At 60.6% G+C, this 55,595-nt stretch carries 54 protein-coding genes, 1 tRNA gene and 2 rRNA genes (1 of these 57 running past the window's edge); 39 read left to right on the forward strand and 18 right to left on the reverse strand.

Annotated elements, in window-relative coordinates; all coding sequences use genetic code 11:
• Window positions 1–121: 121 nt before the first annotated feature.
• The 9 genes from ACEWPJ_RS13550 to mnhG all read left to right on the forward strand — a co-directional run bounded on the left by ACEWPJ_RS13550 (window position 122) and on the right by mnhG (window position 9,494).
• Window positions 122–2,950: ribosomal RNA gene (locus ACEWPJ_RS13550) — 23S ribosomal RNA — on the forward strand.
• A 99-nt stretch (window positions 2,951–3,049) separates the two neighbouring features.
• Window positions 3,050–3,164, forward strand: a 5S ribosomal RNA gene (gene rrf, locus ACEWPJ_RS13555).
• Between the two features lie 78 nt (window positions 3,165–3,242).
• Window positions 3,243–3,319: transfer RNA gene (locus tag ACEWPJ_RS13560), tRNA-Met, on the forward strand.
• Window positions 3,320–3,549: 230 nt separating this feature from the next.
• Window positions 3,550–6,429 (forward strand): monovalent cation/H+ antiporter subunit A, encoded by a 2,880-nt coding sequence (locus ACEWPJ_RS13565; protein ID WP_416513642.1) that lies wholly within the window; start codon window positions 3,550–3,552, stop codon window positions 6,427–6,429.
• A gap of 1 nt (window position 6,430) precedes the next feature.
• On the forward strand, window positions 6,431–6,778 hold the full coding sequence (locus tag ACEWPJ_RS13570; protein WP_416513643.1) for a Na+/H+ antiporter subunit C: 348 nt from the start codon (window positions 6,431–6,433) through the stop codon (window positions 6,776–6,778).
• A complete protein-coding gene (locus tag ACEWPJ_RS13575) occupies window positions 6,775–8,322 on the forward strand; it encodes a monovalent cation/H+ antiporter subunit D (protein WP_416513644.1) in 1,548 nt (515 codons plus the stop codon). Before ACEWPJ_RS13570 ends, ACEWPJ_RS13575 begins: the two co-directional genes overlap by 4 nt.
• Before the next feature lies 1 nt (window position 8,323).
• Window positions 8,324–8,824 carry a Na+/H+ antiporter subunit E gene (locus ACEWPJ_RS13580; RefSeq protein ID WP_416513645.1) on the forward strand — a complete coding sequence of 167 codons (501 nt, stop codon included), beginning with the start codon at window positions 8,324–8,326 and terminating at the stop codon, window positions 8,822–8,824.
• A complete protein-coding gene (locus tag ACEWPJ_RS13585) occupies window positions 8,821–9,108 on the forward strand; it encodes a K+/H+ antiporter subunit F (protein ID WP_416513646.1) in 288 nt (95 codons plus the stop codon). The genes ACEWPJ_RS13580 and ACEWPJ_RS13585 overlap by 4 nt, the downstream gene beginning before the upstream one ends.
• Entirely contained in the window at window positions 9,105–9,494 is a 390-nt protein-coding gene (gene mnhG, locus ACEWPJ_RS13590) for a monovalent cation/H(+) antiporter subunit G (RefSeq protein WP_416513647.1), read from the forward strand. Before ACEWPJ_RS13585 ends, mnhG begins: the two co-directional genes overlap by 4 nt.
• A 6-nt stretch (window positions 9,495–9,500) precedes the next feature.
• Here the strand turns inward: mnhG and ACEWPJ_RS13595 are convergent, their stop codons facing one another.
• The 3 genes from ACEWPJ_RS13595 to ACEWPJ_RS13605 are packed head-to-tail and all read right to left on the reverse strand — an operon-like array spanning window position 9,501 to window position 13,865.
• Window positions 9,501–10,319, reverse strand: coding sequence for a DMT family transporter (locus tag ACEWPJ_RS13595; protein ID WP_416513648.1), 819 nt, complete (start codon window positions 10,317–10,319; stop codon window positions 9,501–9,503).
• A 43-nt stretch (window positions 10,320–10,362) separates the two neighbouring features.
• On the reverse strand, window positions 10,363–12,687 hold the full coding sequence (locus tag ACEWPJ_RS13600) for a PIG-L family deacetylase (protein ID WP_416513649.1): 2,325 nt from the start codon (window positions 12,685–12,687) through the stop codon (window positions 10,363–10,365).
• 11 nt (window positions 12,688–12,698) lie between these two features.
• Complete coding sequence (locus tag ACEWPJ_RS13605) at window positions 12,699–13,865, reverse strand: ROK family protein (RefSeq protein ID WP_416513650.1); 1,167 nt, start codon at window positions 13,863–13,865, stop codon at window positions 12,699–12,701.
• 106 nt (window positions 13,866–13,971) lie between these two features.
• On the opposite strand from ACEWPJ_RS13605, the gene ACEWPJ_RS13610 reads away from it, so the two are divergent.
• From ACEWPJ_RS13610 to ACEWPJ_RS13670, 13 genes are all read left to right on the forward strand, one after another.
• Entirely contained in the window at window positions 13,972–15,231 is a 1,260-nt protein-coding gene (locus ACEWPJ_RS13610) for an extracellular solute-binding protein (RefSeq protein ID WP_416513651.1), read from the forward strand.
• A gap of 57 nt (window positions 15,232–15,288) precedes the next feature.
• Window positions 15,289–16,176, forward strand: coding sequence for a carbohydrate ABC transporter permease (locus ACEWPJ_RS13615; RefSeq protein WP_416513652.1), 888 nt, complete (start codon window positions 15,289–15,291; stop codon window positions 16,174–16,176).
• Window positions 16,177–17,058, forward strand: a complete 882-nt coding sequence (locus ACEWPJ_RS13620) for a carbohydrate ABC transporter permease (protein WP_416513653.1) — start codon at window positions 16,177–16,179, stop codon at window positions 17,056–17,058. It abuts the gene before it with no gap.
• 82 nt (window positions 17,059–17,140) lie between these two features.
• Window positions 17,141–18,619 (forward strand): argininosuccinate lyase, encoded by a 1,479-nt coding sequence (locus tag ACEWPJ_RS13625; RefSeq protein ID WP_416513654.1) that lies wholly within the window; start codon window positions 17,141–17,143, stop codon window positions 18,617–18,619.
• A gap of 2 nt (window positions 18,620–18,621) precedes the next feature.
• Window positions 18,622–19,680: an ABC transporter ATP-binding protein gene (locus ACEWPJ_RS13630; RefSeq protein ID WP_416513655.1), complete on the forward strand. Its 1,059-nt coding sequence runs from the start codon at window positions 18,622–18,624 to the stop codon at window positions 19,678–19,680.
• Window positions 19,677–20,555: a carbohydrate kinase family protein gene (locus ACEWPJ_RS13635; protein WP_416513656.1), complete on the forward strand. Its 879-nt coding sequence runs from the start codon at window positions 19,677–19,679 to the stop codon at window positions 20,553–20,555. Before ACEWPJ_RS13630 ends, ACEWPJ_RS13635 begins: the two co-directional genes overlap by 4 nt.
• 314 nt (window positions 20,556–20,869) lie before the next feature.
• The gene (locus ACEWPJ_RS13640) at window positions 20,870–21,667 is read left to right on the forward strand and encodes a S49 family peptidase (protein WP_416513657.1); all 798 of its coding nucleotides are present in this window, start codon (window positions 20,870–20,872) and stop codon (window positions 21,665–21,667) included.
• Between the two features lie 170 nt (window positions 21,668–21,837).
• A complete protein-coding gene (locus tag ACEWPJ_RS13645; protein ID WP_416513658.1) occupies window positions 21,838–22,794 on the forward strand; it encodes a calcium/sodium antiporter in 957 nt (318 codons plus the stop codon).
• Window positions 22,795–22,805: 11 nt separating this feature from the next.
• Window positions 22,806–23,597 (forward strand): SDR family oxidoreductase, encoded by a 792-nt coding sequence (locus ACEWPJ_RS13650; RefSeq protein WP_416513659.1) that lies wholly within the window; start codon window positions 22,806–22,808, stop codon window positions 23,595–23,597.
• Window positions 23,598–23,899: 302 nt separating this feature from the next.
• Entirely contained in the window at window positions 23,900–25,780 is a 1,881-nt protein-coding gene (gene uvrC / locus ACEWPJ_RS13655; protein WP_416513660.1) for an excinuclease ABC subunit UvrC, read from the forward strand.
• An 18-nt stretch (window positions 25,781–25,798) separates the two neighbouring features.
• Window positions 25,799–26,470, forward strand: coding sequence for a CDP-diacylglycerol--glycerol-3-phosphate 3-phosphatidyltransferase (gene pgsA / locus ACEWPJ_RS13660; protein WP_416513661.1), 672 nt, complete (start codon window positions 25,799–25,801; stop codon window positions 26,468–26,470).
• Window positions 26,466–26,711, forward strand: coding sequence for a molybdopterin converting factor subunit 1 (gene moaD / locus ACEWPJ_RS13665; RefSeq protein WP_416513861.1), 246 nt, complete (start codon window positions 26,466–26,468; stop codon window positions 26,709–26,711). Before pgsA ends, moaD begins: the two co-directional genes overlap by 5 nt.
• 4 nt (window positions 26,712–26,715) lie before the next feature.
• Window positions 26,716–27,165 (forward strand): molybdenum cofactor biosynthesis protein MoaE, encoded by a 450-nt coding sequence (locus ACEWPJ_RS13670; RefSeq protein WP_416513662.1) that lies wholly within the window; start codon window positions 26,716–26,718, stop codon window positions 27,163–27,165.
• Between the two features lie 180 nt (window positions 27,166–27,345).
• Here the strand turns inward: ACEWPJ_RS13670 and ACEWPJ_RS13675 are convergent, their stop codons facing one another.
• The 3 genes from ACEWPJ_RS13675 to ubiA are packed head-to-tail and all read right to left on the reverse strand — an operon-like array spanning window position 27,346 to window position 30,567.
• Window positions 27,346–27,672, reverse strand: a complete 327-nt coding sequence (locus ACEWPJ_RS13675; protein ID WP_416513663.1) for a hypothetical protein — start codon at window positions 27,670–27,672, stop codon at window positions 27,346–27,348.
• Entirely contained in the window at window positions 27,659–29,557 is a 1,899-nt protein-coding gene (locus ACEWPJ_RS13680; RefSeq protein WP_416513664.1) for an OmpA family protein, read from the reverse strand. The genes ACEWPJ_RS13675 and ACEWPJ_RS13680 overlap by 14 nt, the downstream gene beginning before the upstream one ends.
• Before the next feature lie 59 nt (window positions 29,558–29,616).
• On the reverse strand, window positions 29,617–30,567 hold the full coding sequence (gene ubiA / locus ACEWPJ_RS13685) for a 4-hydroxybenzoate octaprenyltransferase (protein WP_416513665.1): 951 nt from the start codon (window positions 30,565–30,567) through the stop codon (window positions 29,617–29,619).
• A 12-nt stretch (window positions 30,568–30,579) separates the two neighbouring features.
• Between ubiA and ACEWPJ_RS13690 the strand changes: the two genes are divergently transcribed.
• From ACEWPJ_RS13690 to ACEWPJ_RS13700, 3 genes are all read left to right on the forward strand, one after another.
• Complete coding sequence (locus tag ACEWPJ_RS13690) at window positions 30,580–31,305, forward strand: 16S rRNA (uracil(1498)-N(3))-methyltransferase (RefSeq protein ID WP_416513862.1); 726 nt, start codon at window positions 30,580–30,582, stop codon at window positions 31,303–31,305.
• On the forward strand, window positions 31,302–31,802 hold the full coding sequence (locus tag ACEWPJ_RS13695) for a hypothetical protein (protein ID WP_416513666.1): 501 nt from the start codon (window positions 31,302–31,304) through the stop codon (window positions 31,800–31,802). Before ACEWPJ_RS13690 ends, ACEWPJ_RS13695 begins: the two co-directional genes overlap by 4 nt.
• Window positions 31,803–31,874: 72 nt before the next feature.
• Complete coding sequence (locus ACEWPJ_RS13700; protein ID WP_416513667.1) at window positions 31,875–33,245, forward strand: glutamate--cysteine ligase; 1,371 nt, start codon at window positions 31,875–31,877, stop codon at window positions 33,243–33,245.
• A gap of 68 nt (window positions 33,246–33,313) precedes the next feature.
• Here the strand turns inward: ACEWPJ_RS13700 and ACEWPJ_RS13705 are convergent, their stop codons facing one another.
• From ACEWPJ_RS13705 to ACEWPJ_RS13740, 8 genes are all read right to left on the reverse strand, one after another.
• Window positions 33,314–33,685 carry a hypothetical protein gene (locus ACEWPJ_RS13705; protein ID WP_416513668.1) on the reverse strand — a complete coding sequence of 124 codons (372 nt, stop codon included), beginning with the start codon at window positions 33,683–33,685 and terminating at the stop codon, window positions 33,314–33,316.
• A 13-nt stretch (window positions 33,686–33,698) separates the two neighbouring features.
• Window positions 33,699–34,103, reverse strand: coding sequence for a hypothetical protein (locus ACEWPJ_RS13710; protein WP_416513669.1), 405 nt, complete (start codon window positions 34,101–34,103; stop codon window positions 33,699–33,701).
• A 33-nt stretch (window positions 34,104–34,136) separates the two neighbouring features.
• Window positions 34,137–34,673: a GbsR/MarR family transcriptional regulator gene (locus ACEWPJ_RS13715; protein ID WP_416513670.1), complete on the reverse strand. Its 537-nt coding sequence runs from the start codon at window positions 34,671–34,673 to the stop codon at window positions 34,137–34,139.
• A gap of 84 nt (window positions 34,674–34,757) precedes the next feature.
• Window positions 34,758–35,621 (reverse strand): DUF805 domain-containing protein, encoded by an 864-nt coding sequence (locus ACEWPJ_RS13720; protein WP_416513671.1) that lies wholly within the window; start codon window positions 35,619–35,621, stop codon window positions 34,758–34,760.
• Between the two features lie 104 nt (window positions 35,622–35,725).
• Window positions 35,726–36,331, reverse strand: a complete 606-nt coding sequence (gene plsY, locus ACEWPJ_RS13725) for a glycerol-3-phosphate 1-O-acyltransferase PlsY (RefSeq protein WP_416513672.1) — start codon at window positions 36,329–36,331, stop codon at window positions 35,726–35,728.
• Entirely contained in the window at window positions 36,331–37,602 is a 1,272-nt protein-coding gene (pyrC, locus tag ACEWPJ_RS13730; RefSeq protein ID WP_416513673.1) for a dihydroorotase, read from the reverse strand. Before pyrC ends, plsY begins: the two co-directional genes overlap by 1 nt.
• A 1-nt stretch (window position 37,603) precedes the next feature.
• On the reverse strand, window positions 37,604–38,170 hold the full coding sequence (locus ACEWPJ_RS13735; RefSeq protein WP_416513674.1) for a hypothetical protein: 567 nt from the start codon (window positions 38,168–38,170) through the stop codon (window positions 37,604–37,606).
• Window positions 38,167–39,120: an aspartate carbamoyltransferase catalytic subunit gene (locus ACEWPJ_RS13740; RefSeq protein ID WP_416513675.1), complete on the reverse strand. Its 954-nt coding sequence runs from the start codon at window positions 39,118–39,120 to the stop codon at window positions 38,167–38,169. The genes ACEWPJ_RS13735 and ACEWPJ_RS13740 overlap by 4 nt, the downstream gene beginning before the upstream one ends.
• A 104-nt stretch (window positions 39,121–39,224) precedes the next feature.
• Between ACEWPJ_RS13740 and ACEWPJ_RS13745 the strand changes: the two genes are divergently transcribed.
• From ACEWPJ_RS13745 to ACEWPJ_RS13765, 5 genes are all read left to right on the forward strand, one after another.
• Window positions 39,225–40,007 (forward strand): uracil-DNA glycosylase, encoded by a 783-nt coding sequence (locus ACEWPJ_RS13745; protein WP_416513676.1) that lies wholly within the window; start codon window positions 39,225–39,227, stop codon window positions 40,005–40,007.
• Window positions 40,004–40,603, forward strand: coding sequence for a metallophosphoesterase family protein (locus tag ACEWPJ_RS13750; protein WP_416513677.1), 600 nt, complete (start codon window positions 40,004–40,006; stop codon window positions 40,601–40,603). Before ACEWPJ_RS13745 ends, ACEWPJ_RS13750 begins: the two co-directional genes overlap by 4 nt.
• Window positions 40,603–41,133, forward strand: coding sequence for a molybdenum cofactor biosynthesis protein B (gene moaB, locus ACEWPJ_RS13755; RefSeq protein ID WP_416513678.1), 531 nt, complete (start codon window positions 40,603–40,605; stop codon window positions 41,131–41,133). The genes ACEWPJ_RS13750 and moaB overlap by 1 nt, the downstream gene beginning before the upstream one ends.
• Before the next feature lie 83 nt (window positions 41,134–41,216).
• The gene (locus ACEWPJ_RS13760; protein ID WP_416513679.1) at window positions 41,217–42,674 is read left to right on the forward strand and encodes an efflux RND transporter periplasmic adaptor subunit; all 1,458 of its coding nucleotides are present in this window, start codon (window positions 41,217–41,219) and stop codon (window positions 42,672–42,674) included.
• A 3-nt stretch (window positions 42,675–42,677) separates the two neighbouring features.
• Complete coding sequence (locus tag ACEWPJ_RS13765) at window positions 42,678–46,055, forward strand: efflux RND transporter permease subunit (RefSeq protein WP_416513680.1); 3,378 nt, start codon at window positions 42,678–42,680, stop codon at window positions 46,053–46,055.
• Here the strand turns inward: ACEWPJ_RS13765 and ACEWPJ_RS13770 are convergent.
• Entirely contained in the window at window positions 46,052–46,864 is an 813-nt protein-coding gene (locus ACEWPJ_RS13770) for a protein-disulfide reductase DsbD domain-containing protein (RefSeq protein ID WP_416513681.1), read from the reverse strand. The two genes, ACEWPJ_RS13765 and ACEWPJ_RS13770, sit on opposite strands and share 4 nt — an antisense overlap.
• Before the next feature lie 113 nt (window positions 46,865–46,977).
• Here ACEWPJ_RS13770 and ACEWPJ_RS13775 point away from each other — a divergent pair, with 113 nt between their 5' ends.
• Complete coding sequence (locus tag ACEWPJ_RS13775; protein ID WP_416513682.1) at window positions 46,978–47,553, forward strand: YqgE/AlgH family protein; 576 nt, start codon at window positions 46,978–46,980, stop codon at window positions 47,551–47,553.
• A 4-nt stretch (window positions 47,554–47,557) separates the two neighbouring features.
• Here the strand turns inward: ACEWPJ_RS13775 and ACEWPJ_RS13780 are convergent, their stop codons facing one another.
• A complete protein-coding gene (locus tag ACEWPJ_RS13780; protein ID WP_416513683.1) occupies window positions 47,558–48,508 on the reverse strand; it encodes an L-threonylcarbamoyladenylate synthase in 951 nt (316 codons plus the stop codon).
• A gap of 115 nt (window positions 48,509–48,623) precedes the next feature.
• Here ACEWPJ_RS13780 and ACEWPJ_RS13785 point away from each other — a divergent pair, with 115 nt between their 5' ends.
• The 5 genes from ACEWPJ_RS13785 to ACEWPJ_RS13805 are packed head-to-tail and all read left to right on the forward strand — an operon-like array spanning window position 48,624 to window position 52,734.
• Window positions 48,624–50,342, forward strand: a complete 1,719-nt coding sequence (locus tag ACEWPJ_RS13785) for an acyl-CoA dehydrogenase (RefSeq protein WP_416513684.1) — start codon at window positions 48,624–48,626, stop codon at window positions 50,340–50,342.
• Window positions 50,343–50,351: 9 nt separating this feature from the next.
• Entirely contained in the window at window positions 50,352–51,398 is a 1,047-nt protein-coding gene (locus tag ACEWPJ_RS13790; protein ID WP_416513685.1) for an MBL fold metallo-hydrolase, read from the forward strand.
• Window position 51,399: 1 nt separating this feature from the next.
• Window positions 51,400–51,873: a DUF6173 family protein gene (locus ACEWPJ_RS13795; protein WP_416513686.1), complete on the forward strand. Its 474-nt coding sequence runs from the start codon at window positions 51,400–51,402 to the stop codon at window positions 51,871–51,873.
• A gap of 57 nt (window positions 51,874–51,930) precedes the next feature.
• Window positions 51,931–52,065 carry an aa3-type cytochrome c oxidase subunit IV gene (locus ACEWPJ_RS13800; RefSeq protein ID WP_416513687.1) on the forward strand — a complete coding sequence of 45 codons (135 nt, stop codon included), beginning with the start codon at window positions 51,931–51,933 and terminating at the stop codon, window positions 52,063–52,065.
• Between the two features lie 48 nt (window positions 52,066–52,113).
• Window positions 52,114–52,734, forward strand: a complete 621-nt coding sequence (locus ACEWPJ_RS13805) for a hypothetical protein (protein WP_416513688.1) — start codon at window positions 52,114–52,116, stop codon at window positions 52,732–52,734.
• On the opposite strand, the gene ACEWPJ_RS13810 is transcribed toward ACEWPJ_RS13805, so the two are convergent.
• Together ACEWPJ_RS13810 and ACEWPJ_RS13815 are read right to left on the reverse strand one after the other, a co-directional pair.
• A complete protein-coding gene (locus ACEWPJ_RS13810; protein WP_416513689.1) occupies window positions 52,731–53,063 on the reverse strand; it encodes an AzlD domain-containing protein in 333 nt (110 codons plus the stop codon). The two genes, ACEWPJ_RS13805 and ACEWPJ_RS13810, sit on opposite strands and share 4 nt — an antisense overlap.
• Entirely contained in the window at window positions 53,060–53,767 is a 708-nt protein-coding gene (locus tag ACEWPJ_RS13815) for an AzlC family ABC transporter permease (RefSeq protein WP_416513690.1), read from the reverse strand. Before ACEWPJ_RS13815 ends, ACEWPJ_RS13810 begins: the two co-directional genes overlap by 4 nt.
• A gap of 51 nt (window positions 53,768–53,818) precedes the next feature.
• Here ACEWPJ_RS13815 and ACEWPJ_RS13820 point away from each other — a divergent pair, with 51 nt between their 5' ends.
• The 3 genes in view from ACEWPJ_RS13820 to ACEWPJ_RS13830 are tightly spaced (each overlapping or abutting the next) and all read left to right on the forward strand, a layout consistent with a single transcriptional unit that may run on beyond the window.
• Window positions 53,819–54,709 (forward strand): formate dehydrogenase accessory sulfurtransferase FdhD, encoded by an 891-nt coding sequence (locus ACEWPJ_RS13820; protein WP_416513691.1) that lies wholly within the window; start codon window positions 53,819–53,821, stop codon window positions 54,707–54,709.
• On the forward strand, window positions 54,706–55,329 hold the full coding sequence (gene mobA, locus ACEWPJ_RS13825; protein ID WP_416513692.1) for a molybdenum cofactor guanylyltransferase MobA: 624 nt from the start codon (window positions 54,706–54,708) through the stop codon (window positions 55,327–55,329). The genes ACEWPJ_RS13820 and mobA overlap by 4 nt, the downstream gene beginning before the upstream one ends.
• Window positions 55,326–55,595, forward strand: the 5' end (the start) of a protein-coding gene (locus ACEWPJ_RS13830; RefSeq protein ID WP_416513693.1) for a bifunctional molybdopterin-guanine dinucleotide biosynthesis adaptor protein MobB/molybdopterin molybdotransferase MoeA. It continues 1,506 nt past the right edge of the window; only the first 270 of its 1,776 coding nucleotides appear in the window; it begins with the start codon at window positions 55,326–55,328; its stop codon lies beyond the right edge, outside the window. The genes mobA and ACEWPJ_RS13830 overlap by 4 nt, the downstream gene beginning before the upstream one ends.

The following is a 55,595-nucleotide window of genomic DNA, read 5'->3' on the forward strand; positions in this document are numbered from 1 at the left end:
CGCAAGATTGCACAATGTCTGGCGCAAGCCAGGCGGGAAAAAGTATGACTTTTGATTTAGGTTGGCCCACACATACAAAAGGGGGTCGACCATCGGAAGAAGCCTGTCTTCTTCTGGATCAAATCAAGCGCGAGAAGGGCGTTTGGTGGATGCCTTGGCAGTAAGAGGCGATGAAGGACGTGATACTCTGCGATAAGCGGTGGCGAGCTGAGAATAGGCTTTGACCCACCGATCTCCGAATGGGGCAACCCACCTGATACTTTGTTATTGTTATCCTTGGATAATCAATAGCAGGGTAAAACAGGGATTTTTAACCTGAATACATAGGGTTAAAAAGGCAAACCCGGGGAACTGAAACATCTAAGTACCCGGAGGAAAGGAAATCAACAGATACTCCCCTAGTAGCGGCGAGCGAACGGGGACCAGCCGAGCGATGAGAGTGACAAGAACGAGTTGGAAAACTCGGCCATAGTGGGTGACAGCCCCGTATTGGAAGCTCGATTCGACGTATTAAGTAGGGCGGGACACGTGAAATCCTGTCTGAACATCGGGGGACCACCCTCGAAGGCTAAGTACTCCTTACTGACCGATAGCGAACCAGTACCGTGAGGGAAAGGTGAAAAGCACCCCGACGAGGGGAGTGAAACAGTTTCTGAAACCGGACGCCTACAATCAGTCGGAGCCTCCTTGCGGGGTGACGGCGTACCTTTTGTATAATGGGTCATCGACTTGGTCTCACGTGCAAGCTTAAGCCGATAGGTGTAGGCGCAGCGAAAGCGAGTCTTAATAGGGCGTCGAGTTCGTGGGATCAGACCCGAAACCGAGTGATCTAGGCATGGCCAGGTTGAAGGTAAGGTAACACTTACTGGAGGACCGAACCCACATCTGTTGAAAAAGATCGGGATGAGCTGTGCCTAGGGGTGAAAGGCCAATCAAACTCGGAGATAGCTGGTTCTCTGCGAAATCTATTTAGGTAGAGCGTCATCCGAATACCCCGGGGGGTAGAGCACTGGATGGGTAATGGGGCCCCACAGGCTTACTGATCCTAACCAAACTCCGAATACCCGGGAGTACTAGATGGCAGACACACAGCGGATGCTAACGTCCGTTGTGGAGAGGGAAACAACCCTGACCTACAGCTAAGGCCCCCAATTCGTGGCTAAGTGGGAAAGCAGGTGGGACGACCAAAACAACCAGGAGGTTGGCTTAGAAGCAGCCATCCTTTAAAGATAGCGTAACAGCTCACTGGTCTAATTAAGTTGTCCTGCGGCGAAGATGTAACGGGGCTCAAGCCACGAGCCGAAGCTTAGGATGTGCATAGCACATGGTAGCAGAGCGTAGTGTGATATAACTCCGCGTCTCTTATGCACCTTCGGGTGTATCGGAGACTAGGAGTTTTCTGTGAAGCCGGCCTGTGAGGGATCCGGTGGAGAGATCACTAGTGAGAATGATGACATGAGTAGCGACAAACAGGGTGAGAGACCCTGTCGCCGAAAGTCCAAGGGTTCCTGCTTAAAGCTAATCTGAGCAGGGTAAGCCGACCCCTAAGGCGAGGCCGAAAGGCGTAGTCGATGGGAACCAGGTTAATATTCCTGGGCCAGGAAGTAGTGACGGATCGTGAAGGTTGTTCACCCTTATCGGATTGGGTGGGCCGCTAATCGGTTCCTGGAAATAGCTCTTCCGTAAGATCGTACCCTAAACCGACACAGGTGGACTGGTAGAGAATACCAAGGCGCTTGAGAGAACGATGTTGAAGGAACTCGGCAAAATACCTCCGTAAGTTCGCGAGAAGGAGGCCCAGTTTCTACGCAAGTATTGACTGGGGGCACAAACCAGGGGGTGGCGACTGTTTACTAAAAACACAGGGCTCTGCGAAGTCGCAAGACGACGTATAGGGTCTGACGCCTGCCCGGTGCTGGAAGGTTAAAAGGAGGGGTGAGAGCCCCGAATTGAAGCCCCAGTAAACGGCGGCCGTAACTATAACGGTCCTAAGGTAGCGAAATTCCTTGTCGGGTAAGTTCCGACCTGCACGAATGGCGTAACGACTTCCCCGCTGTCTCCAACATCGACTCAGCGAAATTGAATTGCCTGTCAAGATGCAGGCTTCCCGCGGTTAGACGGAAAGACCCCGTGCACCTTTACTACAGCTTCACACTGGCAATAGGTCAGCGATGTGCAGAATAGGCGGTAGGCTTTGAACCAGGGACGCCAGTCTCTGGGGAGCCTCCTTTGAGATACCGCCCTTCGCTCGCTTGTTGTCTAACCGCGGTCCGTTATCCGGATCCGGGACCCTGTGTGGCGGGTAGTTTGACTGGGGCGGTCGCCTCCTAAAGAGTAACGGAGGCGCGCGAAGGTTGGCTCAGAGCGGTCGGAAATCGCTCGTTGAGTGCAATGGCAGAAGCCAGCCTGACTGCGAGACTGACAAGTCGAGCAGAGTCGAAAGACGGCCATAGTGATCCGGTGGTCCCGAGTGGAAGGGCCATCGCTCAACGGATAAAAGGTACGCCGGGGATAACAGGCTGATACTGCCCAAGAGTCCATATCGACGGCAGTGTTTGGCACCTCGATGTCGGCTCATCTCATCCTGGGGCTGGAGCAGGTCCCAAGGGTACGGCTGTTCGCCGTTTAAAGAGGTACGTGAGCTGGGTTTAGAACGTCGTGAGACAGTTCGGTCCCTATCTGCCGTGGGTGTAGGATACTTGAGAGGAGTTGCCCCTAGTACGAGAGGACCGGGGTGAACGATCCACTGGTGGACCAGTTGTTATGCCAATAGCAGTGCTGGGTAGCTATGATCGGAAAGGATAACCGCTGAAGGCATCTAAGCGGGAAGCCCCCCTCAAAACAAGGTATCCCTGAGGACCGTGGTAGACCACCACGTCGATAGGCCGGAGATGTAAGCGCAGCAATGCGTTCAGTTGACCGGTACTAATTGTCCGATAGGCTTGATTTGATCCAGTAGAAGCCAGACTTCGCTGGTCAGAAGCATACACTACATACAGTTTTGCCTGATTTGGATCGCCGAAAGGCGGATGTTGAGTTTCTTTCTCGGTTTGGTGGTCATAGCGCGAGCAAAACACCCGATCCCATCCCGAACTCGGCCGTTAAGTGCCGTCGCGCCGATGGTACTGCGTCTTAAGACGTGGGAGAGTAGGTCACCGCCAAACCTAGTAAGAAACTCAATCGGTTCTCTCTTTATCGATGCGCCTCAGACTTACGATTAAGCCTTGAGGCGTCAAAATTGGCGCGGGATGGAGCAGTCCGGTAGCTCGTCAGGCTCATAACCTGAAGGTCGTAGGTTCAAATCCTACTCCCGCAACCAACTTTTCGAACACCCCGCCCGTAACTCGGCGGGGGTTTTGGCTTTTTCGGCCTTTCCCTCCCGAACGCCCTCTCGGTGCCGTCGCGACCCGACCGGCACGCCAAGCAAAACCTTACGCTGATATGACTGACAAACGCGCCGTTCTCTATTAGCCTGCCAAATAGTCTTGCACCTTTGCGAATCCGATGCATTTCAGGGCAGTATAAAGACCAACCGTATTAGGAGTTCGCGTGTCCCTCTTCTTTATCGTTGCTTTACCCTTCTTCGGTGCGTTGCTACCCGGCCTGATGAATGCCGCAGGTCGCTCCGCTTGTGCCGGAGTGACGTTCACCGTTTCGCTCGCCGCTTTCATCGGTTTGCTGACCAATCTGCCCTTGGTTCTCGCGGGGGAAGTCGTGATGGCGCGAGTCGAATGGATGCCGTCGCTGGGGTTGAATTTCACCCTGATGCTTGATGGCTTGGGCTTCTTCTTTGCCATGTTGATCCTTGGAATCGGCCTGTTGATCATCGCCTACGCGCGCCAATACCTAAGCCGCGATGACAATATGGGTGAGTTTTTCACCTATTTACTGCTGTTTCAGGGCGCGATGGTTGGCATTGTCCTAAGCGACAACATCCTGCTTTTGCTGGTTTTTTGGGAACTAACCTCGCTTTCGTCTTTTTTGCTGATCGGGTATTGGAAACACTTGCCCGAAGGGCGACAAGGCGCGCGGATGGCACTGGCGGTCACGGGTATGGGCGGGCTTGCGATGATCGGTGGTATGCTGATCCTCGGCCAGATCGCGGGGAGTTATGACCTCAGCGTCATCCTGCAAAACCGCGCGCTTATACAGGCTGATCCGCTATACATCCCAGCTCTGATCCTGATCCTGCTTGGCTGTTTCACGAAATCGGCGCAGTTCCCGTTTCATTTCTGGTTGCCGCACGCGATGGCGGCCCCGACGCCGGTATCGGCGTATCTGCACTCGGCAACGATGGTCAAAGCCGGGATTTTCCTGATGGCCCGTATGTGGCCGGTTCTGTCGGGCACCCCGGAATGGTTCATGATCGTGACATCCGCCGGGCTGGTGACGATGGTGCTGGGTGCGGTGATCGCGTTGTTCAAGCACGATTTGAAGGCGCTTCTGGCGTTTTCGACGGTCAGCCATTTGGGGCTGATCACGATGCTTCTGGGCACAGGCACCGCGTTCGGCGCACTGGCGGCGATATTTCACATCCTGAACCATGCGACGTTCAAAGCGGCGCTGTTTATGTCTGCCGGGATCATCGATCACGAGGCGCATACCCGTGATATTCGTCGGTTGGGCGGGCTGCGAACGCTCATGCCCGTGACCTTCGGGATTGCGACGTTGGCCGCCTTGTCGATGGCAGGGATTCCGTTGCTGAACGGGTTCTTGTCGAAAGAAATGATGCTGGAAGAGACGCTTCACACCACGTTGTTCGGTGCGCCTTGGCTGGTGCCTGCTTTGGCGACCCTTGGGTCGCTGTTCTCTGCCGCCTATTGCTTCCGCCTGATCGGCCACGTGTTCCTTGGCCCGGTGCGCGATGACTACCCGGCCAAGCCGCATGATCCCGGCGCGGGCATGTGGTTGCCGCCAGCGATCCTGATCGTGCCCGTGGTGGTTATTGGCGTTGCCCCGTTCCTTGTGGAACCGTTCGTGAAGCTTGTCACGGCTTCCGTTCTGGGTGGGGAGGCTGAGATGCCGAAGGCCCATTTCAAGATATGGCACGGGCTGGTGCCTGCGCTGTTCATGTCTATCGTCGCGGTGGTCGGCGGCTTGCTGATGCTGTCGATCTTCAAGCCAGCGCTGCGGTTGTGGGAAACCACTCCGCGCCCCGAAGCCAAGATGATCTTTGAGGGCATCGTTGAAGCCGCGGCGAGTGCGGCCCGAATGCTCATCCTACCGCTCCATAACGGTGCATTCACCCGCTATGCGGCGACCGGCGCGATCGTGATCGTCGCCGCCGGTTTCCACGCGTGGAGCACTGGCACTGTCGCCGCCCCGACCCGCGATATGCAGGCCGCGGGCGTTGTGCCAATCGCGGGCTGGCTGATGCTGGTGGCGGCGACGGGGGCGTTGGTTTTCATGCATCGCAACCGTTTCCTGTCGCTGATCCTGATCGGTATCGTCGGTCTGATGGTGTCTGTCGGATTCGTGTTCTTCAGTGCGCCTGATCTGGCGATGACCCAGTTCACGGTTGAGGTCGTGACGATCATTCTGCTGTTGCTCGCGCTTAATTTCCTGCCGAACACCACCCCGGTTGAAAGCACGGTTCTGCGCCGGGTGCGGGATGCTGGGGTGGCGGTCGCGGGTGGACTCGCGACCTTTGGGCTGTCCTATCACTATCTGCTGCGCGATGCGGTTAGCAGCCCGATATCGGAGTTCCACCTCGCGAACTCCTACAAGGGCGGTGGCGGCACCAATGTCGTCAACGTCATCCTCGTCGATTTCCGCGGGTTCGATACCTATGGCGAAATCATCGTTCTTGGCATTGCGGCCCTGCTGATCTACGCGCTGACGGAAACCCTGCTGGGCGGACCCGTCCGTGCGCGGCTTTTGAACCGTAAACCCGATCAGCCGCGCGCAGGGGATATGCACCCGATGATGATGGTTGTTCTGACGCGCGTCATCATGCCGGTGGTTCTGATGGTCGGCTTCTACATCTTCCTGCGCGGGCATAATGAACCCGGCGGCGGGTTCATCGCGGGCTTGATCGTTTCGATTGCGGTCGTGATGCAGTATATGGCGAGCGGATTCGCGTGGGCCTCTGCCCGGCTGAAATATCCCTATCACGGGGTCATCGGCGCCGGGGTTCTGGTTGCCGGGTTGACAGGTATCGGGTCGTGGTTTGTTGGCAAGCCGTTCCTGACCTCTGATTTCACCTATGTCCGTATTCCGCCATTTGAAAAGTTTGAACTGGCGACCGCTGCGCTGTTTGATGTCGGCGTATTCCTGGCCGTCGTTGGCGCGGTGATGCTGTCGCTTGAAAGCTTCTCGCGTCTCGCGCGGCGGGCGCATGTGCCTGACAGTGAACACCCGATGGATATCGACCCGTCCCGTGACGATCCACCCCTTGATCCCGCCGGACCGGCAAAGGAGGGTGCGTAACATGGAGATGCTTGTCGCAACCGCCATTGGCATCCTGACCGCCGGGGGCCTTTACCTGACCCTGCGTCTGCGGACCTTCCCCGTCATCCTGGGCATTTCGCTGCTGACCTATGCGGTCAATGTCTTCCTGTTCGCCTCTGGCCGGCTGACGGTCGGCGCGCCCCCCATTCTGCAGGACGACGTGACCGTCTATACCGATCCGCTGCCGCAAGCCTTGGTGCTGACGGCGATCGTGATTTCCTTCGGGATGACGGCGGTTGTCGTGATGATCGGCCTTGGCGCATTTCTTGGATCCGACGATGACCACGTTGATCATCAGCCCGAAAACCCGGCGGAGGGGCAGTCATGAGTCATTGGATCATCGTTCCCGTCGTTCTGCCCGCATTGCTCGCGCCCTTCATCGTGCTGGCCGCGCGCTATCACATCGGGATTCAACGCGCGTTTTCCGTTGTCGGTGTGCTCGCGTTGATCGCCATCGCGGCGGGGCTGGCCTGGACCGTGTCCGACGGCAGCATCGTGCTTTATCAGCTTAGCGATTGGGCCGCGCCGTTTGGCATCGTTCTGGTGGGCGACAGGTTATCCACGTTGATGATCCTGCTGACGGCTGTATTGGCGCTGTTCGTGCTGCTTTACGCAATCGGCTCTGGCTGGGACGACCGGGGAAGGCATTTCCACGCGCTGTTCCAGTTTCAGCTGATGGGGATCATGGGGGCGTTTCTGACCGGCGACCTTTTCAACCTGTTCGTCTTTTTCGAGGTGCTGCTGATCGCCTCCTACGGGCTGATGATCCACGCGGGCGGCAATGCGCGGCTTCGGGCGGGGGTGCAGTATGTGCTGTTCAACTTGATCGGATCGACGCTGTTTCTGTTCGCGCTCGGCTCGATTTACGCCGAGACTGGCACGCTGAACATGGCTGATCTGGCTGAACGTGTTGCGCTGATCTCGCCCGAGGAAACCGTGGGTATCCGCGTTGCTTCGGTTCTTTTGCTGCTGGTCTTTGCGATCAAGGCGGCGGTTGTGCCGCTGCATTTCTGGCTGCCCTCAAGCTATGCCGAAGCACCTGCGCCGGTCGGGGCCCTGTTCGCGATTATGACCAAGGTTGGCGCCTACGCGATCATCCGCGTCTACACGATGATCTTTCCGCCTGATCTGGAGGCCACAGCGGGCCTGCATGATCTGTGGTTGTTGCCTGCCGCGCTGATATCGCTCGTCATCGGGATGGTCGGTGTGCTGGCGGCGAAGCGGTTGGATCGGTTGGTGGCATATTCTGTCATCGGATCGATGGGGATGATCATGATCTCCATCTCGCTATTCAGCCCGGCGAGCATTGCGGCAGCGCTTTACTACATCGTGCATTCGACCTTGGCGGCGGCGGCGCTGTTCCTGATTTCAGATCTAGTGCGCACCGGCCGCGCGAATTTGGACCTGATGCCGCAACTGCCCGTCGCGGGAGGTGCGCTGACCGCCGCGCTGTTTTTTGCGGGCGCGATTGCGATGGCGGGGTTGCCGCCGCTGTCGGGCTTCCTCGGTAAGCTGCTGGTGCTCGACGCCGCGTTTGGGAGCGATCTGGTGGTCTGGATCTGGGTCATCGTGCTCAGCTCAAGCCTTATCGCGATTGTTGGGTTTGCCCGCGCGGGTAGCGTTCTGTTCTGGAAGGCGCATGGTGCAGACCTGCCCGAAGAAGAAGAGGGGCCGACGTTCCCACGCCCTGCAACCCTGTCCTATGTCGCGGTTGGGGGGCTGATTTCGCTGCTTGCGGCGCATACGATTTTTGCCGGGCAGGTGCACGCCTACACCACGACGATGGCCGCCCAGTTGTTTGCGCCGGAGCCTTACATCTCCACCGTGATCGAAACGCCGGGCAAGCTCGACAAGCCGACGGAGGACCACTGACATGGCGCGCGCATTTCACTGGCTACTGCCGCACCCGTTTCTGACGCTTCTTCTGGCGGTGGTCTGGACGCTGCTGCAAAACGAAGTTTCTGCCGGGATGGTGGTGTTCGGCATTATCCTCGGGATCATCATCCCGCGCAGCACGTCGATCTGGTGGCCGGACACGCCGACGGGCTTTCGGCTGGGTAAGATGGTCAGCTACAGCGTCATCGTGATGTGGGATATTCTGGTCGCCAACGTCCAGGTTGCGTGGATCGTCCTGACGGTTCCAAATTCAAAGCTAAGACCGGCCTGGATCGTCGTTCCGCTTGAGTTGCGCCAGCCCGAAGCCATCACCGTGCTTGCCGGAACGATTACGCTGACGCCCGGAACGGTATCGGCGGATTTGTCGGATGAGGGGCACAGCCTGCTGGTGCATGTGCTGCACACAGACGACGCCGATGCCGTGCGCGATGACATCAAAACCCGTTACGAACGCCGCCTGAAGGAGATTTTCTTATGACCGCCGCATCAGGTTTCCTGGATATCGCGCTGGCCATCGCCTTTGTCGCGCTCGCACTGGGGCAGATATTGTCGATGGTTCGGCTGGTGCTTGGCCCGACATCGGGTGATCGCATCCTTGCGCTCGATACGATGGTGATAAACGCGCTGGGCCTCGTGGTTGTTCTTGGCATTCGCCAAGGCGCGCAAATCTACTTTGAGGTGTCGCTGCTGATCGCGATGTTGGGCTTTGTTTCAACCGTCGCCCTGGCGCGCTTTATCCTGCGGGGGGACATCATCGAATGACCGCTGAGATTATCGGAACATATGCTGTCGGACTTTGCCTGCTGATCGGGTCCGGCTTTGTTGCTGTGGGTGTCATCGGGCTTTTGAAGTTCAACGATCCGATGGCGCGTCTGCACGCCCCGACCAAGGTCGGCACTGTCGGGATCGGGATGCTGTTGCTGGCGTCGATCATTCATTCATTTCTGTTGGGCGAAACCTCGATCCATGAACTGCTGATCATGGCGTTTTTGTTCGTCACGGCGCCCATTTCCGCGCATTTCATCGCGAAGGTGAATATCCACCGCGAGGCTTGCGAAACGCCGCCATCCCCACCGCGCGACGACACGTGGTCAACGCTGAACACGCCGGAAGCGGATCGGGAAATCGACGGAGCAAACCAAGGTTGAACCGCGTCACCTCACGGCGACCGCCGGGCGTCCCCGCCGCAGGGTGATCCACAGGGTTGCGGCAATAATCAAGCTCGCGCCGGCCCAGAAGCCGGGTTTTGGCAGTTCGCTGAACAGGAAATACCCGGCAAGGGTCGAGAACACGAGACTCGCATAGGACAGGATCGACAGGAACGCGGCCTGTCCGTAGCGATGCGCGCGCAAGAAGCAGAATTGCGCGGATTGCGCAAAGACGCCGACCGCCAGAAGGATCGGCCACTGACCCGGCGGCACGGGTTGCCAGTTCAGCGCGGCGAACGGCGCGGCGATCAGGGTCAGACCAGCGGTGTAGAAGGTCATCATCACGACGGTTGGCGCAGCGACCAGTCGCCGGGTGACGATGACTGCCCCAGTTGCGGCCAGCACGGTCAGGCATTGCGCGGCGAGGCCCGCCCCGCCGGAAAGGTTGCCGGGATCGACGGCGATAATTACGCCGATCAGGCCGATCAGGGCTGCAACCCAACTGCCGCGGGTTATGACCTCTCGCAATATCCATGCAGCGGCGATCATGGTCAGGATCGGGCGGGTGAAGCTGATCGCGGTGAACAGGGCAAGGGGCAGGCGAGCGATGGCGTAAAAGCTCGACGTCAGCGCGATGGCCGAAAACCCGACGCGCAGTGCGTGCAGATGCAGATCGGGCAGGTTCAGGAACGCCCGGCGGTCATGCCATGCCCAAGGCAGCATCAGCAATAGCCCGACGCACGCCCGCAGAAACACCAGTTGAAAAGCAGGGTAGCCCAGCCCCAATGCCTTGATGATCGACAGCGCAACGATGTTGAGCGTCATATCCGTCAGCAGCCACCCCGCCGCTGTCAGATTGCGCGGGGGATCAGCCGCGCTTGGCAAGCAGGTTCGCCATGATGCGGAACGCGCCGGGGGTCAGACGCTCCATCTGGTGATGCAGGATCAGCGAGGTGTGGACGTGCCGCCCTTTGCCCACGTCCGCGACGAGCCATGCGCCGTTAAGCGGCTCTTCCCCCGCATCGTGCATTGAGATCAGTGGTGTGTAGGCGGCGTCCCACTCCTTAGCGAAGTAAAGCCCGCGTTCCTTGTGCCAGCTGGCCCAATCCTCCGCCCCGATGCGGTTTGGCTGGTGCAGCAGCGGATGATCGGGGGCGAGTATGGTCACTTCGGCGGCCTCATCCGTGACCCGCCAGCGAAGCGACGGTTGCCCGATTTCAAGCCGGTGGGGTGGGGTTTTGTCGGCGTCCCAATTGTCCCAGGGGCGATGGTAAAGCATGACGAGCGTGCCGCCGTTCCGCATCCACGCGTGGATGCGCGGCATGGCGGCGGCAAGACCGGGGCAAAACTTCATCGCGAAAATGCCGATGACGAGGGTGTCGAACCCGGCGAGGATCGCGTCGGTCAATGGCGTGTCGGACAGGTCGGTGACGTCCGCTCCCATCCGATCAAGCCACCAGCCAACGCGGTCGTTTCCGCCACCGATATAGCCGACCCGCGCTTGCGGCAGCGCGGCGTCGATAAGAAGAACGCGCACCTCCGCCGGAGTCACCAGAGCACGCGGCGCGGTATGGGGATGGCGGATGTGGCGAACGCTGTGCGCGTTTTGACCGTCAAGCGTCAGGGTCAGTGTATGGAGGCCCGGCGTGGCGTTGCCGGGTATGGTGACGGTAAAGCGGCCGTCCGCGCCACCCACTTTCCAGCCATCGGGCGCGCGCAAATCGGGTGTGCCACCCCCGGCCTCGGTGGCCGAGATTGAGATGACGCGGTTTGTAGTGGCAAGATTGATGACATTCGCGGTGGGGGTCAGCGTTGCGGCGCGCATCGGCAGGACAACGGGCGGAACCTCAAACGGCACAGCGGTGGTGGCTGTGATCCCGTGGGCGGAGATTGAGACATCGAGGCAAGGCGCGTCGGGTTCGCCGGGCCGGTAGGCCGACGGGTAGGGATCGCTGATCGCCGCGCCGTCTGACAGGCGAAGGCGGTTGCCATTTGCGGTCCAGCCGTCCGGCAGGCGCGGGGTGAGCGTAACGCTGGCGCTATGTTCGGTGGTCCACATTGCTTCATCGCCCGGATGCAGAATATCGCTCGACAGACGGGCGTGCATATCGACCCCGATGGACAGGTGGATAACCCGGCAAAGCTGCGTGTCTTTCCGGGCGAGCTTGTGGGCGATGCCGGCAGGGCAGCCGGGGGTTGCCCGCCGCAGGGCGGTAAGCGCGGCACAGGCGTGGCGCAGGACGTCTGCGGTCGCCGGGAAGGCCGCCAGCGCAGCATCGCACGCGTCTTGTGCGGCTGCCAGATCGGCCGCGATGGCAGGGGCGTCGAGGTCGCGGAGCGTTTGCGGCAGGCCCGACATGATATCGGTATCCTCGCCGGTCAGCCGCGATCGCGCGAGATGCAGGGGAAAGTCGATCTCTGCCCCCGCCGGAACCCAGCGCCCCATCCCTTGCGTCCTGTGCATCGCGCGGCTTTGCTGGCCGATCCGCGCAAAGCTCCACCCCGTGACCGGATCGCGGCCTTTCGCGGCGATGGTTAGTGTCGTGGGTGGCGGCGGCAGATCGTCGTCATATGCCTGCCCCGCGCCGGACCACGCGGGAAGGTAGAGTTTCTTGACCTCCCACGGCGGTAGGTCGCTGCCCTTGAAATCGGGATCGGCGGCAAGGTCCATAACAAGATGTGCGGCCTCGGTCATCGCGCGGTGATGGCCGTGCTGTCCGGGCACATCGAGGAAGGTCGGGCAGATGATGTCGGGTCGTTCGGTGCGGATTACATCGACAAAGCGGGCAAGTGTCCGGTCACGGCCCCATTTGGCGAGGGTTTCTTCGCCGGATTTGGAAAACCCGAAATCAAAGATCGTGTCGTCCGGGTGTTCGGACAGCCAATACATGCGCAGGTCGAGCCGATCGCAGGCCGCCTCCATTTCCGCTGTGCGCAGGGTGCCGAGCGCGGCGACGGCCTCGGTCCCGATGTCGTTCTGCCCGCCTTCACCCCGCGTTGAGCAGGCATAGGAAATATCGACCCCATCGCGAAACCGCAGCGCCGCCAGCATAGCCGAGGTTTCATCGTCAGGGTGCGCACCGGTGTTCATGAAAGACACGACAGAGCGGAGCGCGGTCAGCGCTTGCCACAACGCCACAACGCGGGGGGAGTCGCGTTCGGCGGCGATCCGGGCCTGATCTGAAAGGGGCATACGGGCTCCGTCTAATGGGCGTGGGACAGGGGCGAGGTTAGTGCGCGGTTCAGGATCAACGCCGCCGCGCCTTGGGTCGCGGTCATCCGTCCCGACGCGCCGCGCATCAGGCGCGGGTGGGGTGCAGTGGGGCGGTTTGATACGGACAGATCGGGCAGTGGGGTTTCTGCGACCAGATGATCCAGCACCGCATCCGGCATCGCGCCACCAAGAACAACGGTTTGCGGATCGAACATATTTTCAACGATGGCGAGCGCATACCCAAGCGCTTTGGTTGCGGTGCCAAGCCACTCCATCAGATCGGGATCGCGCTGCTGGAACAGATGCCCTAGTGCCTCAATATCATGGGCGTCTTTTCCGGCGTCGCTCAGGTGGCGCTGGACGGATAGACGGCTCAGCACGCTTTCCAGTTTGCCGCCGGAAAGGGGGATGGGGATGTGGCCGATCTCTCCGGCATTGCCGAAGGCGCCTTTCATGATCTGGCCGTTGTGGATCAGGCCAAGGCCAAGCCCCGCGCCAAAATAGATATAGGCATAGGTGGCAAGCCCCTGCGCGACGCCATTGATCCTTTCGGCCATCGCGGCGGCGTTGGCGTCATTGCTGAGGGCGATAGGCAGGTCGATGGCGTCGGTGAACAACTCTTCTGCATCCAGTTCCTGCCAGCCGGACAGGTCAGAGCCTTGGCCCGCGACGCCAGTAACACCAAACGGCCCCGGCATAACAACCCCCGCGCCAAGCATTCGGTCGCGTGCGCCCGGCACTTGCGCCAGCGCGCGGTCGTAAAGCGTTGTGACATGGTGCAACACGGTGTCAGGGCTGATGTCATCAAGCGCGACGCGTTCGGTCGTAACCAGATCGCCTTGCAGGTTCAGAAGCGCAGCGAATACCGCGTCCGGGCGCACCTCAATCCCCAAGGCATAGCCGCCTTTGGGGTTTAGCGCGTATTGCATCGCGGGCAGGCCGCGGCCAACGCTGCGCCGGCCCTTTTCGATCAGCATCCCGTCGTCTGAGAGTTCGGAGATGATATTGCTGACCGTTTGCGTCGTCAGCGACAGGGACCGCGCGATTTCGGCCCTTCCGATCGATCCTGCGGCGTGGACCTGCCCCAGCACGGCTTGCCGGTTCCGGTGTCTGGACCGTTCGGCGTTACTGCCTTTCTGAAGTGCGTGAACTCTCATCATGCTTCGATTAACTCAAATCATTTGAATTATCAATCAGATTGAGTTAACCCGAAAGACATGAGTCTAAAATGACCGATGATGATGCCACCAAGGGAGAGACACGATGAAAATGCACCTGAAGAGTTTGGCCCTCGCCGGGGCGACAGCGTCCGCGGCCCTGTTCGCAAGCGCCGCCAATGCCGTCGAGATCGAATATTGGCAGTATTTCTTTGATGCCCGCGTGACCGCGATGGAACAGCTGATCGAAAATTTCGAAGCGGCCAATCCTGATATCACCGTCACCATGACGCATTTCCCGTATGCCGATTACCGCACCAAGGTCGCCGCAGCGATCCCCGCGGGTGAAGGCCCGGACGTGGTGCAATTGTTCTATGGCTGGCTGAACGACTACGTGGAGGCAGAGCTGATCCAGCCGCTGCCCGCCGATGTTTTCCCACCTGCTGAGATTGACGAGGCGTTCTTCCCCATGGTCCAGGCCATGAAAGAGGGCGACAATTACTGGGCGCTGCCGACGGCTGTGCGCAGCCTTGCACTGTTCTACAACGAGCGCCTGTTTGAAGAGGCCGGGATCGAAGGCCCGCCGGAAACGCTGGACGAGTTGATGGAAACCGCCGCCGCGCTGACCAAGACTGATACGGCCGGCAATATCACCCAAGTCGGCATTACCGCCGGGATGACCGCGCAGGATCACCACTGGTGGCGCGAAGGTCTGGTGCGCCAGTTCGGTGGGGAGCCTTATACAGACGACTACCGCACCGTGAACTACAACACCGAAGCGGGGCAGGCGGCGCTTGATTTCTACACCAACATGTTCCTTGGCGATCCCGCTGTCACGGCGATTGGGTTCATGGACGAACCGCAGGCCGCCTTCAAGGCCGGACGCGCGGGGATGCACATTGATGGATCGTTCCGCATCGGATCGCTTGCCGATCAGCGCGGGCTGAAATGGGGTGTGACCGAGCTGCCTGCGAATGGGGATGGGGTGCGGTCGAACTACTCCTCCTACTGGGTGAACGCGATCACCACGAAGGCCGAGGGCGAAAAATACGACGCTGCGGTCAAGTTCATGGAATACATCACCTCGGACGAGGCGATGCAGATCTGGCTGGATGTTGTGGGCGAACTGCCGGCAAAACCATCCGTCGGCATGACCGAGGCGAATGCCAATGACGAAACCTTCGGTCCGTTCATCCGTGGCCTTGAATACGCGAACACGACGAAATTCGCCAACGAAAGTGGCCAGCGGCAATTGATGGTCGAAATGGTAGAGCGCATTCAGCTTGAAGGGATGGACCCCGCCGAAAGCCTTGCCATCGCGGCGGAGGCCGAACAGAAGCTGCTTGACGAGTACTACGCCGAGTAAGGCGCCTATGCCGCCCCGGACTCTCCCTCCGGGGCGGCATTTTCGTAAGGCAGACTGATGTATCGCAACCTGACCATCCGCCAAAAACAGATCGTCTGGGCGTGGGCCTTTCTGGCGCTGCCCGTCCTGTTTTACGGGGTGATCCGGTTCTATCCGACCGGCAACGCGATCCTTATAAGCTTTCAGAACTGGAACCTGTTGGGGGATCGCACTTGGGCGGGTTTGGAGAATTACCGGAAGCTTTGGGAAGACCCGGTGTTCTGGAAAGTGTTCAAGAACACCTTTGTCTATCTGCTGCTCGGTACGCCGATCAGCCTAATCGTGTCCTTCATCATCGCCTATAACCTCGACAAGTTGCGGTTCATGCACGGGGTTTTGCGGATGCTCTATTTCCTGCCCTTCATGACCAGTGCCGTTGCGATGGCGTGGGTCTGGCGGTGGTTCTATCAGGACGTTCCCATCGGGTTGTTCAATAACATTTTGGCGAGCTTCGGGATTCCGCAGATCTCCTTCCTGAATTCGACCACCAATGCGCTACCCGCCGTTCTTGCCCCCGCTGTTTGGGCGGGTCTTGGGTTTCAGGTCATCATCTTCATGGCGGGTCTGCGGGCCATTCCGACCAGCTACTACGAGGCCGCAAAAATAGACGGGGTCGGCTGGTTTACCGTGCTGACCCAGATCACCATCCCGCTTCTGCGCCCGACCATCGTGTTCATCGTGGTGTTTTCGTCGATCGGCTTTCTGCGCATCTTCGACCACGTCTTCAACATGACCACGAACAATCCCGGCGGGCCGCTCAATTCGACCAAGCCGCTGGTGCTGATGATCTACGACACCGCGTTCAACGGGTTCGACATGGGCTATGCCGCCGCGCAAACCGTGGTGTTGTTCACCATCCTGCTGATCGTCTCGCTCGTTCAACTACGCTTGTTGCGGAGCGCTTAGATGGTTGCCGCCCCCGATATCCCGCGTGCCACGACCGACGCTTTGCTGAATACCGAGCCCGCAAAGCGGCCGCGCAACATGGGCCAGCTCATCCGTTGGCTGCTGCTGCTTGCGGGCGGCATCCTGATGGTCATGCCGATTGCCTACATGATCTCAACCTCGCTGAAATGGCCGCATGAAGTTTACAACGTCAACCTGATCCCGGATGAGCCGACGATCGAGAACTACTCCTTCGTGCTGGAAGACGGGCGGTTCTACTGGTGGTTCGTCAATTCGATCATCATCGCGACGATCACCACGATCTGCAATCTGCTGTTTGACAGTCTCGTCGGATACACGCTGTGCAAGTTCCGGTTTCCGGGGCGGCAGATCGTGTTCATCGCGATCCTGTCGACGCTAATGATCCCGACAGAGATGTTGGTGATCCCGTGGTATCTGATGAGCCAGAGTTTTGGCTGGCTCGACAGCTATTGGGGCATCATGTTCCCCGGATTGATGACCGCCTTTGGCACCTTCCTGATGAAGCAGTTCTTCGAATCCGTGCCCGATGACTTTATCGAAGCCGCGCGGATCGATGGGTTGAACGAGCTCCAGATCTGGTGGACCGTCGCCATGCCACTTGTGAAGCCCGCCCTCGCGGCGCTGGCGATCTTTGTGTTTCTCGGAAACTGGACCGCGTTCCTGTGGCCGCTGATCGTCACCAATTCGGTTGATATGTATACGATCCCGGTCGGTTTGTCGGGCTTCGGGGATGAGGCCGACGTGGCTTGGGAGCTGATTATGACCGGTGCTGCGATTTCGACAATCCCGACGCTGGTCGTGTTCCTGATCTTTCAGCGGTTTATCATTCGGGGTGTAGTCATGGCAGGGCTGAAGGGGTGAGGCGGATGTTGGGATTTGAGTATTTTTGGCAAGGTGAAACGAGGGCGGGTGGTCGCCTTGTCCCGTCGCGAACGGCGCCTGCATGACCGACGAGTCCAAATTTCCCGATCCGGTCTATAGGGACACCGTGCTCGCCCCATTGTTTGAAGGGGTGAAGACCCACTATGCCCAGCATATGGCTGCGATCAATCAGGCCCATCTGGTGATGCTGGTTGAGACGGGGATACTGGGTCAGGAGGACGGCGCGAAGATTGCGCAGGCATTGTGGGACATTGAGGCAGAGACGGATGTTGCGGCGCTGACCTACACCGGAGAGCATGAGGACTATTTCTTCTACGTCGAAGCTGAACTGCGCCGCCGGTTGGGTGATCTTGGCGGAGCGCTTCATACCGCGCGGTCGCGCAATGACATGGATCACACGCTTTTCAAGATGGCCTTGCGCACGCGGGCAGAGGCGATGTTGGGGCAGATGACGACCCTATCCGACGCGCTGATTGCGAAGGCGCGTGCAGAGGCGGACACGTTGATCGTCGCCTATACGCACGGCCAGCCAGCGCAGCCGACGACCTTCGGGCATTACCTTGGCGCGGTGATCGAGGTGCTGAACCGCGATGCCGCCCGTTTGTCTGCCGCGATTGATGGGCTTGGACACTGCCCGATGGGGGCAGCAGCGATCACCACCTCGGGCTTCCCCATTGAGCGCGCGCGGATGGCGGAGCTTTTGGGCTTTGACGGGCCGCTGGTGAATTCCTACGGCTGCATCGCGTCGGTCGACTACATCACCGGGCTTTATTCCGCGATCAAACTGGTGTTCCTGCATCTGGGTCGTGTCGTGCAGGATATGGCGTTTTGGTCGAGCTTTGAAGTCGGACAGCTTTACGTGCCGAACGCGCTTGTGCAGATCAGCTCTATCATGCCGCAGAAGCGCAATCCGGTGCCGATTGAGCATATGCGCCACCTTGCATCCGTCACGATGGGCCGCTGCGACATGGTGGTGAACACCATGCACAACACACCGTTCACCGACATGAATGATAGCGAAGGCGAGGTGCAGCAGGCCGGATACGCCGCGTATGACAGCGGGGGGCGGGTTCTGGACCTGCTGGCAGCATTCCTGCCCGCCTGTTCGATCAATGCCGAAAACGTGCGCCGCAACAGCGATGCGGCCTGTGTCACCATCACTGAACTTGCAGATACGCTGGTGCGGGACGAAGGGCTGACCTTCCGGCAGGCGCATGAGGTCGCGTCAGAGGTTGCGCGGGGTCTTGAGGGTGCGCCGCTATCGTCAGGGTTTGCGGTTTTCGCCGCTGCGTTCAGTGGCGCGATCGGGCGCGTTCCGAAGATGGATGAGGCGGCGTTCAAGATTGCAACCGCGCCCGAAACCTTCATCGCTCGGCGGGATCGGATCGGTGGCCCGGCACCGGCGGCGCTTGACGCTGCGTTTATCACCTACGCCGCGGTTGTCGGCGCGTTGAAACAGGCGAGCGCCGCGCGCCTGAACCGTATTGCGACCGCCGACACCGCTCGCGCCGCTGCCTTCACCGCTTTATTGGAGTCCTGACCTTGGCCAACCTCGCCTTGCGCAATTTGACGAAATCCTATGGTGCGACCGAAGTGTTGCATGGCATCTCGCTTGATGTTCAGGACGGTGAATTTGTGGTGTTCGTCGGTCCATCGGGTTGCGGCAAGTCAACGACGCTGCGGATGATCGCGGGGCTAGAGGAAACGAGCAGCGGCATCATCGAAATCGGCGGGCGAGAGGTGAATAATCTGGAGCCCAAGGAACGCGACATCGCGATGGTTTTCCAGAACTACGCGATCTATCCGCATATGTCGGTGAAAAAGAATATCGCGTTCGGCCTACGGTCATCGAAAATGCCGAAGCCCGACAAGGAGGCGCGGATTGAGGAAGTCGCGGGCATCCTCGACATGGTGGACCTGCTGGATCGCAAGCCAAGCCAGCTGTCGGGCGGGCAGCGCCAGCGGGTCGCCATCGGCCGCGCGATGGTGCGCGACCCGGCGGTGTTTCTGTTTGACGAGCCGCTGTCGAACCTCGACGCGCAGTTGCGCACGCAGATGCGGCTGGAAATCAAGAAACTGCACCAGCGGGTCGGCAATACGATCATCTTCGTCACCCACGATCAGGTCGAGGCGATGACGATGGCCGACCGGATCGTGATTATGAAAGACGGCAGCATCCAGCAGGTTGGCACTCCGGAACAGGTGTTTCACAAACCCGCAAACACCTTTGTTGCGCGGTTCATCGGCGCGCCGTCGATGAACCTGCTTGCCGGGCGGATGGAAGGCGGCAAGGTCGCGCTTGATGCGGGGGAGGCTGTGAGCGTTCCGGCCATCTCCGGGCAGGGCACGGACCGCGTGTTGTTGGGTGTGCGGCCCGACGATCTGCACCCCGGCAGCAGCAATCCGATTGTTACAGGCAAAGTGTCGGTCCGCGAACCGCTCGGCTCTGAAACTCTGATCTATGTCGAAACCCCTTCGGGCGAGGTGATCGCCAAGGCCGACGGGCGCACGCCGCCGCAGGTGGGCGAAACGGTGCAGTTGGGTGCGGACCCTGAAAACCTGCACATCTTCGACGCGACGACTGAGGAGGCGCTGACGTGAAAAAACCGATCCTCTGCGCCGGAAGGCTCTATTGTGATCTGGTTTTCACGGATGTTCCGCGTCTGCCGACCCTCGGGACAGAGGTGTTCGCGCCCGGCTTGTCGCTGCATGCGGGGGGCGGCGCGTTCATATCTGGTGCGACGCTCGCGGCACTTGGGCATCCGGTAACGCAGTTTTCCATTCTGCCCGCCGAACCCTTTGACGCTGTGGTGCTGGCCGACCTTGCAGCGCATGGCGTTTCCGCAGACGCCTGTCATGCGGTCGACGGTGTCGACGCCCAGATCACCATCGCCATAGGCAGCGCAAAGGATCGCGCCTTCCTGACGCGGGCTGATGGCCCGGCGTTACCGGACCTTAGTGCCATCGACTTTCACGACTTCGCGCATCTGCATGTCGGAGAATTGCGGACCCTTCAGGACAATCCAGCGCTTCTTGATCGGGCAAAGGCGGCGGGGCTGACGATATCGCTCGACTGCGGTTGGCAGGACGATTTTGCGCCTGACCTTGCCGATTTGATCGCGGCGGTCGATGTTTTCCTGCCGAACGAGGCGGAGGCCGCAGCGCTCGCCGCCCTCGGCATCCCCGAAGCCTGCGCGGCCCTCACCGTCATCAAGAGCGGTGAGCATGGCGCCCGCGCCCGGTTGCGGTCGGATGTGGATTGGACGCAGATATCAGCCTCCCCCGTGCCTGTGCTGGACGCGACCGGGGCGGGCGACGCGTTCAACGGAGGGTTCCTGTCGCAATGGCTCGACAACCGTCCGCTTGCCCGCTGCATCACGCAGGGCAACGCCTGCGGAGCAGCAGCGGTTCAAGCGCTCGGCGGGGCGGGTGCGTTGAAGGAGTTTGCGGGTGGGGCGGGAGTCGTCGCGACTTAGGGTTGCTGCACCCTTCAACCAATAGTGTTTCGCCGGACCCCAAAGCCAACGATTGTGTTAAATTACACGGAGATTGCCATGATCGACCATTTTGGAATTGAAGTGCGTGATTTTGGGCGTTCATCCTCGATCCTGATGGGAACAACATTGAGGCAGTCTGCCACTCTCCCGAATAGGAGGTGATGCGGGACGTCCCTTCTTATCCGCATCACCTCACCCGAAACGCAATTCCCCGGTCGGCACACGCGCAACAAAGCGTGTGCTTTTCGCATCCGACCTTGTCGGCGGCGCGGTGGCACTCTACATCCCACAGAATGAAACGCTGGATACCTTTTCTGAAATCGCCGCCAACCGTTGCCGTTGTTCGCATGTCGGGCATGATCTCGGCTGGGGGCCGCGGGAGCCTCAACGACGAAAAGATTGGCCCGGTGCTGGAACGTGCGTTCCGGCGGGGTAAGCCTGATGCGGTCGCGCTGGTCGTGAACTCGCCCGGCGGCTCTCCGGTGCAATCGTCGTTGATCGGCGCGCGGGTCCGTCGCTTGGCGGAGGAGCGTGAGATTCCGGTTTTCGCGTTTGTTGAGGATGTTGCGGCGTCGGGCGGTTATTGGCTTGCCGCGTCGGCGGACGAAATCTGGATCGACCACAGTTCGGTGATTGGGTCGATCGGCGTGATCTCTGCCGGGTTTGGCTTGGATGAGTTTATCGACAAGCACGGTGTTTCCCGCCGCGTTCATACGGCTGGGAAATCGAAATCGATGCTCGACCCGTTCCAGCCGGAAAAGACAGCGGATGTGAAGCGGCTGAAAATACTGCTTGAGCAAATCCACGAAAGCTTTATCGCCCATGTGAAGGAGCGCCGTGATGGCAAACTGTCCGAGGACACTGACCTGTTCACTGGTGATATCTGGGCCGGGGAAAACGCGATCAATGTTGGCCTTGCGGATGGCATCGGGCATCTCGTGCCGAAGATGAAGGAACGGTTCGGCGACAAGGTTGCGTTTCGCGTCTATGGGCCGAAGCGCGGGCTTTTGCAGCGGTTCGGCACCCAAGTCGTCAGCGACGCGTTGTCCGGTATCGAAGAACGGGCTGAATACGCGCGGTTCGGCCTTTAATGGTTATCAAGATTGTCAGTCTGTTCCTGATCGGAATGGCTGTCCTTGCGATGTTTGGACGGCTACGGTTTCCGGGTCAAAACCGACTGACGAAAAAGAAATGCCCCGACTGCGGGCGGCATCTTATCGGTCGCGGTCCGTGCGACTGTCAGAAAGGAAGAGGCTGAGCAATGGATTGGGTTTATGCAGGTCTCGGGCTGCTTATCCTTCTCTTGGCTGGGGACGTTTTGGTGCGCGGGGCGGTCAACCTGTCGCTGCGCCTTGGTGTTCCGGCGTTGATCGTCAGTTTGACGATTGTTGCTTTCGGCACCTCTGCGCCTGAACTTTTGATCTCAATCCGGGCGATTATGGACAACGCGCCGGGGATTGCGCTTGGCAATGTCGTCGGTTCGAACACCGCGAACATCCTGCTGGTGCTGGGTATTCCCGCCTTGATGGTGGGGCTGAAGTCGGGCGAATGCGAAACCCGCAAGACGTATATTTATATGATCTTGGCGAGCATTCTGTTCATCGGACTTGCCGCGCTTGGGCCGTTTGGTTGGGTGCATGGCGCGGTTCTGCTGTCGGTCCTCGCGCTATTGCTTGGCGATCAGATGATCGAGGCGCGATCACATCGCAAGCAGAATGCGGCCTGTGCGCCATCGGAAGAGATTGAGGATATCGAAGGCGCGGACCCCAACCTTCCGTGGTGGAAAATCTGTCTGTTCCTGTTTCTGGGGCTGCTAGGCCTACCGCTTGGTGCGGAGCTGTTGGTTACGGGGGCCGTCAATATCGCCCGCACATTCAACGTCACCGAAACAGTGATCGGCCTGACGCTCGTTGCGATCGGAACCTCGCTGCCAGAGCTTGCAACGACCGTCATGGCCGCGTTGCGCCGTCAGGCGGATGTCGCCTTGGGCAACGTCATCGGGTCCAATATGTTCAACCTGCTCGCCATCATTGGCATCGCAAGCTTTGTCGGCGAGATCCCGGTTGAACCGAAATTCCTGAAATTCGACCTTTGGGTGATGCTCGTCGCGTCCTTGATGCTGGCCCCGTTTGTGTTCCTCAACTGGAATCTCACCAAACGCTGGGGCGTTGTTTTTAGCGGCCTCTATGTGCTTTATATCGTTGCGGTGTTGATCTGACGGAGAGCACGATGCAGAAACGCGCGCTGGTGACCGGTGCTGGCATTCGGCTTGGGCGCGCGATGGCGCTGACGCTGGCCGGTCGCGGCTTTGACGTGGCGGTTCACTATTCAACCTCGAAGGATGGTGCGGCAGACACCGTCGCTGGAATTGAGGCGCTGGGTCAAAAGGCCGTCGCGGTTCAGGCGGACTTGTTGGATGAATCTGCAGCCGAAGACTTGGTCGGACGCGCCGCAGATGCGCTGGGCGGGCCACTGAACTGCCTGATCAACAACGCGTCGATCTTTGAACATGACAGGCTGGACACGGCGACGCGCGAAAGCTGGGACAGGCATATCGGATCGAATCTGCGCGCGCCGTTCGTGCTGATCCAGAAATTCGCAGCCCAAGCACCGGCACCCACGAAGGACGACGCGGGCGAAACCATCGCCAACGCGTTGATCGTCAACATGGTCGATCAACGGGTCGAAAAGCTGACGCCCGAGTTCATGACCTACACGCTCGCCAAGGCCGGCCTGTGGACGCTGACACAAACCGCCGCCCAAGCGCTTGCCCCCGCGATCCGGGTCAACGCCATCGGCCCCGGCCCCACGGTCCGCGGCTATCGCCAGTCGGAAAGCCATTTCACAAAGCAGCGTGCGTCGACCATTCTGGAACGGGGCGCGAACCCCGAAGACGTGACCGCCGCGCTTGAATACTTCCTGTCCGCGCCTGCCGTCACCGGGCAGCTAATCTGCGTCGATGGCGGCCAACATCTTGGCTGGCAAAGCCCGGATATCATCGGGATCGACGGTTCGGATTAGTCTCATTTTTGAAGGCAATCGCGAAACTTGTGCACCTCGCCGCTGCGTGTCATCAATCTGTTACCAATTCTTCAATGTTATCAGGCGCTTGATACAGGACGTAAAAAATATTGAACAAAAACAACGGATTGAGGAATTGCCTAAAAAATAGGCAAAGCCTAGAAATTAGCCGAATATAACGGAAAATCAGATTTGGCCTATACTTGTCACCAGAGTTATCCACAGAAACCGTGGACATGTTTTCTCTTGCCAGAAGCGCGATAAGGTTGCAGCCAACGAAGGAATCAGGACGCATTGCCGGGATGACGGAAAAGACCAGCGAAACCCAGCGACAGACGCGACCGAAGGGACATGCCTGCGTGCAGTCCTATTTGTCGACGCTCGACAATTCGCCGGGCGTTTACCGGATGCTCGATGGCACCGGGCGGGTGCTTTATGTCGGCAAGGCGCGGAACCTGAAAAAGCGGGTGTCGAACTACGCCAAACCCGCCGGGCATAGCCCCCGCATCGCCAAGATGATTTCCGAAACCGAAAGCATGATGTTTCTGACGACAAAGACAGAGACAGAGGCGCTGCTGCTTGAACAGAACCTCATCAAGCAGTTGAAGCCGCATTTCAACGTGCTGCTGCGGGACGATAAGAGCTTTCCGAATATCCTTGTCGCCAAGGGTCACGCTTTCCCGCAGATCAAAAAGCATCGGGGTGCGAAGAAGGAAAAGGGCGATTACTACGGCCCGTTCGCCAGCGCCGGGGCGGTGAACCGAACGCTGAACCAATTGCAGAAGGTTTTTCTGCTACGCAACTGTTCCGACGCGATGTTCGAAAGCCGGACGCGGCCCTGCCTTCTTTATCAGATCAAGCGATGCTCGGCGCCGTGCGTCGGCCATATCTCAGAAAGGGATTACAAGAACCTCGTTGGCGATGCGGAGCGGTTCTTGTCCGGACGGTCGACCCGCGTTCAGGAAAACCTCGCCCGCGATATGGAAGAGGCGAGCGAAGCGATGGAGTTCGAACGCGCCGCCGCCCTGCGCGACCGCATCCGCGCGCTGACGCAAGTGCAATCGACCCAAGGCATCAACCCGCGCGGCGTGGCGGAGGCGGACGTGATCGCCCTTCATATGGACGGCGGGCAGGCCTGCGTTCAGGTGTTCTTCATCCGGGCGAACCAGAACTGGGGCAACCGCGATTACTACCCCCGCACCGGCGCGGGGGCTGAGGCGAGCGAGGTGCTGCAAGCCTTCATTGGCCAGTTCTACTCCACCAAAACCCCGCCGCGGCTGGTGCTGCTGTCCCATCCAATCGAAGACAGCGACCTGATCGAAGAAGCACTGAGCCAGAAGGCAGGCCGCAAGGTCGAGGTCGCTGTGCCCCTTCGCGGTGAAAAGGCTGAACTGTTGGCGGGGGCTGCCAGAAACGCCCGCGAAAGCCTCGCCCGGCGGATGTCGGAAACCGCAACGCAAGGCAAGCTGCTGCGTGGACTGGCAGAGGCGTTTGACCTCGATGCGCCACCGGAACGGATTGAGGTTTACGACAACAGCCATATCCAAGGCAGCCACGCGGTCGGCGCGATGATCGTGGCCGGTCCAGAAGGCTTTATGAAAAGCCAGTATCGCAAGTTCAACATCAAGGGGGACGAACTGACCCCCGGTGATGATTTTGGTATGATGAAAGAGGTTCTGACCCGCCGCTTCAAGCGCCTGCTGAAAGAAGATCCGGACCGCGAAAGCGGGACATGGCCCGATTTGCTGCTGATCGACGGTGGCGCCGGTCAGGTGAGCGTTGTTGCCGAAATCATGCGTGATCTGGGTGTTGAAGATGTCCCGATGGTCGGTGTCGCCAAGGGTGTGGACCGCGACCACGGCAAGGAAGAGTTTCACCGCGTCGGCAAAAGCCCCTTTGCGCTCAAGATGAATGACCCGGTGCTTTATTTCGTCCAACGCCTAAGGGACGAAGCGCACCGGTTCGCCATCGGTACGCACCGTGCGAAACGGGCCAAGGCCATCGGCGCGACCCCGTTGGATGAGGTTCCCGGCGTCGGTGCGACCCGCAAACGCGCGCTGCTGACGCATTTCGGCAGCGCGAAGGCAGTCAGCCGCGCGGGGCTTGCGGACTTGAAAGCCGTTGACGGAATTTCCGATGCTCTGGCAGAAACCATCTATGACTTCTTCCATGAGAAAAGCTAAGCGGTTAGACACGAGAGTATGAACTGGAACCTTCCCAACATCCTGACCGTGCTTCGCCTGCTGGCGGCACCCGGTGTCGCTGTCATGTTCCTCTATTTCACGCGACCCTATGCGGACTGGTTCGCGCTGCTTTTGTTCGCGGGGGCGGCGATCACAGACTTTTTCGACGGCTACCTCGCACGGGCGTGGAAACAGGAAAGCAAGTTCGGCGCAATGCTCGATCCGATTGCCGACAAGGCAATGGTGGTGATCGCGCTGCTGGTTATCGTTGGATATTCATCAATGTCGCCGTGGCTGGTTTTGCCCGCGACGGTGATCCTGTTTCGCGAAGTCTTCGTCTCCGGTTTGCGAGAGTTTTTGGGCGACACCGCCGGAACGCTGAAGGTCACGAAGCTCGCCAAATGGAAGACTACCGTGCAGATGGTCGCGATTGCGGTTCTGTTCGCGCAAGGGGTGTTCGAACATTACCTTGGAATCTCAGCCTACGGCATGGATCAGGCGCTGGTCGATCAGATCATGACCGGGCAGGTCGAAGATCTTCAGGGCCTGCGCTGGAAGTTTGATGGTATGATCTGGACCGGTCACGCGGGTCTGTGGCTGCTCTGGCTCGCGGCGGTCCTGACGTTTTTGACTGGGTGGGATTACTTCAGCAAAGCCCTGCCGTTTTTGAAGGAAGAACCCCGTGATTGATGTTCTCTACTTCGCATGGGTGAGGGAGCGTATCGGTGCCCCGAAAGAACAGGTCGAGACAAACGCCGACACGGTTTCGGAGTTGGTCGAGGAACTGCGCGCCCGCGACGACAGATACGCCGCCGCCTTCGCCGACCTTTCCGCACTTCGTGTTGCGGTCGATCAGGAACTGGCGGAATTTGACGCGCCGCTGGCCGATGCCAAGGAAATCGCGTTTTTCCCCCCGATGACGGGCGGGTAATTCGGTGATCCGGGTGCAAGCGGAAAGTTTCGACGTCGGCGCTGAGGTAAACGCGTTCGCGGCTGCATGCGGCAACGCGGGCGCGGTCGTGTCTTTCACCGGTGTCGTCAGGAATACAGCGGACAAGACGCTCGACCGAATGGTGATCGAACACTACCCCGGCATGACCGAACGCGCCCTGACGCAGATCGAAACGGACGCCAAAGCGCGTTGGGCGCTTGAAGGCAGTCTGATTATTCACCGGTTTGGCGAACTTCAATCGGGCGAGGTCATCATGATGGTGGCGACAGCGTCGGCCCACCGGAAGGACGCGTTTGAGGCGGCTGAGTTTCTGATGGACTTCCTAAAGTCTCGCGCACCCTTTTGGAAGAAAGAGCTTCGGGCGGATGGCTCAACCTGGGTCGAAAGCAAACATGCCGACGAAACCGCGCTTGATCGCTGGTCGTTGGACTAACCAGTTTCCCTAAATATCCCCGCCGGAGGCAAGAAAACTTTTATGCCTCCGGCGGGGATATTTTAAGAAAATGGTAAGGGTGGCGACGTAGTCTGGCGGTGCGGTACAGGCTGGGAAGCCGATGATCGTGAAAGTGGTCGATGCCTCGTCCGGGTTTCCGGGCGGGGCATTGCTTTTTGATCAGCCGTTGTTCTGCCGTTCGATATATCCGCGCAGTTCTTCTGCCTCTTGGCGGGCGGCGCGCAAGCCTTCCATGGCGGCGGAGAGCTCGGCTTCGGTCTGGGTTAGCTGGTTCGTCATCTCAGCCTCGCGCTGCTGGATATAGGTGATCGCCTGATCGCGGGTTTCTTCGGCTTCGTGGAGCGCCTGCGCCATCTTATCAAGCTCTCCGATATCGGCTTGGGACACGCGGGTGAACCGATGAATCAACCAGTAGGAAAACCATCCAAGCAGGAAGGCGACGAATAGGATGATCGCCGTTGCGATAATAAATTCAATTCTGTTCATCTTCGGTCCCTGCTTGTGCGTCTTCGTCCGGGCTTTCGCCATCGCCGTCAGCCTCGGCGGTGTCCTCATCGGTAATGATGGTGAATTCGATCCGGCGATTTTCCTCGCGTCCGTCTTCGGTGTCGTTATCGGCGATTGGCCGGGATTCGCCGTAGCCTTTGGCCGACAGGTTTGACGTCAGAACCCGCCGCGCCATTAGCGCTTGCAGCACCGCCTCGGCCCGGCTTTGGCTGAGCGATTGGTTCATCTCTTCGCGACCCTGGCTGTCGGTGTGGCCAGCGATTTCCATCTTCACGTCCTGACAGTCGCGCATGATGTCGGCGATTTTGTTCAACGTGTCGTTCGCGCCGGGGTCGATGTTTTCTGAACCGGGGGCGAAGTTGATCTTGCTGGACGTCAGGGCGGCGTTGATGCTGTCGACGCATTCCTGTGGCGTTGGCAGTTCCGATGTCGGGTCGAGCTTCTCTTCATAGGTCACGTCGACGCCAAAGTTTTCCGCCGCGCCGAGTTTGTCGGAGAGAATCCGCGAGATTTCGGCACTTGCCCCCGTGCTGCCGGTCGCGCCCTTGATCTCGACAAAATCGGGCTGGACGACGACGCTGCCATTGTTGAGCTGCCCGAGCGCTTCGAGGCTGGCGAGCACGCGTTTCGGCCAGCCGTCGGGCAGTTCCGGGTCAATCCGGGTGGCGGCAAAAACGTTATCAAGGCCGAACTGCGCACGTGCAAAGCTTTCGACAGCGCTGCGGACGCGTTCATCCGTTAGGCGACCGCGCAGCTGCACGACGCCTTCTGGGCTGAGGGTCGCGATGAATTCGGGCGGGCCATCGCCCTGATCGGTGCCGTCAATCTGCACCGGTTGCGGCAGGACGGAGTGGAGCGAGAAGATATCGGGCAGGTTGGATTCCAATTTCCCGACGACCTCGTCAAAAAGCTCCTGTTCGGTATTGGGCGCTGCAACCAGCGTTACGTCGGAATCCGAATAGGTGATGGAACCGCCGCCGAGGTCTGCCACCGCCGCGATACCTTGTGCAACAGCGGCGGGCCAACGGGGCGTTGGGTTGCCAAGACCAAGGGTGCAGTCAGGCTCCCCCGCTAGGCCAGCGGTTTGTGCGGCGGTAACGATTTGTTCTCGCGCGGCGTCTGTTTCGGCGGAGCAGGCGTCGAACTTCGCGACGCCATCTTCGATTAGGAACCGCAAGGTGAACGGCGTGATGACGGGGCGCGGCGCGGAGATATCGAGCACGAGTTCGACCGCTTCCGGTACATTGCGCAGCAATTGCTGCTCCAACCGCTCCCGTTCGTCGACGCTGTCGCTGATCGCGGTGATCTGCACGCGCTTGGCGTTGATCGAGATTTTTGATCGCGGAAGGGTGGCAAGCGCATCCATCGCGTAGGCCAGCGCGACGTTCCAGCCATCGGGCGTGGGGTAGTCGGCGGTTTCAAGCATGTCCGTCACGCTCGCCCCGTCGGCAAGGTCGGTGATCGAATTCACGACCTGTTCGCGGTCCGTTTCGGCTGGGATAAGGCCGATCAGCGAAACGCCATCATCGTTGCGCAGGATTTCGACGGAGAACTGCGGCGCGGCGACATCGGCGGCGTCCGCGACCTCCATCCCGTCGATCACGCGATGGGAATCGACAACGCTGCCCGCGACGGTCAGGGCACGGAAGCGGATTGCTTCGGTCGGGGCGGTGCCGCTTAGATAAACCTGAAGGCCGTTGGCCGACACATCGGCCCAATTTATCCCGTCGCTTTCCAGTGCGATGGACACGCCGCGTTCAGAGCTCGCCTCAATCTGCCGCACGGAAATCACGGCTGTAATCGTCGCCACGATTGCAGCAACCAGAAAGGCCAACAGGACAGTCAACGTAGATGTTAAGCGCATCTGGTTCCCGGGGTCATAAGTCGTTGAGCATGTCTACGCGCAGACCTTTCGGGGTTCAATCACGCGATCAGGGCGAAGGCGAAAAACAGCACAGGGATCAGCCCCGCATCCCGGTTAGCGCGAAACAGGCGCAGGCAGGTATCGGGATCGTCGATATCAAGCGACCGCATTTGCCAAGCCATGTGCCAGCCAAACGCCCAAGGCCCGCCAAGCGCGATGACGAGGGACAGCACGTTGCCGTTCGGTACCAGCGCAATCAGGATCGCCACCATCATCAGCAGGACAGAGGCCGCCATGAAGCCGCGCAGGTAAAGGTTGGTTTTGTCCCCGAACAGCCGCGCCGTCGATTTGACGCCAATCAGCGCGTCGTCTTCCTTGTCTTGATGGGCGTAGATCGTGTCGTAGAAGATCGTCCACGCAATCCCCGACAGATAAAGCAGCACGGCTGGCCATTCGACCGCCCCGCGATGTGCGGTCCATGCGAGCAAGGCGCCCCAGTTGAAGGCGAGGCCAAGGAAAACTTGCGGCCACCACGTAAACCGCTTGGCAAACGGGTAGATCGCGACCAGCGCCAGCGACGCGACGCCCAGAAGGATTGCGGCGATGTTGAAGGTCAGCAGGATCAGCAACCCGATCAGGGCCTGAAGCGCCATCCATGTCAGCGCTTGGCGGACGGAGACCTGGCCCGACGGGATCGGGCGCGACCGGGTGCGTTCGACCGATCCGTCGATGTGCCGGTCGGTGATGTCGTTCCATGTGCAGCCCGCCCCCCGCATTACAAGCGCGCCGATGCCGCATCCCGCGAAGATCCACAAATCAAACCAGCGCGGTGCGTCAGCCGTGATTGCCAGCAGCAACCCCCACCAGCAGGGCAGCAACAGCAGCCATGTTCCGATTGGCCGGTCCGCCCGTGACAGGCGCAGATAGGGCCGCGACCACGCGGGCGCGTATCGATCAACCCAATTGCCGCGATAAGCGTCGGCCACTGGCGTTTCGATTTGGTCGGGCATATTGTCCGCCTCATGTCAGGTGCAAAGATCAGACTCTATGTAGATCACCCGCTGGGGCAGGGGCAAACGGTTCCTCTGACCCGCGATCAGGCGCATTACCTGTTTGGCGTGATGCGGCAATCCGTCGGCGCGGCAATCGCGCTGATCAACGGACGGGACGGAGAGTTTTTGGCGACGGTGGAAGAAGCCGGCAAGCGCAGCGGGTCGCTGCTGTGTCGGGCGCAGACCCAGTCGTTGCAGGTGCCGCCCGATCTGTGGCTGCTGTTCGCACCGATCAAGAAGGCCCGCACGGACTTTATCGTTGAAAAGGCGGCCGAAATGGGCGCGGCACGGATATGTCCGGTGCAGACGGAGTTTACCAACTCCGAACGCATCCGGCGGGATCGGCTGCAAGCCCACGCGATTGAGGCGGCGGAGCAATGCGGTGGGACGTTCGTGCCGGAGGTCGCGGAACTGGTGAAGCTCGACCGCGTGTTGGACGGCTGGCCCGATGACCGCAAGCTGATCTATTGCGACGAAGCCCTTGTGGGCGCGCGGCAGGCGCTGTCGGCGGAGGGGGGCGATAAATGGGCGATCCTGATCGGGCCGGAGGGCGGCTTTTCCGAAGCAGAACGTAAGCGACTATCGGGCTTGTCATTCGTTACCCGCATCAGCCTCGGACCTCGCATCCTTAGAGCGGACACCGCAGCAGTCGCTGCGCTGACACTGTGGCAATCGACGTTGGGGGACTGGGGGTGAGCTTTGTGCGGCCCGAAGTCTCCGCGCTGCTGTGGCGGTGGCGCGATGTGGCGGGTGGTGTCGTCGTTACGACGCTTGGCGTCCGGGTGTTTCTGGGGGTGATTGGATGGGTCGGATGGCTTGGCATGATCCTTGTTTTGCTGGGTATAGCGCTGATCTGGACAGGCAGCATCAAGGCACGGTTTCGCAGTTTACGGGATGGTCCGGGCGTTGTCGAAATCATCGAACGGCGGCTAACCTATTTCGCGCCCTATGGCGGCACCAGCTTGTCGCTTGATGATGTGACGCGCATCGAAATGGAAGGCTCCGGTCACGGCCCCCACTGGTTGTTGACGACCCCCGGCGAGGCTCCGGCACGTATCCCGGTTTCTGCCGAAGGGGCCGATCAGATATTCGAAATGCTCAGCCGGTTTCCCGGTGTCCACTATGACCGGGCGATTGCCGCATCCCAATCAACGACGCGTGAACGGCAGCTTATCTGGCAAAAAGGTGATTGAACCCTGCCGCTGGAGCGTCTAGCGCTATAGAACCCGCCCTTCGTGGCGACCGCGAATGAAGGAGCCGACCCCATGTCCATACCCCAATCCGGCGGCGGCCCGATCGAGCGGCATGAGCAACTGGCAGAACTGCTGGCCAAGGGTTGCAAGCCCAAGGAAGACTGGCGGATCGGCACAGAGCATGAGAAATTCGGCTATTGCAAGGATACGCTGAAACCGCTCCCCTATCGGGGGGAACGGTCGATTCTCGCGGTGCTTGAGGGTCTACGCGACCGTTATGATTGGTCCCCGGTTTTGGAAGGCGACAATCTGATCGGGCTTGAGAAGGCCGGAGCAAACGTCAGCCTTGAACCCGGCGGGCAGTTGGAGCTGTCAGGCGCCCCGCTTGAGACGATTCACGAGACATGTGATGAGGTGAATACCCATCTCAAAGAAGTGAAATCCATCGCGGATGAGGTGGGTGTCGGCTTCATCGGTTTGGGGGCCGCGCCAACATGGACCCACGACCAGATGGAGATGATGCCCAAGGGCCGCTACAAGCTGATGACGGACTATATGGGCCGTGTCGGAACCCACGGAACGCAGATGATGTATCGGACTTGCACGGTGCAGGTGAACCTTGATTTCGCGTCCGAGGCCGACATGGTGCAAAAGCTGCGCGTGGCGCTGGCGTTGCAGCCTGTGGCGACGGCTTTGTTCGCGAATTCGCCGTTCTTTGAAGGCAAGCCGAACGGCCACAAAAGCTGGCGCAGCCGGGTCTGGCGGGGGCTTGATAATGACCGCACAGGAATGTTGCCCTTTGTGTTTGAAGACGGCTTTGGGTTTGAGCGTTGGGTGCAGTATGTCCTTGATGTGCCAATGTATTTTGTCTACCGCGACGGCAAGTATGTCGACGCGTTGGGTCAATCGTTCCGGGATTTCCTGCAAGGGAAACTGCCTGCCCTGCCGGGCGAAACGCCGACCCTTTCGGACTGGGCGGATCACCTGACGACGGTTTTCCCCGAGGCGCGGATCAAGCAGTTCATCGAGATGCGTGGTGCGGATGGCGGACCGTGGCGGCGGCTATGTGCGCTGCCGGCGTTCTGGGTCGGGTTGCTTTACGATCAGGGGGCGCTGGATGCGGCTTGGGATCTGGTCAAGGGCTGGGACGCCGAAACGCGCGAAGGGTTGCGGATTGCGGCCTCGGAAGACGCGCTTCAGGCAGAGGTCAACGGCTTGAAAATGCACGATATTGCGCGCGAAGCGGTGAATATCGCGGAGGCCGGATTGAAGGCGCGGGCGCGGCCCGGTGCGGGCGGGCTGGTGCCGGATGAAACGCATTTCCTCAACGCGCTGAAGGACAGTATCGAAAGCGGAAAGACCCCGGCGGATGAACTGCTTGAACAGTATCACGGGGAATGGAGCGGCGATCTAAACCGGATTTTCCCCGAACACAGCTACTGAGTTTGTGCGCATCACGGAAAAGCCCCGGCCGGATGGCCGGGGCTCTCTGTTTTTTTTGATCGCGCTTGTCAGGCGGGCTTGCCTTCGGCCAGATCAGAGATCGGGGCGGCCGGTTTTGGGTCCGGGTTGATGGCCTTATAAACAACCTCGCGCAACATCGCGGCGGCTTGGGTAAAGCCGAGGCCCAGCACCATCATCGCGCCGCCAATGGCGAGGAACAGCACGGAATAGCTGTTGTCCATTGCAAACAGCAGGCCCGCCGCGATGAAGGTCACAAGCGCGCTCGCGATCATCGCAAAGCCAGTGAGGATGGTCATCGCCGCGACCTTTGCGGCGCGTTCGGCCTGCGGACAATCCCCGATCGCGCTGCCGAGTTTCCAGATCACATGGCAAAGCATGGCAAGCGCTGCGAAGCTGATGGCGAAATAGATGATAAGCATGGTGTTTTCCTTTCTAGTGAATGGGTTGGGAGAAGATCTCGCGCCGGAATCTGCGGTAGAGCAATGCGAATGCCACGGCCCACAGCGGAGCGAAGATGGAGCCGAAGATTGCGAAGATGGGAACGGCGTCTCCGGCTGTTGTGAAAAGAACTGAAACGGGCCAGCTGACGAGTAGATTTACAACGAAGGCGAGTAGGGCAAGGCGTCCGGCGCGGGGTTCTGCGTGGGTCAGGGTCAGAAACAAGATCGGCCCCCCGATGAGCAGGAATTGTAGACCCCCGAACGGGATGGCAAACACCGAAATTAGAAAAATCGGGCTGGCAATCACACCGACGATCAACGGGGCCAGAACCAACGCGGCAAAGAATGCAACCGGGTCGATCAGAAACTTCGGCGGGGATATGATATTTACAGTCATTTCTGTATACTCCGAAATAATTGGCCAAAATTTTTAGCCTTGGGATTTGCCCCCTGGGATGAGCTTTGCGACACGGCCACCGAGCTTCAGCAATGCCTTTTGCACCGGGCGGGACAGGCGAGAAACATCGCCATACCAGCGGTCAAACTCGGCCATCACGTCGGTCGTTTCCTTCAACCGCGCGCGGATGCTTTCAGGGGTGCCGTCGGATTTTGCCTCTTCCAGCACCTCTTGCATGGCGGTCAGGGTTGGAACGTATTCGCGTTCGCGGCGCCCTTCGACGACGGTGTTGACGAGGTCGTACATGTCCCGGATCGAATGGAAATGATCGCGCCGGTCGCCAAGCTTGCGCGAAGCTTTGACCAGCTTCCAACCCTGCAATTCCTTGAGGCCGGTCGAGACGTTGGAGCGGGCAAGGTTCAGGGTTTCGCAAATCTCCTCTGCAGTCATTGGATCGGGCGAGATATGCAGCAGCGCGTGGATTTGCGCGACGGACCGGTTCACGCCCCACTTCGCGCCCATCTCCCCCCAGTGGAGGATAAAGTTCTGCATGGCGGGTGTGAGGTTCATGTCTGAGTCTCTATTAATTTCTGTATAGACAGAAATAACAGAACATCACGACATGTCAAGCTATGATCGCGAGGAAGGGTTGGCTCAGGACTTATCCGCGCCCAGCACACGGCTTTGGTAAAGCGCCTTGACCTCGCGTTTGCGTGCGGCGCGGGTGGCGGCATCGTCCACGACTTCCGGCTGATCGAGGATCGCGTAGGCTGCGAACGGGTTGTGGGCCTGTTTCGCGGAGTCGCCCGTCCGGCTTGGGTTGCTAACCTGAACCGGCTGACCAAAGGCGTTTTCCTTGTCCTGTGAGGGCAGCAGCATGAAACTGATAAACAACCCCATCGCGATAAATGGGCCGAAGACCAGAATGCTCATCACAACCAGCATCGGAGTGTTCTGCGCCGGATTTTCCGCGATCACATCGGCGATCCGGCCAAGGAAAAAGCTCGTCTCGGGCATCTGCACATCCGGCAGGTTCGGCATACTCGCGCCCTCCGCACTGGCGGCGAGCAGGAACAGCACATCCCAGATGTTTTCCCAATACCCGGCGGTCAGCACGGCGGCAAAGGCAGCGCCCGCGCCAAACGGGCTGCCCGGCGTTGTCAGCATGGCAGAGCCAAGACCGAGGAGGAGTGAGATAGTCAGGAAGAACGCGGTGAACGGCAGAAACGCCCATTTCGCCCGGCGCCCGGAATCGTGCAGACGGCGCACCGTCAGCGCATAGCGCGGGATCGCGGTCAGGGTGAACAGGAAGAACGAACCGTAGTTGAATGGGTTCAGCGACGGAATTTCGCGGGCGAGCAGGCTGGCCCAGATCGAGTTGAGGTCGATCGCAAGGAATATCAGCATGGCTATCCAGATTGGCGGGATGATCCACCAATACTCGGCGCGTGTCGCACGGCTCCAGACATTCACGGGTTTGAAGATGAAGTTTTCAAGCGCTGTTGCTGGTCCGGTCATGTGCCCCTCCGTCCGTTTTTCCAACGGCTAGCGCGGGATTTTGGCGCAAATACGGCGGGTTGAGGACAAAGAAGGGGAAGCGCGCAGAACGGGAGTAGGCCGGGCTATTTCTGCCCGATTTTCGGTTCTTTCCCGGTTTTCAGGCGCATGATGTTCGGCCAGTGTTTCCAGTAGATCAGGGCGGTCAGGATCGTGGTCAGCACGATGCCATCCCAATGCCCGAACAGCAGCATCCAAAGGGTCGAGGTTGCCGCCGCCATCAGCGCCGCAAGCGACGAATAGCGCAAGGCAACGGCGGCAGCGAGCCACGTCAGGCACGCCGACACCCCGACGGAAAAAGTCAACGCCAGCAACAGGCCAAGGAAGGTCGCGACCCCCTTGCCGCCGTTAAAGCCCAACCAGACCGGGAACAGATGGCCAAGGAAGGCGCACAAGCCCGCAAGCTGTGCCGCGTCCTCGCCCAGCCATGCGCGGGCGATCAGCACGGCGACCGCGCCTTTGCCCGCGTCGAACAGCAGGGTCAGCGCCGCCGCTGCTTTGTTCCCGGTGCGCAGCACGTTGGTCGCGCCGATATTGCCGGAGCCGATCTCTCTCAGGTTACCCAGCCCCATCAGCCGCGCCACGATGATCCCGAACGGGACGGAGCCGAGCAGGTAGCCGAGCAGCCCCGCGATGGCGAGCATATTGGTTGATGTGACGATCTCGGGCATCAGACGCCTCCGTAAACCTCGGCCCCGGCGACAAAGGTTTTCAGCACTTTGCCCTGCATTCGCTGCCCGTCAAAGGGGGTATTTTTCGATTTCGACCGGAGCGTGAAGCGGTCAAGGACAAACGGCGCGTCGGGGTCGAACAGGACGAGGTCGGCGGGGGCACCGAGCGCCAGACGGCCCGAGGGCAGGCCAAGCCGTTTCGCCGGGTTCAGCGACAGCGCGCGCCAGAGGGTCGGCAGGTCAATCATCTCCGCGTGGACAAGGCGCAGCGCGGCGGGCAGCAGGGTTTCGAGGGCGACGGCGCCCGATGCGGCTTCTTCAAACGGCAGGCGCTTGGACTCCTCGTCCTGCGGGGTGTGCATTGAGGAGATCACGTCGATCAGGCCCGCAGCCACGGCCTCGACCATCGCGATACGGTCGTCTTCGCTGCGGAGCGGGGGTTTCACTTTGAAGAAGGTGCGGTAGTCGCCCACGTCAAATTCGTTCAGCGTCAGGTGGTGGATCGACACCCCGGCGGTGACGTCCAGCCCCGCCTCCTTCGCGCGGCTCAGCGCGGGAAGGGCGGCGGCGGTCGACAGGCAATCGGCGTGGTATCGGGCGCCGGTAGCTTCGACCAGCGCAAGGTCGCGTTCCAGCCCCATGCGTTCAGCCACGGGTGACACAGCAGGCAGCCCGCGCAAGCTCGCGAATTTGCCCGAGGTCACAGCGGAGCCACCTGTCAGGCCCGGTTCCTGCGGATGTGCGATCACCAACACACCAAGGCCTGCCGCGTAGGTCAGCGCGCGGGAAAACACTTTGGTGTTTTCGATCACCCGGTCGCAATCGGTAAACGCGACGGCGCCCGCGTCCGACAGGAAGCCGATTTCGACCATTTCGCGCCCGTCGCGCGCTTTGGTCAGCGCGGCCATCGGCAACACGTTGACGGGCGCGGCCTCCCGCGCGCGGCGGGTGACGAATTCCAGCGCTTCGGGTGTGTCGAGCGCCGGGGTCGTGTCGGGCCGCGTCACCATGGTCGTGACCCCGCCCGCCGCCGCAGCGCCCCCGGCGGTGCGGAAGGATTCCTTATGGCGCTCGCCCGGCTCCCCAATCTTCACGCCGATATCGACGATTCCGGGGGCGAGGCAGTGGCCGCCGCAATCGACACCGCCCGAAGGCGCGTCCCCGTGGCCGATTTCCGCGATCACACCGCCTTCGATGCGGAGCCAGCCGAGCGTGTCGGTGCCGGAGTCCGGGTCGATCAGGCGGGTGTTGGTGAGGCAGAGCGCGTCCATCCTAGAACACCAAGAGCCAGGCAGCGATGGCGAGCACAAGCAGGAAAGCAGCGACGAGCAATTTCGAGATCAGGCCGCTCTTTTCAGGTGGGGGGGGTGTCTTTCCGGGTGTGCCTGTGAGGATGCCCTTCGCAGATTCTGAACGTAGCGGTTCTGTCGGCATCGACATTGGTTCCTGTTTGTAGACTCCCAGAAAATTCAACGGCGGTTTCGGGTTGAGGCGAACCTCTCTCTCGTCGAAGGCTTCGGACAACACCAGAAGGATGTGCCCCTTGAGCGCATCGAGTTTTTCGGCATCCGGGGCCACCTCTTTTTCGGCCATGCCGTTCGCGTCGGTCAGGTAACGGGAAAGACCATATTCTTTTATGTCGGAAGCGTTGAAGAGTTCGATGAAGTCATGGTCGAGGAACGGGACGCCAAGCGCGTCCTTTAACGGCCAGTTGGTCATGTCGCCGTCCTCGTTGTAACTCTCGCGATTGAATGCGGGAATTTCATCTTCCGGCAGGTCGACGGAAAAGACCCAGATGCGCCGATGATGACCGGGTGGTGAGTGTAACGGATCGCTCATACGAGGTTTCCTTCTTCTTTGGTCGCTCGCAAATTCCGCGCCAGCAAATCCATACACGCCATCCTCACCGCGACGCCCATCTCCACCTGCTCCTGAATGACACTCCTGTTGATGTCGTCGGCGAGGGTTCCGTCGATCTCCACCCCCCGGTTCATCGGGCCGGGGTGCATGACGATGGCGTCTTCTTTGGCGTATCCCAACTTTTCGGCGTCGAGCCCATAGCGGTGGTAGTATTCACGCTCGGACGGGATGAAGCCGCCGTCCATACGTTCACGCTGCAGGCGCAGCATCATCACGACGTCAACGTCGCGCAGACCCTCGCGCATGTCGTGAAAGACCTCGACGCCAAGGTCGGCGACTCCGGCGGGCATCAGGGTCGGCGGACCGACAAGGCGGACGCGGTTTTCCATCTTGCCGAGCAGGATCAGGTTTGACCGGGCGACGCGTGAATGGGCGATGTCGCCGCAGATCGCGATGGACAGGCGGTGCAGCCGTCCCTTGGCGCGACGGATCGTCAGCGCGTCAAGCAGCGCCTGCGTCGGGTGTTCGTGCCGTCCGTCGCCCGCGTTCAGCACCGCGCAGTTGACCTTTTCCGCCAGCAGGTTGACCGCGCCGGAATGGGGGTGCCGCACGACTAGGATATCGGGGTGCATCGCGTTTAGGGTCAGGGCCGTGTCGATGAGCGTCTCGCCCTTTTTCACGGAACTTGCCTGCATCGCCATGTTCATCACGTCGGCGCCAAGGCGTTTCCCGGCAAGCTCAAAACTCGCCTGCGTTCGGGTGGAGTTTTCAAAGAACATGTTAACCTGGGTCAGCCCCTCAAGCGCGTTGGCGTGCTTGTCCGGGCGGCGGTTCAGATCAACATAGGTGTCGGACAGGTTGAGGATCGTCTCGATCTCTTCAGGGCGCAGGTATTCGATGCCCAGAAGGTGACGCGCGTTGAAAGTCATGTGCACTCCGACCTGATTTGTCCGCTTATAGGGGGCGATACCGCGATGGGGCAAGGGGGCGATCGGGCATTTACCTTCGCCGGGCGCGGGCGTAGCTTTGCGGAATGGAGCAAGAGCAAGATTTTCATGCATTGAAGGCAATGCTCGACTGGCAGATTGAGCTGGGCGCGACCGAGGCGATCGGCGACGCTCCGGTCAACCGCTATGAGGTGCCCGAGGTCGCGGCGAAGCCCGTGGTGGCCGAACCGGCTGTCGAGGCTCCGACGGTGGCTGAGGTGGTCGATCCGGTTGCTTTGGCCGAAGCAGCGGCATCGGGCGCGGCGGACATTGAGCAGTTGCAGGCGGCGCTTGCGGCCTATGATCTGTGCGAATTGAAACGCGGCGCGCGAAGCTGTGTGTTTTCCGACGGCCCGCCCGCCGCACGCGTGATGATCATTGGCGAAGCACCGGGCCGCGACGAGGACCGCGAGGGGAAGCCCTTTGTCGGACGGGCGGGGCAATTGCTCGACAAGATGTTTGCCGCCATCGACATGGCGCGGGATGCGGAGGATGCGGCGCAGGCGATCTACATCACCAATATCCTACCGTGGCGGCCACCGCAGAACCGCAACCCATCGGGCGATGAAATCGCGATGTTCCGCCCGTTTATCGAACGGCATATCGCGCTGGCCGATCCCGATGTGCTAGTGCTGATGGGCGGAATTTCCTGTGTAGCCATGACCGGGCAGAAGGGGATCACCCGGATGCGTGGCAAATGGACCGAAGTGCTTGGCCGCCCCGCGCTGCCGATGTTCCACCCGGCCTATCTGTTGCGCACCCCCGAAGCCAAACGCGAGGCGTGGCACGATCTGCTGATGCTTCAGGCGAAGCTGCGGGAGGGGGGATGAAGATACTCGCGTTTTCAGACGTGCATTGCGATCTGGACGCCTGCGCGCGGATCGTGACAGCGGGACGGGACGCAGATCTGGTGATTGGCGCTGGTGATTTTGCTGAACAACACGAAGGCTTGGCCGAAACGATGGCGGCCTTGGCGCCGATCGCGGAAAAGGCGATCTACGTGCCCGGAAATGGCGAAACCGCGGAGGCTTTGCGCGCCGCGACCAAAGCACGGGTGCTGCATGGGGAGGTGGCCGAAATCAGCGGCATCACCGTTGCAGGCCTTGGCTGCGCGGTGCCACCGCTGCCGCGTCTGCCATGGTCGTATGACCTATCGGAGGAGGATGCCGCCGCGTTGCTGGCCCCGATTGAACGGTGCGATATCCTCGTGACACACTCTCCGCCCAAGGGTGTTGCGGACGTGATTGAGGGGTATGGATCGCTTGGGTCTGTTGCGGTTCGGGACGCGGCGGAACGATTGCAGCCGCAACGGCTGTTCTGCGGCCATGTGCATGATTGCTGGGGCCAAGGCGGGCAGATCGGCGCGACGGAAGTGCGCAACCTTGGCCCGACAGTGAATTGGTTCGAGGTTTCGGAGAAAAGCTGATGGCTGACAGGGATTTCATTCCGGTGCGGATCGCCGTGCTGACGGTATCGGATAGCCGGAGTGTGGCCGATGATCGTTCCGGCCAGGTGCTTGCGGATCGGATTGGGGATGCGGGGCATGTTCTGGCCGCGCGCGACATCGTGAGGGATGAGCGGGCAAAGATCGCTGCACAACTGCGCGAATGGTGCGCGAATCCGGATATTGACGTTATCATCTCGACCGGTGGCACCGGCCTGACCGGGCGCGATGTGACGGTTGAGGCGCATCGTGATGTCTATGAAAAGGAAATTGAGGCCTTCGGCACGGTTTTCACCATGATTTCATGGGGAAAAATAGGCACGTCGGCGGTGCAGTCCCGCGCGACGGGTGGGGTCGCGCAGGGCACGTATTTGTTCGCCCTGCCGGGCAGCCCCGGTGCCTGCAAGGATGCGTGGGATGGTATCCTCGCACCGCAGCTTGATTATCGCCACATGCCCTGCAACTTCGTTGAGATTTTTCCGCGCCTTGACGAACATCTGCGACGGAAATAGCGCGCCGCCGCGTAAACCTATTGTGAGCCACGGCGCCCGACATCATGTATAAGATAGTGTGACGACACGGAAAAAGGGTTGAAATGCGGTTCTTGCGGCGAAGCCTGACCGGATTGTTCCTGCTGTCTTTGACGGTGGGCTTTCTGGCGTGGGCGGGCTGGATGCTCTATTCCGCTATCGAAACCCGCATGGCGAATGACGGCGCGGACCGGGCGGCACGCGAGCGTGTGTTCGCGGTCAATGTGCTGCCCTATGTCGCCGAAGACATCACACCGGTCCTTGCGACCTTCGGCGAGGTGCGCAGCCGCCGGACGCTTGACGTGCGGGCGACAGTTTCCGGCACGGTTGTCGAACTTTCCGACAGTTTCGTCGATGGCGGCGCGGTTGAGGCCGGGGCGCTTCTGATGCGGATTGACCCGGCCGAGGCGGAGTCGGACCTCGCCCGCGCCCGCGCCGATCTGGCTGAGGCTGAAGCGGAATTGCGCGATGCCGAACGCGCCCTGACACTGGCGGCAGAGGAGCTTTCCGCGACCGAGGAGCAGGCCCGCCTGCGACGCGCGGCGCTGACCCGACAGCGCGATTTGCGTGAACGCGGCGTTGGGACGGAAGCCGCAGTTGAAACGGCAGAACTTGCGGCATCGGCTGCGGATCAAGCTGTTGTGTCGCGCAGGCAAGCGCTCGCGCAGGGCGAAGCGCGGCTCGACCTCGCCAAGACGCGGCTGGAAAGACAGAAAATCAATCTTGCCGATGCGGAACGGAAGCTGGCGGATACCACGATCACCGCCCAATTCCCCGGCACGCTGGGGGATGTGAGCGTTGTCGAAGGCGGGCTGGTTGCGAATAACGAACGGGTCGGGCAATTGACCGATCCGGACAGGCTTGAGGTGTCATTCCGCGTCTCAACCTCGCAATACGCGCGGCTATTGAATGAAGATGGTCGGCTGACCCAAGCCCCGGTTCAGGTGGTGCTGGATGTGTCGGGGATTGACCTGTCGACCGAGGGTGTGATCAGCCGCGAAAGTGCATCGGTCGGTGAAGGGCAGACCGGGCGCTTACTGTTTGCCCGACTCGATGAGGCGCGCGGCTTTCGCCCCGGTGATTTCGTAACGGTCCGGATAAGGGAACCGGTGTTGAACGCGGTTGCCCGACTGCCCGCGACGGCGATCGATTCCGCCAACCGCGTGCTGGTGCTGGGCGAAGAGGATCGGCTGGAAGAGGTCGAAGTTGCGCTACTGCGGCGACAGGATGACGATGTGCTGATCCGCGCGCCGGACCTTGCGGGGCGAGAGGTCATCGCCGCCCGCTCCCCCCTTCTCGGCGCTGGGATCAAGGTGCGCCCAATCCGCGAGAATGACGCGAGCGTGCCGGATCAACCCGACACGGTCGAATTGACCGAAGAACGCCGCGCTGCGCTAATGGCCTTTGTCGAAGGCAACACCCGGATGCCCGACGATGCCAAGGCTCGCGTGCTGGCCCAATTGGCGCAGGATAAGGTGCCAGCGCAGGTCGTGAAGCGGCTGGAAGCGCGGATGGGGGGCTAGGCCATGATCCGCGCGGCAGGCGTGCTTAGCTACTTCACCCGGCATCGCACGGCTGCAAACCTGTTGCTTGTCCTGATGATCGCGCTTGGTATTGCCGCCGTGCCGAAGATGCGCGCGCAGTTCCTGCCGGATGTGATTATCGACAACGTCACCGTCTCTGTCGTCTGGAAGGGCGCGGGGGCCGAAGATGTCGACGCCTCCATCGTGCAGGTGCTTGAGCCGACCCTGTTGGCGGTCGAGGGGGTCGAAAGCTCCTCCGCCCGGTCCAGCGAGGGGCGGGGGTCGATCACGCTCGATTTTGAACCCGATTGGGATATGGGCCGCGCGGCGGATGAGGTTCAGGCGGCTGTCGATGCCGTCACAACCCTGCCGGAGGATGCCGAAGACCCGACCATCAGGCGCGGCGCATGGCGCGACCGGGTGACAGATGTTGTGATTACGGGGCCTGTTGCGACGGACCAATTGGGCCGGTTTGCGGATGAATTCGTGACGCGGCTGTTCGCCGCCGGGGTCACGCGCAGCACGATCCGGGGCGTGGCGGCGACGGAAACCGTGGTAGAGGTGCCAACGCTCGCCCTGATCGAACACGATCTGAGCATGGCGGAGATCGCGGAAGCCATCGCGCAAGAGGTCGCATCGGACCCGGCGGGCGACGTGACTGGCGCGAATGCGCGGGTCCGGACGGGGGTTGAGAAGCGGCGAGCGGACCAGATCACCGCCATTGCGCTACGGTCGAACCCGGATGGATCGCAGCTAACCGTCGGGGATGTGGCGCAGGTCACCGTTGGTGGTATCGACCGGAACCGGGCCTATTTCGTCGGCGACAACCCGGCGATTTCGGTGCGGATTGATAGGTCCGACCGGGGCGATGCGATTGATATTCAGCATAAGGTCGAAGACGTCGCCGAAGAACTGCGCGCGACGCTGCCTGAAGGAGTCTCCGTCGATCTGATCCGAACGCGGGCGGAGGCGATTACCGGGCGGTTGGATATCCTGCTTGATAACGGCGCGGTCGGGCTGCTGCTGGTCGTCACCCTGCTATTCCTGTTCCTGAACGCCCGCACTGCGTTCTGGGTCGCGGCGGGGATTCCGGTTGCTATGCTGGCGACCATTGCGCTGATGTATCTGTTCGGGTTGACGATCAATATGATCTCACTCTTCGCGCTGATTATTACGCTGGGGATCGTGGTGGACGACGCGATTGTCGTTGGGGAACACGCGGATTTCAGGGCGCGGCGTCTTGGGGAATCCCCGGTGGAAGCGTCGGAAAACGCCGCGAAACGGATGGCCGCGCCGGTGTTTTCCGCGACCCTGACCACAGTGATCGCGTTTTTCGGGCTGATCGTGGTGGGCGGCCGATTTGGCGACTTGATCGCGGATATTCCGTTCACAGTGATCGCGGTTCTGATCGCGTCGCTGGTTGAATGTTTCCTCGTCCTGCCGAACCACATGGCGCATGCGCTGGCCCATTCGGCCAAGCAGCATTGGTATGATTGGCCGAACCGGGTTGTGAACCGGGGCTTCACCTGGGTGCGGGAACGCGGCTTTCGCCCCTTCATGCGGTTCGTGGTCTGGGCACGCTATCCGGTGCTGGCAGCGGTTGTTCTGGTCCTTGCCTCGCAAGTTTCGATCTTTGTGCGGGGTGATCTGCAATGGCGGTTCTTCAATGCGCCGGAGCGGTCCTCGGTCACGGGCAACTTCGCCATGTTGCCCGGCGCAACCCGCGCGGATTCGATTGAGATGATGCGCGAGATGCAACGCGCCGTCCGCGACCTTGGTGCGGAGTACGAGGCGGAGCATGGTCGCAATCCTGTCGACTACGTGATCGCGCAGGTTGGCGGCAATACCGGGTTCGGTCTGTCGGGGGCGGATACGAAAGATCCCGACCTGCTCGGCGGGATCGCGATTGAATTGATCGATGCTGACCTGCGCCCCTACACGGCCTTCGCCTTTGTCGCTGACATACAGGATGCCGTGCGCCAGCACCCGCTGGCCGAAACCGTCAGCTTTCGCGGCTGGCGCTCCGGCCCCGGCGGGGATTCCCTAAGCGTTGAACTGTTCGGTGCCGATGCCGAAACCCTGAAAGCCGCGGCAGAGGCGTTGAAAACGGCGCTTGCGCAATACCCGGAGGTTTCGGCGCTTCAGGATAGTTTGGCCTACGACAAGGAAGAGTTGATCCTTGAACTGACGCCGCAGGGCCAAACACTCGGCTTTTCGACGGATGCGCTGGGCCGCGTGTTGCGCAACCGCTTGGGCGGGATTGAGGCCGCAACTTACCCCGATGGCCCCCGTTCCGCCGCGATCCGGGTGGAACTGCCGGAGGGGGAACTGACGGCGGATTTCCTTGACCGGAGCCTGATGCGGACCCAAGCCGGGGATTACGTGCCACTGGCCGACATTGTGACCGTGACGACGCGCAGCGGGTTTTCGACGGTCCGGCGCGAAAACGGCATACGGCTGGTATCCGTTACGGGCGACTTATCCGAAGACGACCCGGCCCGCGCCGCAGCGATATCGACAGAGTTGGAAGAGGTCTTGCTGCCGAAGATCGAAAGCGATTTCGGCGTCGCGTTCCGCCTGTCTGGATTGTCAGAGCAGGAGGAGGAGTTCCTGTCGGACGCCCTGCTTGGCTTCATCCTGTGCATGATCGGGATTTACCTGACGCTGGCCTGGATATTCTCAAGCTGGACGCGGCCTATCGTTGTGCTTGCCATCGTGCCGTTTGGACTGGTTGGCGCGATCTATGGCCACGTGGCGTGGGAGGTGCCGCTTTCCATGTTCTCGGTCGTCGGGTTGATCGGGATGACGGGGATCATCATCAACGATTCCATTGTGCTGGTGACGACGGTCGACGAATACGCGGAAGAACGAGGGCTGATCCCTGCGATCATCGACGGAACCGCAGACCGGCTGCGCCCGGTTCTGCTGACCACGATGACGACGGTTCTGGGCCTGACGCCACTGTTGTTCGAAGGGTCGGTCGACGCGCAATTCCTGAAGCCGACTGTGATTACGCTGGTCTACGGGCTTGGGTTCGGCATGATCCTTGTTCTACTTGTTGTGCCCGCGCTGCTGGCGATGCAGCTTGACGTGCGGCGGCAGATGAAGGGGCTGACGCGGGCACTGCGAGCGCCGGGGCGGGCCGGGGCGCTTGGTGTGATTGCCGCGGTGACGGCGGTTCTGCTGGTTGCGCTGTTTGCCGGAACCTTTGGGGTGGCGGCTCTGACGGGCGCCATGCCCGCCGCAATCCTGTCGTTGGCGCCGGTCTTTGGCGCATTGTCGGCGCAGATCGCGGGGCTGTTGCTGTTCCTGATTGGGGCGGCGGTGCTTTGCCTTCTGGCCTTCGGCGCCGGGGCGATCCTGCTGCGTCCGCGCAGCTAGCTTCCGGTGCAGCCTTCGATATTGACCGCACGGGTCGCGCCCAGAACGGTGATCCGCACGTCAGACCGATCCAGCAAAAACGGTTGCGCATTCGGCGGCACCATATCGACCGACGCCGTCAGCGTTTCGCCGGAGCGGGTAGAGGCCGCCTCACTCACCCAAATCCGTTGATCGGGCAGTTCGACGACCGCGACTTCGGTGCCATCGACCGGTGGCATGGTGATCTGCGCGGTCAGGCGCAGGCCGTCAGCGATTGGCTCAACCTTACATTGGACGGATCGCACCCCGGCGGAGCCTTGTGACGCAGGCGCATCGGCCATCGCGTCAAGAATATCGGCGTTGCGGTTCGCGGCCCCGGCGGGCAAGTCCGCCCTTAGCCGGAGAGAGATCGGCACACACACCGTTTCGCACACGCCAAGTTCGACCTGACCGCGAAGCTGGATCGGTTGGTTGCGATCATTCGGTGTGAATTCCATCGGCAGAACAACCTCGTCGGCGTAACCGATCGACCGAATGCCGTTGGCTTCGAACACGCCGGGGCGGGGCCAGTGGATGCGCATGGATGTCACGTTTTCCGACCCGTCCCAGTTAAACCGGGGCGGTATGCCGCCTTCACCCGGCGCGCGCCAATATGTCTTCCACCCGTCGGCGAGCGTGATCCGTAGCCCGACCATGTGGGTGCCATGTTCCGTGCGCCAGCCGGGCAGCACGTTCAACGTCACGATTCCATCGGGCACCTGCGCGGTTGCGGGTGTCGGCAGGCAGGGAAACAGGGCCAGCGTTGCGGCTGTCAGAAGCGATTTAATCATGGGCGCACCATAAACGTGCCAGCGGCAAGGGAAAATCACAATCGGGCGACCGTTGCGTGAATGGTTCCCCGGCACCACTTGCACCTGCAGCATATAAGGCCCATTCTTTGTGGATGAGCGATGTTGAAATCTCTCCGGATCTTGAAGGAAAACTGCTTGTTGCGATGCCTGGTATGGGCGACACGCGGTTCGAAAAGTCCGTTGTTTTTATGTGTGCACACTCGGACGAAGGGGCGATGGGGCTGATCGTCAACAAACCGTCGTTTGAACTGAGTTTCGAAGAACTTTTGAAGCAACTCTCGATTGAGCCAGGCGAAGGAATCGTGGCCCCCAAGGTGCATTTTGGCGGCCCTGTGGAACTGGGGCGCGGATTCGTGCTGCATTCCGCCGATTACCGCGATGCGGAAACGACCTTGCGGGTTGATGATGCGTTCGGAATGACCGCAACCCTCGATGTGCTTGAAGATCTGGCCCACGGCAACGGGCCGACCCAAGCGCTGCTGGCGCTGGGTTATGCGGGCTGGGGTCCGGGGCAGTTGGAACAGGAAATTGCGCAAAACGGCTGGCTGACCTGCGATTCGAGCGCGGATATCGTGTTTGACGAAGATAATGAGCAGAAATGGACGGCGGCGTTGAAATCGCTTGGGATTGATCCGCTGTTGCTATCGGCCACCGCCGGACGGGCCTGATGGCTTAATTGCGCGGCGCGGCGGCGCGGCGCAAGCGGTCATTGATCGCGCGGCCCAGCCCGGTGTCCGGGATCGGCGACACCGCGATGGTTTCGACCCCCTGATCGTCAAGGATATGAAGCGCGTTGAACAATTCTGACGCGGCCTCAACCAAATCGCCGGAGGGGGACAGGTTCAGTGCCGCGCATTCAACCGCGCCGAAGCCCAGAAAAATCTCATCATCACGCGGATCGGTGACGTTCAGGCGCACGGCGGCCTTGGGGGCGTAGTGCGATTGAAGCTGGCCGGGCGCGGATGGTGTTTCGCTGGTGTGCGGCGTCAGAAGGGGGCGGCCAAGGCAGGCCTCAATCGCCTCAACCGGCAGGCCGCCGGGGCGCAGAAGCGCCGCTTCGCCAAGCTCAAAGCCGACGATGGTGCTTTCAACGCCGATGGAGCATGGCCCGTCATCCAGAACCGCAGCGATCTTGCCCGACAGCCCCGCCATGACATGCGCGGCGGTCGTCGGGCTGATCCGCCCCGACAGATTGGCGGACGGCGCGGCAACCGGCCCGCCGAAAGCGGTCAGCAGGGCGCGCGCGCTTTCGTGATCAGGAACCCTTAGGCCAATCGTCGTCAGGCCAGCGGTCGCGAGTGTCGAAAGGCCCGCATCAGCGCGGACTGGCAGCACGATGGTCAGCGGCCCCGGCCAGAACGCAGTGGCAAGGCGCAGCGCATCATCGCTGAAATCGGCAAAGGCGCGGGCGGTTGCAAGGTCCGCGACATGGGCGATCAGCGGGTTGAAAGACGGGCGGCCCTTTGCCTCATAAATCCGGGCAACGGCGCGACCGGCGCAGGCATCGCCGCCCAGCCCGTAGACCGTTTCGGTCGGAAAGGCGACAAGCTGTCCGTCGCGCAGCAATTCGGCGGCGCGTCCGATGCCCTTTGGCGAGGCGGAAAGAAGCTCTGTCTGTGTCACCTCGGGCCTTTTCGTGACGCTGCGTCTTGGTTGATGGTCCCCGACTCTCGGTTAGGGTTGGAGGCAAGTGGTGCCGTTCAAAAGCATAATTGGACGGGTAAGGGAAGGGAAGAGAATGGCCTACAGAGCGCCCGTTCGCGATTTTCAGTTCATCTTTGATCATGTCGTAGACTTTGGGCAGGTGGTGCAGACCGACAGGTTTGCCGAAGCGACGCCCGACGTGACCGAAGCCATCCTGACCGAAGCGGGCAAGCTGTGTTCCGACGTTCTGGCCCCCTTGCAGCGCGAAGGTGACATGCATCCGGCGGTGCTGGAGAACGGCGTTGTGCGCACCTCACCAGGGTTTGGCGACGGGTATCGTGCGATTGCCGAAGGCGGCTGGATCGGCATTTCTGCCCCGTCGGAATATGGCGGCATGGGCCTGCCGATGACCGTGACAACCGCGGTGAACGAGATGATGGCGGGCGCCTGCCTGTCGCTGCAACTGAACCCGCTGATGAGCCAGGGTCAGATCGAAGCGCTGGAGCATCACGCGAGCGACGCGTTGAAAGAGCTTTATCTGCCAAAGCTGATTTCAGGCGAATGGTGCGGGACGATGAACCTGACAGAGCCGCAGGCCGGGTCGGATGTTGGCGCGCTGAGCACCAAGGCGGCGGATAACGGCGACGGCACATACGCGATCACCGGGCAGAAGATCTACATCAGTTGGGGCGACAATGACTTCAGCGAGAATGTGTGCCACCTGGTGCTTGCCCGTCTGCCGGATGGTGCACCTGGCACAAAGGGTATCAGCCTTTTCATGGTGCCGAAATACTTGCCAAATGAGGGTGGCAGCGTCGGCAAGGCGAACAGCCTGAAGGTTGTTTCGCTGGAGCATAAGATGGGTCTGCACGGCTCGCCCACCGCTGTTATGCAGTATGACGGCGCGACCGGGTGGTTGGTGGGCGAGGCGCATGGCGGGATGCGGGCGATGTTCACGATGATGAACAACGCGCGGCTGGGCGTCGGCGGGCAAGGGATTGGCGCGGCAGAAGGCGCATTTCAACACGCCCTGACCTATGCCGAGGAACGCAAGCAAGGCGCGTCGCCTATTGAGGGTGGCACAGGCACGATCATCGACCACGCCGATGTGCGCCGGATGCTGACCACGATGAAGGCGGAGCTTTTCGCCGTCCGCTCCATCGCGCTGTCCTGTGCGGCGGCGATCGATATGGCAACCGCCACGGGGGATGTGGATTGGTCCGCCCGCGCCGCGTTCCTGACCCCGATTGCAAAGGCACACGGCACCGATATGGGGATCGAGATCAGCCAGATGGGTGTGCAGGTTCACGGCGGTATGGGATTCATCGAGGAAACAGGAGCTGCCCAGTTCAGCCGTGATGTGCGCGTCACCGCGATTTACGAGGGCACCAACGGCATTCAGGCGATGGACCTTGTTGCCCGCAAGTTGATGGACAAGGGCGAGGCCGCGTTCCGCCTGCTGGAAGAGGTCGAACAGGCCGCAGAACGTGAGCGTGAGATGTTCCCGAAGAAGAGCGAAGCACTTTGGTCCGCCGCCGAAAGCCTGCGCGAAACGACGGAATGGCTGCTGACCCGCGATGACCTCAATGATCGGTTCGCCGGGGCGGTGCCTTACCTGCGGGCGTGGGCGCGGGTGCTGGGCGCACATTTCCATCTGAGAGCCGCGCGGGCGGAAGGCGGCGATGGGCCGCGGACGCATCTTGCCCGGTTCTTCATCAAACGCATCCTGCCGGAACATGCCGCATTGCTGATCCATGCGCGTCAGGGAGCTGAGGGGCTTTATGCCCTGTCGCCGGAGGATTTGGCCAGCTAATAAGGGGCCATGATGGACGGAACACTGACCCCGCTACGCTATCCGCATGGCGCACCGCCCGCCGAGGGCGAGGCAACAGATATCGCGCCCGGCGTGCTGTGGATGCGCCTGCCGCTGCCGATGGCGCTGGATCACGTCAATGTCTATGCGCTGGACGATGGCGATGGGTGGACCCTGATCGACACCGGGTTCAACAGCCGCCGGACGCGGGCGATCTGGGACACTCTGATGGCCGGGCCGCTTGGCGGCAAACCCGTGACGCGGGTGATCGTGACGCATCATCACCCGGATCATGTTGGGCTGGGCGGCTGGTTCCAAACGCGGGGCGCGGAGCTTTGGATGACCCGCACCGCGTGGTTGTTCGCGCGGATGCTGACGCTCGACGAACAGGATCGCCCGACGGAGGAAAGCATCGCGTTCTGGCGGTCCTGCGGCATGGACCCTGCGATCCTGGATGAACGCGCGGCGGAGCGGCCGTTCAATTTTGCCGATGTCGTCGCGCCGATGCCACTGGGGTTCAAGCGCATAAAACAGGGCGATGTGATGCGAATCGGCGGGCGGAATTGGGACGTTCACATCGGCAACGGACATGCGCCGGAACACGCGACATTCTGGTCGCGCGATGACAATCTGGTGATTTCGGGTGACCAGATCATCGCGTCGATCTCGCCCAATATCGGGGTTTATGCGACAGAACCGGGGGCCGATCCGCTATCGGATTGGCTGGAAGCGTGCGAGCGGCTTTCGGGGCTGGCCCGCGACGATCAGCTTGTGCTGCCGGGGCATAAATTGCCGTTTACCGGCTTGCCGACCCGGATGCGGCAGTTGATTGACAATCACCACGGCGCGTTGCGTCGGCTGCGCGCGCATCTGGCGACTCCACGCACGGCGGCGGAGTGTTTCCAGCCGCTTTTCAAGCGCGAAATCGGGGCGGGGGAATACGGCCTCGCCCTCGTCGAAGCGATGGCGCATGTCTCACACCTTCATCAAATTGGGGTTGCGAGCCGCACCCTGCGCGACGATGGTGCGTGGGTGTGGCAGGTCGAGGAGACGTAGCGTGAACGATGAAATCAAGACATCCGCCGAGGCGGAAGAAGACGCAGTGATGCCCCGGTCGCATACGGTCCGCTGTAATCCTGACGGCAGTATCACCTCCGCGCCCGAAGAAATTCCCGATGCGGTGACAAAGAAACCGGTGAAGCAGAAAAGCCCGGCGGAATGGGCGTATGAGAGGATCATCCTCTACATCCAGAATTTCGAAAAGCAGCTTGATAACGAACACGAGGTCGCCATGGGCTTTGCCGGCGGCGACATGGGGGTCATGCGGATTGAGGGCTTGGGATTTTTCGACCCCGACATCGTAACCTTTTACGGAAGCGATCAGGTCGGCGCGAAGACCCAGTTGATCCAGCACGTGACGCAGTTGAACGTCATGCTGCGCGCCTTGCCGAAGGAAGTCACCAAGGCAGAGCCGAGCCGGATTGGTTTCCGGCTGGCGGCAGACTTGAAAGACAGTGAGGCTGACACGTGACACCGCGTTCGATTTCGTCTAAACGACGGTCAACTTTCGACAAGAGGATCTGAAGACATGGAAGAACATAAGCACGGCGAGATGGATACCAGCGTTCAGGAAAAGACGTTTGAGGGCTTCATCAAGGCTTCGACCTGGGTGGCGGTCGTTTCAATTCTGGTGCTGATCTTCCTGGCTATCTTCAACAGCTAAGTCTGACGGGGCGCGGCTGCGCCCCACGCAAGAACCGGGGTAGGGTGGATGCGGAAAATACTTCTTTGGCTGGCTTTGCCAGTGTTTCTGGCGGCCTGCGGCACCACTGCCGAACCAAAATGGGCGCCGGATGATGAGGTTGCGCAAGCGGTCTATCGCCACAACGGCCCACCAACCCTGACCCTGTTCACCGTGCTTAGCAACCGTTCCGGTGCGGGCGCGCACGCGGGTCTGATGGTCAATGGCAGCCAGCGCGTGATGTTTGATCCGGCGGGCACGTGGTATCACCCGATGATTCCCGAACGGAACGATGTGCATTTCGGGATCACGGATCGGGTTGTGGATTTCTACCTCGACTACCATTCGCGCGAAACCTACCACACGGTCGTTCAAACGATGCAAGTCTCGCCTGAGGTTGCCGAGGCCGCATTGCGTGCCGTCCAAAGCTACGGCGCGGTTCCGAAGGCGCAATGCACCAAAAGCGTGACGGCCATTCTCGCATCTCTGCCGGGGTTCCAGGGCTTTCCGCAGACGTGGTTCCCCAAACGCGCGATGGCTGCGTTCGGCCAGTATCCGGGCGTGACAACACGCACCGTGCGGGATGACGATTCAGATGATAATACCGGCGTGCTCGAAGGCTATATCCGCGCCCCGGCCATCGTGCGTTAACCGACCAGATACAACATCAGATAAAGCGTTCCGATCCCGGCCAGAATGGCCGCGATCACGTTTTTCGTCAGATATCCGGCGGCAAAAGCAGCTGCCGCAGCGGCAAGCCGTGCCGGATCGGGGTTGCCGTCCGTTGCAGGCGGCCACAGGATCAGCGGCGCGACAAGACCCGGCAGAACTGCCACTGGCGTATAGCGCAGGTGCCGCAGCACCCAATCCGGCAGTTTGCGATTGCCGATCAACCCGATAAACGAAAAACGGATCAGGAACGTGCCGATGCCCATCAGCGCGATGATCAACCAGATATGTCCAGTGCTCATGTCCATCATTTCTGGGCCTCCATCATCAATTCGACCCGCGCGCCGACGGCCATCGCGCCAAACGCGGCGATCAGCAGGCCAAGGTTATAGGGCAGGAATGCCAATAGCAGCGCCAGTGTGACGGAGACGATCACCGCCGCCATATGCGCCATCGTGCGGATCGCCGGGGCGACGAGCGCGATAAAGGTGATCGGCACCGCAAAATCCAGCGCGAATTCCGGTGGAATTTGCGCGCCCGCAAGTGCACCGATCAGCGTGAAGGCATACCAAAGCGGGCAGATCGGCGTCACGACGCCGAAAAAGTAGGATAGCTTTTCAGCAATGCTCCGGTCCGGGTGTTTTTCGTATTCGTTGATCGACACCGCATAGCTTTGATCGACAAGGAAATAGGCGATGAACGCCCGTTTCCAGAACGGAGCTTCGCCAATATGCGGGGCCATCGACGCGGAATACATCGCCATCCGCAGGTTCACGGCGAGCGCGGTCGCGAGGATGATGATGGTCGGCGCGTCCTCCACCATCAATTGGATCGCCGCAAACTGCGCGGCCCCCGCGATGACGAGGATGGTAAATCCCATCGTTTCAACGATGTTCAACCCGGCTTCGGTCGCGACGACGCCGAACAGCATCGCAAAGGGCACGATGACGATGACAAAGGGCGCTCCGTCGCGGATGCCCTGTAGATAGGCGGATTTCGAGGTGGAGGATGCCATGGAGAGCCCCTAGAGTGTCGCTGGCCTAGAGATGCCCGGATCGCAGGAGAGATGCAAATGGCAATCCGTGATGACCTGAATGAATATCTGATCGCGCCCGACCCGGCGCGGGCCGGATTGACGCGAAAGGTTATCGGCCACGATCAGGACGGGCAAGAGGTTGAAACATCGGTCGTCGAAGAACGACCCCTGACGATTTTCCTGAACAGCCAGGAAATCGTGACCGCAATGACGATTGGTGATTACCCGGAATACCTCGCGCTCGGGTTTCTGCGCAATCAGGGGATGCTGCGCGATGGTGAGGCGGTTTCGGGCGTCGATCACGACGATGACCTCGGCGTGGTTGTCGTGCGGACGGATGGGCAAACGAACTATGAGGAAAAGCTGAAGAAGAAAACGCGCACCTCCGGCTGCGCCGTCGGCACGGTGTTCGGTGACATGATGGAGGGACTGGAGGGGCTGACGTTGCCTGCGGCAGAGCTGCGGACCTCGTGGCTCTATACGCTATCAGCCAAGATCAACCGCACGCCAAGCCTGTATCTTGAGGCCGGTGCGATCCACGGCACGGTATTGTGCGAAGCCGACAGGCCCCTTGTCTATATGGAAGATGTCGGGCGCCATAACGCGGTCGATAAGATTGCGGGCTGGATGCTGTCCGAAAATGTCCGCGCCGACGGTAAAATCCTCTACACAACCGGGCGGCTTACATCCGAGATGGTGATTAAAGCCGCGCTGATGGGAATACCGGTACTTGCGTCCCGATCCGGGTTTACCGCATGGGGTGTCGAAATCGCGCGAGAGGTCGGACTGACCCTGATCGGTCGTCTGCGCGGGCAACGATTCGTCTGCTTGGCGGGAGAGGAACGCTTGGTGCGCGATGCAGACCCGACATCGGTGCCGGAAGAAAGCCGCAAGTCGCGCCGCAAAGGGGCCGGGGTATGAAACAACCGGTCGGAGTGATCCTCGCCGGAGGGTTGTCGCGGCGGATGGGTGGCGGCGACAAGAGCTTGCTGAAGATTGGCGGGCGGACCTTGCTGGCGCATGTCATTGATCGGTTCGAACCGCAGGTCGCATCGCTTGCGCTCAATGCGAATGGCGATACGGGGCGGTTTGACGGCTACGGCTTGCCGGTTCTGCCGGACAGCATCGACGGTTTTGCCGGGCCGCTTGCGGGTGTGCTCGCCGGGTTGGACTGGGCGGTGGATTGGGGGGCTGATCATGTCGTCACCGCCGCCGCGGACACCCCGTTCTTTCCGCCAGACCTCGTGCCGCGTCTGATGATGGCGGTGGAGGATGCAGGCACGTCCATCGCCCTTGCCGCGACGCCTGACCCGGAACGCGGGCAGGTGCGGCATCCGACCTTCGGGCTTTGGCCCGTGGCGCTTCGCGATGATCTGCGGGCCGCGCTGCAAGACGGGCTACGCAAGGTTGTGCTGTGGACAGACAAACACGGCGCGGCCGAGGCTGTGTTCCCGGTCACGCGGATCGACCCGTTCTTCAACGTAAACACGCCCGAAGACCTCGCGCGCGCCGAAGCGCTGCTGACGGAGGGCGCGGGATGAGGGTTTATGGCGTTACCGGTTGGAAGAACGCGGGGAAGACAGGGTTGATGGAGCGGTTGGTTGCAGAGATCACCGGGCGTGGTTTCACGGTGTCCACGTTGAAACACGCGCATCATTCCTTTGATGTCGACCAGCCGGGGAAAGACAGCCACCGGCACCGGGTCGCGGGCGCGAAAGAGGTTCTTCTGTCCTCTGCCGCGCGCTGGGCGCTGATGGCGGAGCTTCGCGGCGCGGATGAACCCACGCTTGAAACACAGCTTGCCCGG

This window comes from Aliiroseovarius sp. YM-037, assembly GCF_048060095.1.
In the GTDB taxonomy this organism is placed as follows: Bacteria; Pseudomonadota; Alphaproteobacteria; order Rhodobacterales; family Rhodobacteraceae; genus JBLUOA01.

What these genes read in the sequence shown, in the direction of transcription:
- ACEWPJ_RS13570 (WP_416513643.1), top strand. Translation starts at nt 6,431, where the DNA reads ATGGAGATGCTTGTCGCAACCGCCATTGGCATCCTGACCGCCGGGGGC.
- ACEWPJ_RS13575 (WP_416513644.1), top strand. Translation starts at nt 6,775, where the DNA reads ATGAGTCATTGGATCATCGTTCCCGTCGTTCTGCCCGCATTGCTCGCG.
- ACEWPJ_RS13580 (WP_416513645.1), top strand. Translation starts at nt 8,324, where the DNA reads ATGGCGCGCGCATTTCACTGGCTACTGCCGCACCCGTTTCTGACGCTT.
- ACEWPJ_RS13585 (WP_416513646.1), top strand. Translation starts at nt 8,821, where the DNA reads ATGACCGCCGCATCAGGTTTCCTGGATATCGCGCTGGCCATCGCCTTT.
- mnhG (WP_416513647.1), top strand. Translation starts at nt 9,105, where the DNA reads ATGACCGCTGAGATTATCGGAACATATGCTGTCGGACTTTGCCTGCTG.
- ACEWPJ_RS13595 (WP_416513648.1), bottom strand. Translation starts at nt 10,319, where the DNA reads ATGACGCTCAACATCGTTGCGCTGTCGATCATCAAGGCATTGGGGCTG.
- ACEWPJ_RS13600 (WP_416513649.1), bottom strand. Translation starts at nt 12,687, where the DNA reads ATGCCCCTTTCAGATCAGGCCCGGATCGCCGCCGAACGCGACTCCCCC.
- ACEWPJ_RS13605 (WP_416513650.1), bottom strand. Translation starts at nt 13,865, where the DNA reads ATGAGAGTTCACGCACTTCAGAAAGGCAGTAACGCCGAACGGTCCAGA.
- ACEWPJ_RS13610 (WP_416513651.1), top strand. Translation starts at nt 13,972, where the DNA reads ATGAAAATGCACCTGAAGAGTTTGGCCCTCGCCGGGGCGACAGCGTCC.
- ACEWPJ_RS13615 (WP_416513652.1), top strand. Translation starts at nt 15,289, where the DNA reads ATGTATCGCAACCTGACCATCCGCCAAAAACAGATCGTCTGGGCGTGG.
- ACEWPJ_RS13620 (WP_416513653.1), top strand. Translation starts at nt 16,177, where the DNA reads ATGGTTGCCGCCCCCGATATCCCGCGTGCCACGACCGACGCTTTGCTG.
- ACEWPJ_RS13625 (WP_416513654.1), top strand. Translation starts at nt 17,141, where the DNA reads ATGACCGACGAGTCCAAATTTCCCGATCCGGTCTATAGGGACACCGTG.
- ACEWPJ_RS13640 (WP_416513657.1), top strand. Translation starts at nt 20,870, where the DNA reads ATGAAACGCTGGATACCTTTTCTGAAATCGCCGCCAACCGTTGCCGTT.
- ACEWPJ_RS13645 (WP_416513658.1), top strand. Translation starts at nt 21,838, where the DNA reads ATGGATTGGGTTTATGCAGGTCTCGGGCTGCTTATCCTTCTCTTGGCT.
- ACEWPJ_RS13650 (WP_416513659.1), top strand. Translation starts at nt 22,806, where the DNA reads ATGCAGAAACGCGCGCTGGTGACCGGTGCTGGCATTCGGCTTGGGCGC.
- uvrC (WP_416513660.1), top strand. Translation starts at nt 23,900, where the DNA reads ATGACGGAAAAGACCAGCGAAACCCAGCGACAGACGCGACCGAAGGGA.
- pgsA (WP_416513661.1), top strand. Translation starts at nt 25,799, where the DNA reads ATGAACTGGAACCTTCCCAACATCCTGACCGTGCTTCGCCTGCTGGCG.
- ACEWPJ_RS13675 (WP_416513663.1), bottom strand. Translation starts at nt 27,672, where the DNA reads ATGAACAGAATTGAATTTATTATCGCAACGGCGATCATCCTATTCGTC.
- ACEWPJ_RS13680 (WP_416513664.1), bottom strand. Translation starts at nt 29,557, where the DNA reads ATGCGCTTAACATCTACGTTGACTGTCCTGTTGGCCTTTCTGGTTGCT.
- ubiA (WP_416513665.1), bottom strand. Translation starts at nt 30,567, where the DNA reads ATGCCCGACCAAATCGAAACGCCAGTGGCCGACGCTTATCGCGGCAAT.
- ACEWPJ_RS13690 (WP_416513862.1), top strand. Translation starts at nt 30,580, where the DNA reads ATGTCAGGTGCAAAGATCAGACTCTATGTAGATCACCCGCTGGGGCAG.
- ACEWPJ_RS13700 (WP_416513667.1), top strand. Translation starts at nt 31,875, where the DNA reads ATGTCCATACCCCAATCCGGCGGCGGCCCGATCGAGCGGCATGAGCAA.
- ACEWPJ_RS13705 (WP_416513668.1), bottom strand. Translation starts at nt 33,685, where the DNA reads ATGCTTATCATCTATTTCGCCATCAGCTTCGCAGCGCTTGCCATGCTT.
- ACEWPJ_RS13710 (WP_416513669.1), bottom strand. Translation starts at nt 34,103, where the DNA reads ATGACTGTAAATATCATATCCCCGCCGAAGTTTCTGATCGACCCGGTT.
- ACEWPJ_RS13715 (WP_416513670.1), bottom strand. Translation starts at nt 34,673, where the DNA reads ATGAACCTCACACCCGCCATGCAGAACTTTATCCTCCACTGGGGGGAG.
- ACEWPJ_RS13720 (WP_416513671.1), bottom strand. Translation starts at nt 35,621, where the DNA reads ATGACCGGACCAGCAACAGCGCTTGAAAACTTCATCTTCAAACCCGTG.
- plsY (WP_416513672.1), bottom strand. Translation starts at nt 36,331, where the DNA reads ATGCCCGAGATCGTCACATCAACCAATATGCTCGCCATCGCGGGGCTG.
- pyrC (WP_416513673.1), bottom strand. Translation starts at nt 37,602, where the DNA reads ATGGACGCGCTCTGCCTCACCAACACCCGCCTGATCGACCCGGACTCC.
- ACEWPJ_RS13735 (WP_416513674.1), bottom strand. Translation starts at nt 38,170, where the DNA reads ATGAGCGATCCGTTACACTCACCACCCGGTCATCATCGGCGCATCTGG.
- ACEWPJ_RS13740 (WP_416513675.1), bottom strand. Translation starts at nt 39,120, where the DNA reads ATGACTTTCAACGCGCGTCACCTTCTGGGCATCGAATACCTGCGCCCT.
- ACEWPJ_RS13745 (WP_416513676.1), top strand. Translation starts at nt 39,225, where the DNA reads ATGGAGCAAGAGCAAGATTTTCATGCATTGAAGGCAATGCTCGACTGG.
- ACEWPJ_RS13750 (WP_416513677.1), top strand. Translation starts at nt 40,004, where the DNA reads ATGAAGATACTCGCGTTTTCAGACGTGCATTGCGATCTGGACGCCTGC.
- moaB (WP_416513678.1), top strand. Translation starts at nt 40,603, where the DNA reads ATGGCTGACAGGGATTTCATTCCGGTGCGGATCGCCGTGCTGACGGTA.
- ACEWPJ_RS13760 (WP_416513679.1), top strand. Translation starts at nt 41,217, where the DNA reads ATGCGGTTCTTGCGGCGAAGCCTGACCGGATTGTTCCTGCTGTCTTTG.
- ACEWPJ_RS13765 (WP_416513680.1), top strand. Translation starts at nt 42,678, where the DNA reads ATGATCCGCGCGGCAGGCGTGCTTAGCTACTTCACCCGGCATCGCACG.
- ACEWPJ_RS13770 (WP_416513681.1), bottom strand. Translation starts at nt 46,864, where the DNA reads ATGATTAAATCGCTTCTGACAGCCGCAACGCTGGCCCTGTTTCCCTGC.
- ACEWPJ_RS13775 (WP_416513682.1), top strand. Translation starts at nt 46,978, where the DNA reads ATGAGCGATGTTGAAATCTCTCCGGATCTTGAAGGAAAACTGCTTGTT.
- ACEWPJ_RS13785 (WP_416513684.1), top strand. Translation starts at nt 48,624, where the DNA reads ATGGCCTACAGAGCGCCCGTTCGCGATTTTCAGTTCATCTTTGATCAT.
- ACEWPJ_RS13790 (WP_416513685.1), top strand. Translation starts at nt 50,352, where the DNA reads ATGATGGACGGAACACTGACCCCGCTACGCTATCCGCATGGCGCACCG.
- ACEWPJ_RS13800 (WP_416513687.1), top strand. Translation starts at nt 51,931, where the DNA reads ATGGAAGAACATAAGCACGGCGAGATGGATACCAGCGTTCAGGAAAAG.
- ACEWPJ_RS13805 (WP_416513688.1), top strand. Translation starts at nt 52,114, where the DNA reads ATGCGGAAAATACTTCTTTGGCTGGCTTTGCCAGTGTTTCTGGCGGCC.
- ACEWPJ_RS13810 (WP_416513689.1), bottom strand. Translation starts at nt 53,063, where the DNA reads ATGATGGACATGAGCACTGGACATATCTGGTTGATCATCGCGCTGATG.
- ACEWPJ_RS13815 (WP_416513690.1), bottom strand. Translation starts at nt 53,767, where the DNA reads ATGGCATCCTCCACCTCGAAATCCGCCTATCTACAGGGCATCCGCGAC.
- ACEWPJ_RS13820 (WP_416513691.1), top strand. Translation starts at nt 53,819, where the DNA reads ATGCAAATGGCAATCCGTGATGACCTGAATGAATATCTGATCGCGCCC.
- mobA (WP_416513692.1), top strand. Translation starts at nt 54,706, where the DNA reads ATGAAACAACCGGTCGGAGTGATCCTCGCCGGAGGGTTGTCGCGGCGG.